Raw genomic sequence first — 52,145 nt, 5'->3', positions numbered from 1 at the left:
CTGGATTCGAACCAACGACCTTCGGGTTATGAGCCCGACGAGCTACCAGACTGCTCCATCCCGCGACAAAACTGTTCAGCTGATTCTTTTTTCTGAAAAGAGAACATCAACTGCTTTTAAAAATGGTTGCGGGAGCCGGATTCGAACCAACGACCTTCGGGTTATGAGCCCGACGAGCTACCAGACTGCTCCATCCCGCGACAAAACTGCTCAGCTGTTTCTTTTTCTGGAAAAGAAGGTATCAACTGCTTTAAATATGGTTGCGGGAGCTGGATTCGAACCAACGACCTTCGGGTTATGAGCCCGACGAGCTACCAGACTGCTCCATCCCGCGACAAAAACTCTACAGTTGATCTTCTGGAAAGTACATCAACTTATTTTCTATTGGTTGCGGGAGCTGGATTCGAACCAACGACCTTCGGGTTATGAGCCCGACGAGCTACCAGACTGCTCCATCCCGCGCCAAAAGAGAGGCGAATTATAGGGACGCTGGTCGCATTGTCAAGGGAAAGCTTTGTGAGGGAAGGTAAGGAGGTGGTTGTACGGTACCAACAAGAGATTCGAGCCTTGGTGATACCGTACGACGATCATCTTATAGTTAACTGGCAACCGCTTTGTTAGCGATTAACTGGTTTACGACTTCAGGGTCGGCAAGGGTCGATGTATCCCCAAGGTTCTCAAACTCGTCAGCGGCAATCTTACGGAGAATTCTTCGCATGATTTTACCGGACCGGGTTTTTGGTAAGCCTGGCGCCCACTGGATAACATCCGGTGTGGCAATCGGCCCGATCTCTTTTCTGACCCAGGCTTTGAGATTCTTTTTCAGATCATCACTGGTTTCTGTGCCAATGTTCAAAGTGACATAGACATAAATGCCCTGTCCCTTAATGTCGTGTGGGAACCCAACCACTGCGGCTTCCGCAACCTGCGCATGGGCAACCATGGCTGATTCGATTTCTGCTGTTCCCATTCGGTGACCGGAGACGTTTATCACATCGTCCACTCGTCCGGTGATCCAGTAATAGCCATCACTGTCTCTTCTGGCTCCATCACCGGTGGTATACATGCCTTTAAACGTTGAGAAGTAGGTTTGCACAAAACGATCATGGTCGCCGAATACGGTGCGTGCTTGTCCGGGCCAGCTGTCAAGAATGACCAGATTACCTTCTCCTTCCCCTTCAATCAGACGACCCATGTTGTCCACTAATGCAGGCTGTATTCCGAAGAAAGGTCGAGTGGCGGAACCTGGTTTCAAATCGGTTGCGCCAGGTAGCGGTGTCAACATGGCGGCGCCGGTTTCTGTCTGCCACCAGGTGTCAACGATGGGGCAGCGTTCTTCACCAACGGTTTTGTAATACCAGTTCCAGGCTTCCGGGTTGATGGGTTCACCCACGGTTCCCAGTAGTCGTAATGAACTTCGGTGGGTGCCCGCCACCGCTGCGTCACCTTCTGCCATCAGGGCACGAATTGCTGTTGGAGCAATATAAAGAATATTAACGTTATGTTTGTCGACAATTTTGCTGGCCCGGTTGGTGTGAGGGTAGTTGGGCAGGCCCTCATGCATAACAATGGTGGCGCCGTTTAATAGTGGGCCGTAGGTGACGTAGGAGTGACCGGTAATCCAGCCAACATCCGCATTGCACCAGAACACTTCGCCGGGTTTGTAGTCAAATACATACTCATGCGTCATTGAGGCGTAGACCAGATAACCGCCTGTGGTGTGCAAAACACCTTTAGGGGTGCCGGTGGAGCCGGAGGTGTAAAGGATGAACAGTGGATCTTCTGCGTCCATTTCCCGTGGTTCACAGTGGGGAGAGGCCAGAGATGTTAAATCCTGCCACCAGACATCCCGATGGCGATGCCATGCAACATTGGCACCGGTATGTTTGAAAACAATCACTTTCTCAATGGAGCGTGTATCCGGGTTGGTCAGGGCTTCATCGACATTATCTTTGAGAGGCACTTTTCGTCCGCCACGTACGCCTTCGTCAGCGGTCACCACAATCTTGGCATTGGAGTCGATAATTCGACCGGCCAACGCTTCTGGTGAAAAACCTCCGAAAACCACCGAGTGGATGGCGCCAATACGACTGCAGGCCAGCATGGCGACCGTGGCTTCAACGACCATGGGCATGTAAATAGCCACCACATCGCCTTTTCTGACGCCTTGGCTTTTCAAAGCATTGGCAAAACGGCAAACCAATTCATGCAATTCCTGATAAGTGACAATCCTTGCATCACCTTCTTCATCCGGCTCCCAGATAATTGCGGGTTGATCGCCACGTGCTTCCAAGTGGCGATCGAGACAGTTATAGGAGGCGTTGGTGGTGCCGTCATAAAACCAGTTAATACTGACGAAGTGATCATCGAACGAGACTTTACGTACTTTCGAAAACGGCTTGAACCATTCGATGCGTTGGCCGTGATCCCGCCAGAACCCCTCTGGGTTGATGACGGATTGTTGGTACATTTCAAGATACTGCTCATTGGTGACCAGCGTATTTTCCAAGGCAGAATCTTTGATTGGGTAGGTGGTGATGTCAGACATAACGCATCCTTTTTTTGTTGTTATTGTTATTTAGTTCAATACAGGTAAAAGGTTTGCTTTTATTTTTATCAGTGCAATATAGGATAAGACGACTTGTGACGCATGATCAATAGTGTCGACAGTTTAGAGAATGTGGCAGAATCTGGTATTAGACCTTAGTACGATATAATACCAATGGCGCTTTTTAATTTTGGAGCGAGCAAGTTATTTTGGTCGACTGGGCAATACCCAAAGGGCATAAAGGCGAAGTGACGAGTCATAGCTGTAGCTATGGCGAGGAACTTCAACGCTGATCCAGCCGAATAAAATGACTGCACAGCCCATAATTTAAAAGCAGAATTGGTATAAGAACCAATAAAAATTAAGTCGCTATGTCTGGATGGATTCTTGCATTAATTGCAACGGCCTATGTGGCCATTCTCTTTGTCGCCGCCTGGTTCGGTGATTACCGGGGAGCAGCTTTTAGAAAGCGCTGGCAGCCCTATATCTACAGTTTGTCACTGGCTGTGTACTGCACTTCCTGGACCTTCTTTGGTGCCGTGGGGCAGGCAAGTGAAGAGCTGTGGTCGTTTATTCCTATTTATCTTGGCCCCATTCTTGTTTTTGTTCTGTTCTGGAAGTTACTGGTTAAGCTGATTACGGTTAGCAAACAGGAAAACATAACATCGATCGCCGACTTTATTGCCTCCCGCCATGGGCGTTCTCATTATATGGCTATTTTGGTAACGATCGTTCTTGTAGTGGGCATTCTTCCTTATATTGCCCTGCAGCTGAAAGCGATGGTGATGGGTTTTGGTCAATTAACCAATGACAGTTGGGCTGGTAGTGAGTGGAGCAGAGATGATCTGGGATTGGTGATTACCCTGACCATGGCCATCTTTGTGATTATGTTCGGCACCCGCAAGCTGGATGCAACCGAACACCAAAATGGCATTATGACGGCGATTGCACTGGAATCATTGATCAAGTTGTCTGTTTTTCTGTTAGTGGGTGGTTGGGTCACCTGGAAGGCCGTCAACCAAATGGACTTTTCCGTGACGTTGTCGCCCCAAGGTTCAAGTGCCTCCAGTAATATATTTGATACGATGCTCATGCCGACCATTATGGCCATGGCCGCGATCCTGTGTTTACCCAGACAGTTTCATGTCACCGTCGTTGAAAACAGTCGCGTCGAAGATTTTTATAAAGCCCGATGGTTATTCCCGGCTTATCTATTGTTACTGACCCTGTTGGTGGTGCCACTGGCGCAGGTAGGTAATCAAATATTAGGCGACACCGTCCCCGGCGATGCCTATGTTATCGAATTGCCAAAGGCGATGGGAAACATGCCAATGGCCGTTTTGGCTTTTCTTGGTGGTGTCTCTGCGGCGATCAGTATGGTGATTGTCGCTACATTGGCGCTTACCACCATGGTGTCGAATGAAATTCTGATGCCTTTGCTGTTGTGGCGCAACAAACAGAAATTTTTGCGAAGTCCTGAAGATTTTTATCGCTTCAGTGGCCTGTTGTTAACCGTCAGACGAACAACCATTGTCTGTTTATTGATGATGTCATGGGTGGTCTATCGTTTACTGGCGGACTCCGGGTCACTGGCTTCCATTGGTCAAATGTCGTTTTCTGCGGTTACCCAGCTGGCACCTGTACTTATTGGTAGTCTTTACCTTAGAGATAGCAATGCCAAAGCAGCCACCGGAGGGATTATTGCTGGTATTTCTATCTGGTTTTTCTGCCTTGTTGTCCCGGTTCTGGTGGATTTTGGTTGGCTGAATCATCACCTCGTTACTCATGGTCTGTTTGGGCAATTCTGGCTAAAGCCGTCAAACCTTTTCGGTTTTGAACTGACGGAAACCGTGTCTGGTACAACCCTGCTTGCATTGACGCTTAATTGCCTGATTTATCTTCTTGGCTGTCTCTATCTTAGGCCTGGCCTTGAAGAGAAAAAACAGAGCAGAAAATTTGTCGATGCCGTTCTGGCGGAAGATGGTGTGTTCCTGGATGTTGTTGTAACGGTGGGAGAACTTGAGCAATTAGCCAGCCGCTTCGTTAGTAAAAATCGCGTGTTGGGTGTTATTCAAAGTTATGAGCCCACAGGCGGTGGGTTATTTAAAAATTTTGATGATAAAAATAAGCAGGCTGAACCACAGCTGATCGCGGCAATTGAACGACTTCTGGCGGGTACACTTGGCGCTTCGTCCGCTCGAATTGTTATGAAGTCCTTGGTTCAGGGCAATGTCGGGCTGGAAGAAGTTCAGGCCATGGTTGAAGAAGCCTCAGAGGTGTTCCAATTTAACCGTGAATTGCTTCAGGGTGCGATTGAACATATTAGTACGGGGGTCAGTGTCGTTGACCGTGATCTGAGGTTAGTGGCCTGGAATCATCAGTATCTGGAGTTATTTAACTATCCTCCGGATTTGATCACGGTAGGGCGGCCTATTGCGGAAGTCATTCAACACAATGCTCGCAATGGCCTTTGTGGCGCTGGGAGTATCGAGAGCCACGTAGAGAAACGATTATCTTTTATGCGGCAGGGGACTGCCCATCGTTCTGAGCGTTTAAGGCCTGATGGTCGTGTGATTCAGATTCAGGGAAACCCGATGCCCGGTGGTGGTTTTGTTATGACGTTCACGGATATCAGTGAATTTCGTCAGGTTGAAGAAGAGTTGAAAAACGTCAATGAACGTCTGGAGCAGAGAGTGCGGGAGCGCACCAAAGCGCTTTCTTTGTTAAACGTACAGCTCTTAGGCGCAAAATCTCAGGCTGAAAAAGCGAATAATCAGCGCTCCCGTTTTTTTGCAGCCATCAGTCACGACTTGATGCAGCCGATGAATGCGGCCAGATTGTTTACGTCTTCCATGGAAATAGAGGCAAAAGGCACTTCATTGGAGACGCTGGCAAATAACATTAACAATTCACTGCAGTCAGCAGAACACTTGCTAACGGATTTGCTGGATATGTCGCGTATAGAAGCGGGCAAGATGACCGTAAGTCGTCGTGAGCTACCCGTATCGGAGGTGCTGGATACCCTCAGGGCAGAATTCGAATGGTTGGCAAAAGACAGTGGGATTGTTTTTCGGGTTCACAATTCTCAGTCATGGATTTGTACCGATCCTGTGCTGCTGCGCAGAGTGTTGCAGAATTTTCTGACCAATGCGTTTCGCTATGCAGGTCATTATGAGGCGGTCGGTAAGATTGTGATTGGTTGTCGCCACCTTAATGATGGTCGTCTTGCCATTGAAGTCAGGGATAATGGACCTGGGGTGCCCGCAAATAAACAAAAGATTATCTTTTCGGACTTTCAGCGAGCCTCTTCGACTGGGAACGGACTTGGCCTTGGGCTTTCCATTGCCCGGGGAATCTCAAGAATCCTTGAGTCGTCTATTTCTCTGAAGTCTGAGCCGGGTAAAGGCGCAATCTTTTCCATCGCGGTCGCAAAGGCGCAAAGAACAACAGTGGCAAAACTGCCTCCCAGTCCAACAGAGCTTGCCAGACACTTAGCTCTTAACGTGCTTTGTATTGATGATGAACCGGAGATTGCGGCGGGGATGAGTAGCTTACTCAGCCGTTGGGGTTGTGATGTGTCGATTGCCCATAATGACGAACAGGCGAGGCAGGTTTTGCAAGAAGGTCATATTGATTTGCTTATGGTGGATTACCATTTGGGACTGGAAATCAACGGGGTTGAGCTAATAGAGGCGCTTCGCCATGAGAGTGAGTACGAGATGGCGGCTGTGCTGGTTACAGCCAATCAACAGGATGGTATTCGGCAACGTTGTAGAACACTGGGTATTGCTTATCTGGCAAAGCCAGTAAAACCAGCGGCGATGAGAGCTCTGTTAAACAGTATTAACAGTACGGTGCACTAAATTTGATTTTTCTTGATTGGGGGTGGATCTATTTCCAGCTCTTTAATGGCGATTACGGCTTGGGTTCGGCTACGCACACCCAGTTTTTTGAAGATAGCGGTAACGTGAGCTTTGACGGTGGCTTCAGACACGCTGAGATCATAAGCAATTTGTTTGTTTAACAACCCTTCACTGATCATTCCAAGCACACGAAACTGCTGTGGCGTTAAAGAAGCAAGCTTCGTTTCAATATCACTTTTACCTTGGGCTTCTGAAGGTTGAATGTTCTCCGGCCACCAGTTTCCACCCTGAAGAATGTTAATTACTGCATCTTTTAGATCGTGTAATGGGGTCGATTTAGGAATGAAACCATTTGCACCGTGATTCATTACCTTATGAACCACCTGCGAATCTTCGGAGGCTGACACCACGGCAACAGGAACGCTGGGGTACTGCCCCCGTAAAAAAATCAGTCCGGAAAGGCCGTGAGCACCAGGCATGTTGAGATCCAGAAGTATAAGGTCTGGTGATAAGGCGCTTTCAAGCAGTGTTTGTAGACCGGCTATGCTGCCTGTCTCGTGAATTTCCGGTTCATCCAGTGCTTGCAAAACCGAGGACTTCAGTGCAGTTCTGAATAAAGGGTGATCATCCGCAATAATTATTGTGTAGTCCATGAGGTCAGCTTGCCATTATTTAGTGAGTGGTTCAATCCTGTATAACTGTACTTTCGTGCGCCATTAATTGTGTTTATTCATAACGCGCGCATTTTCATAGCTTGGAACTATCTACTGTTAGTTCGGTCATATTAGGAAACAGTTTAATGTTCAGGTATCCAAATGCTCTCTTTACAAGCTCCAAGTTCGCCTAATACTGTTCCCGCTATACCACCAAATAAGAATGATTCTCCGTATCCCTATCAACAAGTATTTGATGTAGGGCAGAAAAAAATAAGTGAAGAGCTTAAAGGATTGCGCGGCTACAGAGAAGCACACCCTGCCTGGAGTGCTATGAAGTCTTCCTTCTGGTTTACGGGTGCTTTACTCAACCAGGGAGTGCAACTGGTTGGCTCATTTGTGGGGCATTTGGTGACTGCTGTGGTGGTTATTCCTTTGGCGTCGGTACCGGGCGTTGTTTATGCCACGGGTATGAAAGCGTATGACTGTATTGCTGGCAATAAGGATGGCAAGTCGTTTTTTGATTATACCCTGAGTGTAGTGCAGGTGAGCTGTAAAGTGGCCTATAACCGTGCGACGGATTGGATGTGCAGGTACTTACTTGGGCCCGCATTGACGTTCTCTATGGTCGAGCCTCTGGTTTGTCTTGTTGCTGCCGGCGTAGGGAGTCTGGTTGCCTGCCCATTTATTTATCGGGACTTAAAGCATAATCAGGGGGAAAATGTTGAGTATCTTGAGAGGGTAATGATGACCCCGATTTCGGATGTCAGTAATTTCTATCTTTGGGACACCTTTCTCAACCTGAATGGGAAAAAAATATGCGCTGCTGTTAACAGCCTGATAAAAGGCAAGCAGGAAGGTAAAACAACAGGGTTAAAACCGTCAGGTGCAACACCACCACCAGCAAAGCAAAATTGTCGATTAAGTAATCTGACAGCGGGACAGCCAAAACTGGATCTAAGTAAACTTCCTTCCGCTAACACTCCTGAAAATACTGATGCTAAGAAATGTATTCCATGTCACAAAAGGAATAACGCAGGTTCACCATCCTAAACACACTCATTGAGAGCCGGTAGACGAAAGACGGATTGCAAGCCGTGTTTTGTAGTGGTGATTATGGTGAGACAGGGCTGAAGCATTCGGGGTATTTGCCATGAACATTGGCGTAGAATGCCTGTATTTCGGAAAGGTCTTTTTCCATATCGTCACTAGGATCGATAATTGGCCCAAACCCGCCGGTTTTTCCTTTGAAATCCAGAAACGCCAGCACGATAGGTACGCCTGAATTTTTCGCCATATGGTAAAAACCGGTTCGCCAGCGTTCCCCTCGGGCACGAGTTCCTTCAGGGCAGATCACCAAACCCAGTTTACGGTGTTGTTTGAATGTGCAGACTGTTTGCTCTACCAGGCTGCCTCGACTGCAGCGGCCGTTGCGATCTAACGGTATGCCGCCCATCCAACGGGTAATCCAGTTAAAGGGTCCCCAGAACAACGTGTGCTTTCCTACCCAATAACATTGAACGCCAGTGGCCAGACCAATGGCCATTCCATAGATAAAATCCCAGTTGCTGGTATGAGGTGCGCCCACCAGAACATAGCGAGCCAGTCGTGGGGCTTTGCCCTCGATTGTCCATCCCATCAATTTCAGAAACAGTTTTGCGGCTGCGGATAATACAAAGCTGATAACCGGCGTGTTAAAAATGGTAACTTGCATTGTGAAGAATATGCCTTGCTTTCCTGAACTTCCGGAAGCGGTGTTGAAAACAGTCGTGTAAGGACGGCTTTGAGCACAGCTTCGTAAAAGGTTAAGAGTATTCGCTACTGGGAAAATGTGAAGACTTGGAAAACTATTGCCAAATCAGTTCTGTATGTATATACAGTATTTATCCCTGAGCTGATTGAAACATGATGGACAGTAATGCCAACCTTGAACAAAAGGTAATTCAACGAAAAATCATTCACGTCGATTTTGACGCTTTCTATGCCAGTATTGAAATACGTGATAATCCGAAGTTGTCAGGACGACCCGTTGCTGTCGGGGGGGCTTCCGACAGAAGGGGTGTGATTGCCACTTGTAATTACGAAGCTCGACGTTTTGGCGTTCATTCCGCCATGGCATCTGCTCAGGCATTGCGTCTTTGTCCGGACTTAAAAATCATTCCGCCACGTTTCTCTGTATATAAAGAGGCGTCGGCTGTCGCTCATGAGGTTTTTCGTCAGTACACTGATTTTATTGAACCTTTGTCCCTAGATGAGGCCTATCTGGACGTCACTGGGTCGTCTCATTGTCGGGGTAGTGCAACGTTAATTGCAGAAGAAATTCGGGGCAAAATTTTTCAGAAACTGGGGGTCACCGTCTCTGCAGGTGTGGCACCCAATAAATTTCTGTCCAAAATTGCAAGTGATTGGAAAAAGCCAAATGGTCTTTTTGTGATCACGCCAGATCAAGTGAATGACTTTATTTTTGACCTGCCCGTGAAAAAAATTCATGGGGTAGGGAAGGTGACGGCAGAAAAACTGAACAAAAGAGGCATCAAAACCTGTGGTCAGCTTCGACAATACTCCATTCTTGAATTGAGCCGTTGGTTTGGCAGTTTTGGTGAGCATCTGTGGAATTTGAGTAGAGGGCAGGATGATCGAGAAGTTCAGACCAGTCGCAAAAGAAAATCCCTGTCTGTTGAGCATACCTACGACCATGATCTGGCCTCATTGGAGGAAATTTCGGCCCAGGTAACGCCATTGCTTGAGGAGCTTCAGGCACGATTTAAGACTATTGAAAAAGAGTATGAAGTCTACAAGCATGTGGTCAAAGTGAAGTTTGCCGATTTTACTCAGACGACCTTAGAAGAAGGCTTGCCTGTTAATGGTGACAGTGTGTTTGACCATTTCTCGACGTTATTGATCCGGGCCTGGGAGCGCGGCAAACGCCCAGTGAGACTGTTAGGCCTGGGCGTTCGTCTGCAGACGATCAATGATGAAAAACTGATGGAGCAGCTGGAGCTCTTTGAAAAGAAATTTATTGGATTGCGGTAAATGTCTTATTCAGTTGCCGGTGCTAAATGCTCAACCATCAGTTGCAGGTTCTGTTGGCCACGGAACTCATTAATATCCAGTTTATACACCATTTTTATTTTTTGAATATTGGGGTTTGGCCATTGGCGATTATCAATATTAAAAGCAATGGCATCCAGCCAGGTTTCGCTACCAGGCAGCCTCAGCACCATTTTTAAATGCTTTTCACCAACCAGTTTTTGCTGAATGATCTGGAAATCACCATTAAAACTAGGCTCTGGAAAACTTTGCCCCCAGGGGCCGCCCTCCCGGAGAGTGAATGCAGTGTCCATTGTCATCTGATTCGGTTGCAGCTCGCCATCCGTATGAATTTCTGCTTGCAGGTCAGCTGTCGTCAGTTGTTGCCGAACTTCCCGGTCAAAGGCCTGTTTGAAGGTATCGAAATCCGACTTACAAATGGTTAAACCGGCGGCCATGGCGTGGCCACCAAATTTGATAATCAAGTCAGGGTGTTCTCTGGAAACGCAGTCCAACGCATCCCGCATATGAAGGCCGGGTATAGAGCGGGCAGAACCTTTAATTTCAGGTTCACCTTCCGGGTTATCTGCCTCAGCAAACGCAATCACTGGCCGGTTCAGTTTCTCTTTGACTCGGGAAGCGAGAATGCCCACTACACCCTGATGCCAGCCTTCCTGAAATAAGCTAACGCCCCAAGGCAGGTCTGACTGTTGACCAAGCTGCAGTTTTTCCAACTCTGCCATGGCTTGCGTTTGCATATTGCCTTCTATGGATTTTCTGTCGCGGTTAAGACCGTCAAGTTCAGAAGCCAATTCCCGAGCCCTTTCAATATCATCACAAAGCAGCAGCTCAATACCTATGGACATATCATCCAGCCGGCCAGCAGCATTAAGGCGAGGGCCAAGGGCAAAGCCCAGATCGGAAGCCGCGAGTGTGTTTGGATTTCTTCCGGATACTTCAATCAAGGCGGTAATACCGGGACGACAGCGACCGGATCGAATCCGGGCTAGCCCTTGAAACACAAGTATACGGTTGTTGCCGTCCAGTTTAACAACGTCCGCTACGGTACCTAAGGCAACAAGGTCAAGCAATTCCGCCAGATTCGGCTGAGGATGTTCTTCAAAGTAACCTTTATTGCGAAGGTGTGTCCTGACCGCACACATAACATAAAAGATAACCCCGACGCCTGCGGTGTTTTTAGAGGGGAAGGTGCAGTCCTGTTGATTAGGGTTGACAATGGCATCAGCATTCGGGATTTCTCTGCCTGCCAGGTGGTGGTCTGTAACCACCACTTGCATGCCTTTGTCTTTTGCCGCTTGAACTCCGGTAATGCTGGAAATACCGTTGTCGACTGTGACCAAAACATCTGGCTTAAACACGGTGGCTGCTTCGACAATTTCAGGCGTCAGTCCATAACCAAATTCAAATCGATTGGGAACCAAAAAGTCAGCAATGCCTCCCAGGCTGCGGATGGCCAAAACACCAAGAGCGCTACTGGTGGCACCGTCACAGTCAAAATCACCAACAATCAAAATTCGCTTCTTTTCGATAATGGCGTTAGCAAGAATCTCTGCAGCCGGCTCAATGTCTTTTAATTGTCGGTAGTCGTGTAATTGCTGCAGTTGTTTTGGCAGCTCATTGTCAGATCTGATGCCCCTTGCGCTGTAAATTCGTGCCAGTAGTGGATTGATAGCATGGCTGAATTCACAAGAAGACAAGTCATAAGGACGTTGGATGATATTGACAGGCATACAATAGTAAGGGCTTGTAGAGTGTGTGATGAGAATAACACAGTAAAAACATCTGTCGAAAATGACAGTTGAAAATAAGAGTTCAAGTCATCCAGTATACTGGACGACTTGCGACATCTAATTACGTATTTTGAATATAATCTTTCAAAATATTGAGATCGTTTTCGAGAATGTCGTAACGTTCTTCACGATCATGGAGATCTGCCATGTGGTGTGGTAAGGAGGGGGCGTTCAATCCTGCTTTTACAATAGCTTCCGGGAACTTCACAGGATGCGCTGTTGCCAGAGTCACTACCGGTGTTTCTCGAGCTAAATCGAGTTCCTGAACCGCACGAATACCTGTCGCCGTGTGGGGGTCTGCCAGATAGGCCGTGTTGGCGTTAAGCTCTGTAATGGTCTCGCATACTTGCTGATCATCCGAACGACAGCTGTCAAACAGGCTTTTAATGTCTTGCCACGCTGTGTCACTCACCTGAATGGTGCCGGTTTTCTGGAATTTATCCATGAGTTCATGCATGGAAGCACCATCCCGCTTATGCATATCAAACAACAGTCGTTCAAAGTTGCTGGACACCATGATGTCCATACTGGGCGACAGGGTTTGATGCAGTGATTCTTTGCGGTAATCATTGTTCTGGAAGAAGCGATGCAGAATATCGTTGTTATTAGTGGCAACGATGAGTTTATCGACAGGAAGCCCCATTCCCCTAGCAATATAACCGGCAAAGATATCGCCAAAATTACCCGTAGGTACGGAGAAGCTCACCGCCTGTTCTGGCGTGCCAAGGTTCAAACCCGCATAGAAGTAGTAAACAATCTGAGCCATGATACGGGCCCAGTTAATAGAGTTAACTGCAACAAGACGGGTATTTTCTGGCAGGAAGGATTGGTCTGCGAAACATTGCTTCACCATGTCCTGACAATCATCAAAATTGCCTTTGATGGCAATGTTATGAACGTTCTTATCCAGAATAGTGGTCATTTGACGACGCTGGACTTCTGATACCCGCTGATAAGGATGAAGAATAAAAATCTCAAGGTGTTCGCTGTGACGACAACCTTCAATAGCCGCAGAACCTGTATCGCCAGAAGTGGCTCCGAGCACGACGGCTTTTTCATTTCGCTCGGTGAGCACGTGATCAAGCAGTCGCCCCAGCAGTTGCAGGGCAAAATCTTTAAAAGCAAGGGTAGGTCCGTGAAACAGCTCCATGACCCACTGGTTTGCATCCAGCTGTTGCAAGGGCGCTACTGCTTTATGACTGAAAGACCCGTAGCTGTCATTGATCATCTGTTGCAGTTTGTCATCGGCTATGGTGCCGCCCACAAAGGGTTTAATGATTTCAAAAGCCAATTCGTTATAGGGAAGCCCCTTCAGGGAGCTAATTTTATCGGCACTGAACTGGGGGAGTGACTCTGGCACATAAAGGCCACCGTCTTCGGCTAAACCAGCCAGCAAAACCCCTTGAAAATCTTTGGGTTCTCCCTGGCCTCGAGTACTGATGTATTTCACTGTGAATTCCGTATGTTTGTTTCTGATGCGACTGCTGCCGTTTACCGGCGGCAATCGCTAATTATTAAAGGGTTTCTACGCGAATGCGGGTAATGGGCGACTTGATCTCTTTCAACGCTTCCAGCTCGGCTATGGCATTATTCATGGTGCCTTCCCGAGTTTTATGGGTCAGGATCACGATATCGGCACAGCCATCATCCTCGCGGGTCACCTTTTGAGTGATCGCATCAATGTTTATGCCCTGTTTGCTGAGTACCTGAGTGACGGCATTCATAACACCGGGGTGGTCATCGGCGTGGATGCGTAGATAAGCACTGCATTCAATATCGGTGACAGGCAGTACGGGCAGGGAATTACTTAGGCTTTCTTGAGAGAAACCAAGGGCATTGACCGCAGCGTCTGGAGATTCCATGGTTCTGGCAATGTCGATGATGTCCGCGATAACGGAAGAAGCAGTGGGTTCTGCGCCGGCACCCGGGCCGCTGATCATGGTCTGGCCAACGGCATCTCCCTGAACGACGACAGCATTCATTACACCATTTATATTGGCCAATGGACGACTTGATGGAATCAGTGTTGGATGAACTCTCAGCTCAACACCTTCACTGGTTTGACGGGCAACACCAAGGTGCTTGATGCGAAAACCCAGGGAGGCCGCGTATTGAATATCACTTGGCGTAATGCGACTGATGCCTTCGGTGTAAGCTCTATTGAATTGTAAGGGAATGCCAAAGGCGATGGATGCCATGATCGTTAGTTTGTGGCAGGCATCAATGCCTTCCACGTCAAAGGTTGGATCCGCTTCTGCATAACCCAGAGCCTGGGCTTCTTTCAGAACATCGGGGAATGGACGATTATGATCCCCCATTTCTGTGAGGATATAGTTGCCGGTGCCGTTGATAATACCGGCAAGCCATTCCACTTTGTTGGCAGACAGGCCTTCCCGCAGGCATTTGATCATGGGAATCCCGCCAGCAACTGCCGCTTCATAGGCGACGATGACATTGTTATCTCGGGCCGCCTGAAAAATCTCGTTGCCGTGTTCAGCAATCAGCGCTTTATTGGCCGTTACCACATGCTTGCCATTTTCAATGGCGGTCAGGATCAACTCTTTTGCAACGTCGTAGCCGCCAATGGTTTCCACGACAATATCAATATCGGGGTTACGGGCGACGTCAAAAATATCATGGGTGATGGGTGTATCACCGGTATCGCAGGCAGGGTTCTCCCGTCTGGCACCAACTTGGCCAATAATCACAGGGCATCCAGCGCGGGCACTGATAATACTGGCATTGCGTTGAAGAACATTGAACGTACCGCCACCGACAGTACCGAGTCCACATATACCTACTTTGACCGGTTTCAAACTGTTACCCCGCATTCATTGTTATGTTCATACCCGGTATAACCGACGGGGGAATTATAGCCTTAAATATTCGGGGGATGCGACGCCTTAAAGGTGAGTAAATAGTGAACCTGTTGTTTTTTACACTGTCAAATTGTGGAAATCAGTTAACTTGTGAAGATTCTAAGGCGTTCTATGGATATTTCATTTCCGGGGTCGGCGATGGTCGCAGGCTCACCACCGAGTAACGAAAATCAGGTGGACGAGGAGTATAAATCGATTACAAGTAGACATAGTGAAGAGCAAGCTGGAGCGCGAGAGAATAAGGCAATCCTACAATATGATATTCATAAAGTAGATGTTTTAAGTTTGGCTGGCAGCAGTGAGAATACAGCTGTGCGATTGAAATACTCCAGGGAAGAGATTGATACAGCAATTCTGAACTCTGACTGTAAAATGATCAAAACCTGCTTAGAACAAGGAGTCAATGTACAGGAACTGTGGGATGAGCATCAGTCTGTTTTAATAAAAGTGATTAGAGGCCAGAATAGGTTTGATCTATTAATGGTTTTACTTGAGGCGGGGTTGAATCCGGATGCTGAACTTCAGTTTCAAACAGGTTCGGGAGTGGCTTGGCTTAAACCATTATTTACTGTTGCTTTGGCGGTAGAGCGATTTGATGTGGGTGATTTGCTAATAGCTAAAGGCTTTGATTTGGAGAGTGCCAACGTTGATGTGGTGGCACAGAGTTGTGCCATTTATAACGAGTGTAAATTACTGAAGTATTTACTTCAGAAGGGCCTTGATCCTGATCGGAAATGTAATGAACAGCCTCTGATCTTCTGGGCTCTCAGGCATAGGCGCAGTGAGGCCGCTATGCTGCTATTGCATTATGGAGCTAATCCTAATGTGGCTGATTATACAGGGTTGCGTCCTGCCATCAGTGATTTTATGCGGCCGGAATGTTCCGAGCTATTCCGGAGTATGTTGTTGCATGGGGCAGAAACTGAATACCAGTTTAATGGTGAAAAAAGAAGTGTTGTGAAAAATTTGCTCCCTGGTCGGCTCAATGATGAGCTGTACTCATCACACCGGGCATTTCTGCAGGCTCTGCTTCCGCCGGATCAAAGGGCATTATATGATGAAGTGAAGGATGGCAATACACTTTGTCGGGCTTTGGAGTCCGTGATTAAAAGAATCAAAGAGAGAAAAATCGTCAGTTTATTTAAATGTTCCTTAAACAAAATTGCCCTATCGATTTTGAAATCACCGCTGATAAAAAATAAACCGGATTACCACCGTGCAGTCAATCAGCTGTCCATACCGATACCTTTAAAAAAGCCGCTACTTAATCATCAGTTTTATCAAGCCTATAGTCGAAGTGCTGCGTTTAGCGGATAAGATGACTGGTTCATGCAAGTAAAGCCCTGCAATGTTAAACATTATCAGGGCAACTTGCGTGTAAATTCAAATAGAAACTTCACCCGCCAGACTGATACTCAGCATACCTTTTACTTCTTCTGTGCTCATACCCAGGGAGTAAAGATGGTGGAGTTTACAGAACATGGCTTCAGTCGTCGTGTCCAGCCCACCCACAATGCCAGCTCTGGCAAGTGCAGAACCTGCCGCATAGCTGCCTTGATGTACTGTACCGCGGTGGCATTGCGTAAGGTTAACAATCAGTTTGCCGTTGGCGGTGGCTTTGGCAAAGGTGTCCAGTAGAGCTTGATCACCATCGGGGCCGTTTCCGGTTCCGTAGGTTCTCAGGATGAAGGCATCCATTGGCTGGTTGAGGGCAGACTCCATCCATTGAGCAGTAATGCCAGGGAACAGTTGTAGAATACCGACGTGGGTATCGGAGCTGCAGGCCAGCTGGAAGTTTTCTCTGGCTGTGGGTTTCCAAAGCAGTGCTTCATTTAATTCAACGTGAATATCCGCACGACCGAGCCAGTGATAATTCGGGCTGTCAAAGGCGTCGAATAGATAAGCATTCAGTTTGCGGGATCGGTTTCCGCGGAGCAGGCGTCCGTTAAAATAAAGGCACACTTCTTTGATGCGATCATCAGCAGCCATAGTCAGAGCGCCAACGAAGTTTTCAAGGCCATCGGTGCGAGCTTCGCACAGTGGGATCTGGGAGCCAGAGAAAATCACAGGCTTTTGCAGATTCTGAAGCATGAAAGACGTCATGCTGCAGGAGTAAGCCATGGTGTCGGTGCCATGGAGCACCACAAAACCATCGTAATCGTCGTAACGGCTGGCAATATCTGATGAGATTTGTTTCCAGTTATCCGGGCGGATATTGCTGGAATCAATCAGTTGCGGGTACTCATAAAGATCAAATTCCGGCAGGCTGGCCATGACATCTGCTGGCAGCTTTTCTTCCAGCAGGCCCATCAGATTATCACCGGGCGCATAGCCGGCGTCAGAAGGGCGCATGCCAATGGTTCCACCGGTGTAGGCAACGTAGATTTTCTTGCTCATGAATAACCTGTTGTTTCTTTAAACGGCGATGTTCATAAATAATAAGTATACAAGTTTATCACTTGAAACCATCGCCCTGGTTGATCTGAGGAAAAAAAAGGCCGCCTTCAGAAGTCTTCAGGCGGCCGTTAATCATCAATCCAATTAAGCGTTAAGCAGTTGCTGGCTCACCCTGGAAAGTATCAGCTTGCTCTGCAGGCTGTTTCACATACTTGCCATCGGCAGGGCGGAATTTACCCATGTAAGCGAATGCGATCACAAGAGCAATACTGATAAAGCTCATCCACATGTAAGGCACGTAAGCAAAGGTAGACACACCCAGCAGACCCGCCATGAAGATACCGTTATCAGACCATGGCACCATACCGGAAGTCAGGGTGCCACCGAACTCGGCGCTACGGGAAAGCATACGACGGTCAACGCCCATACGATCGTAGTTACCGGACATGATCTTTGGTGTCAGGATCAGAGAAACGTACATGGCGGAGCCGAACACGTTGGCCAGGAAAGCAGTCACTACGGTGTAGGCAGTCAGGTTACCTTCGTTAGTGATGCGGTTTTCGAACGAGCTGGCAACGGTTTCCAGAATGCCCACTTTATCCAACAGACCACCAAAACCCAGACCGAAGATGATAACAGCAACAGAACCCAGCATGTTGTTCATACCACCACGGTTGAGTATGTTATCCAGGAATGCGTTGCCAGAATCCACAGTCAGTGGAGACCACAGTGCGCTCATGGCTTCGACTGGCGTACGATCCTGAAACAGAACCGCCCACACCATACCCAGCGCTGCACCCAGCATGATAACTGGATAAGATGGGAATTTCTTGGCCAGCAGCACCAGAACAATCGCTACAGGTACAAAGGACATAAGAGAAATACTGAAGTTCTCATCCATCAGTATCATCACTTCCTGAACCTGCGCCATGTCGGCGTTTCCACCAAACTGCAGACCGTACAGGGTAAAGGCCAAAGCCGTCAGCGCATAAGCGCTCAAGCTGATGGGCAGCATGCCTTTGATATGATCAACGATTTCCACTTCAGACATGGAAGAGGCCAGAATGACACTGTCAGACAAAGGCGACAGTTTGTCACCAAAGTAAACACCGGAAAGAATCGCACCGGCAGTTACTGGTGCAGGCACACCCAAGCCCTGGCCGATACCCATCATCGCAATACCGGCAGTACCCGCAGCACCCCAGGAGGTACCTGTGGCCAGAGCAGTCATGGAACAAATCACCATGGTAGCCAGCAGGAAAATGGATGGGTGAATGGTCATCAGACCGTAATAAATGATGGAAGGTACAATACCGCCAGCAATCCAGGTGCCAACCAGCGCACCTACGGCGATCAGAATCAGGATGGCACCCATGCCTTTGAAGATACCTTCAGCAGCAGCGCCTTCGAGATCCTTGTACTTATGACCAAGCTTAACGCCCAGACCCATGGCAAGGAACCAGCCGATACACAATGCCAGCTGAATAGGCAGGTTCAGTTTGGCGGTGAATGCAAAAGCCATGACCAGGAAGGTGCCCAATACTAGGGATACTTGTCCCATAGACGGCAGTTGGACTTTCTTCTCCATGAACTCACTCCGAGGGTTTATATGAATTGGTTATATCTTTTGCGGAGTATCCTAACGATCTTGGGAGTTTACATTTTGATCTATGTCATTTTTTTCTCCGAATTCCTGACATGATCTATAGAAACGGAACAAAAAATGTCTTGAGGCAATAGTTTGGATTTTTCGACGTGTTCACGGGGGAAACGTTCCTATTTTTTGACGCAGTTAAAATTATGGCTATGTTTAGTCATTGATACCCTTCGGTAATAACAGGAATGATGAAAGTCTTAGACTCTCTGACTAAAACAGTTTGCTTGTTTTCTCCGTATTATTTTATGTCCCGATTTATAAGGGTTCTCCGCTGCGTGAGCATCGGTGATGTGAGTTGCATATCTCACATGCAATCATCAGACTCTGGTCAGAGGGAGTGAAATGAACGTCATTGGCTATATAAATAGGGTAAAACTTCCTCTTAGTCTGATCGTCGCACGGCTGATTCCTGTCTTGACAGATTCTTTAGTTAGTTATGATGTCGCGGCATTCTTTTATTCTGTGAGCCTGACCATTAAATCCGTGTTGGTTTTTATCCTACCCTTCATCGTATTCAGTTTTATGGTTAGTTGTTTTTGTCGGCTTGGGCGAAATGCATTTTTTTTCTGTGTACTGTTGGTGTTAGGGGTTTTTACCTCCAATATTTTGGCCATTTTTACCGGCTATCTGGTCGGGATTTTCACGGTACCTATGCTGACAATACAGGCCTCCTCTGAGGCGTATCTGGCCGCAGGTCTTGGTACGTTGTGGACATTTCAGCTGGTGCCACTTTTCTCGAGTATGAATGCTTTGGTCGCTGGCTTTCTTGTTGGCTGCTTGATTAATCTGTTAAAGCTGGACTTACTTAAGCCTTGGGCCTACAACGCCAGCGATGGATGCGGTTGGTTTCTGAGTAAAATTTTTATTCCTATTTTGCCCTTATTTATTTTGGGATTTTCTTTCAAGTTGCATGCGGATGGTATGCTGACCCAGGCAGTTGTTTCCTATGGTCCAATCCTTCTTCTGGTGGTAATGACTCAAGTTTGCTATCTCACCTGTTACTATTTTATCGCAGCGAATTTCTCTATCAGAAAATGTTTTTCCGATATAGCAAAAGTATTTCCGGCTTTCCTGACAGGGCTAAGTACAGTTTCCAGTGCAGCTTGCTTGCCAGTACTGATTAATAGTACAGAGAAAATCACCGGCAGTTCGTTAATGGCGCGTACGATAGTTCCTGCAACAGTCAATATTCACACGATTGGCAGTGCTATCGGTTTGACTATGCTGTCATTGGTGACACTGAGAACCTTTAGTTTGCCGTTGCCTGATATATATGGTTTTACTTTGTTTGCTTTTTTTTATGCCATTGCCAAATTTTCTGTGGTAGCGGTACCCGGTGGGGTCATCCTCGTTGTGGGACCCATTTTACAAAGTCTACTGGGGTTTACGGATGAAATGCTGGGATTGATGACCGCGGTGTATATGATTTTTGATCCTTTCGGCACAGCCATGAATATCGGTGGCAATGGTGCCTTTGCCATGATTTTTGCCAAGATGTCGCGCTTTATGGGCTTAATTGAAGAGGCAGAAGTGCCGGAAACGACAGAAGAGTGCGGTTGTAATAATGAGTTGGCCCGAACGAATTAACGTTCGGGTGTTAGTAGTCTTTTGTGTAAACCCGAATGTCTCAGTGTTGGTGTCAGTGCGGCTTTATGTAGCAGCTTAATATCGGCGTAAACAGAGAGGTTGGATTTGGCTCGGGTAATACCTGTGTACACCAGTTCTCTGGTAATAACTGGATTGTCTTTATCCGGTAGCGCCAATACCACGTTAGCAAATTCAGAGCCCTGACTTTTATGGATGGTCATGGCAAAGACAGTCTCATGTTCAGGCAGTCGGCTGGGTAATACCTCTCGAATTTGTTTATCTGGCAGCTCAAAGGCAACACGTAATTTTTCATCAGCACCTCTGACGGTAATGCCAATATCTCCGTTGTACAGCCCGAGGCCATGATCATTTCGAGTGATCAGCACCGGGCGTCCTTCATACCATTGACCAGTGACGTTTAATAACTTCTTATCCTGAAGCGCTGTTTGTATTTCATCATTCAGGCCTTTAACACCAAAACGACCTTCTCTGAGCGCACACAGAAGTTGAAAATGATTAAATGCATCAAGAATTTGTTTTGGATTTGCGCGATGTTGAACCAGGGTGAGATAGTCTCGATAACCTTCTATGCATTGTGAAATTAACTGCTGATAACTGCCCTCCGTGGAAAGTGGGTGATAGGCAATGTCGCTAAAGCCTGAGTTCAGCACGCCCTCTAATTGATCGGTTTGACCAAGGTTCATCGCTTTGGCCAGAGAGCCAATGCCGGATTTTGCGTCAAACCGATAACTTTTTCTCAGCAGGCAAAAACTGTCAGTAACAGCAGAAACGAAGGGCGAGCGATCAAATACCGTCTGCAGACAGTGTCCGGTCAGATTTTCCAAAAGCAGCGTCTGTTCTTGAGAGTAACCGCTGCCTGCTGCACCGCAGATATCACCCAGAACGCTACCGGCTTCTACAGACGACAGTTGATCACGATCTCCTAACAGAATCAGACGCGCATGGTCTGGTAGTGCTGCCAGTAAATGACTCATCATCGGCAGATCAATCATGGAGGCCTCATCCACGACCAGAATATCCAGATGCAAACGATTGTGATGGTTATGAGTGAAGCCTGCTTTGCCGGGCACTACGCCGAGAAGGCGGTGAAGTGTGCCAGCCAAGGTCGGAATTTTATTTTTCACCTCGTCGCTGCAATTTAAATGAGCCAGTGCACCACCAATGGATTCCGTGAGTCGTGCGGCTGCCTTACCAGTGGGTGCGACGAGTTTGATATTGGGTGGAGCGCCATGATTCAGTCCCAGCTCCATTAACAATGCCAGTAGACGGGTCACGGTGGTGGTTTTGCCAGTGCCTGGGCCACCACTGATAACGGAAAATGAGCGGGTTGCAGCTAGTGCAACAGCGATTTTTTGCCAGTTCAGACAGGTGGATTCAGGGATCAGCTGATCCAGCTTCGACAATGATTCCGGATTATTGAATGCCTGGATTATATCGGACCAGTTTAATTGCTCACTGTCTTCTATATCCAGCCACTTGATTATTTCTGCTCTCTGCTCAGTCTCGCTTTTATTGACACAGTGCTGATGAATAACATCATAGTTTCGACGAAATAGCCTCTGCAAAATCGATTGTGTCGCTTGCTGATCTAACGACGTTCTGTGTTGCTGGGTTAAAAACCCGGCAACATGTTGTTCGTATTGCCAGTATCGATAGAGATATAGGCGACCATTATCCAGCACTAGTGGTCTGGGTTCTGCGCCATCGCCAATAATGTAGCTGTTAGACAATGACTCAAGCCATGAAGAGGAGGGAACACCAGCAAGGTGAATCAGTTGCTCGCCTTCATCAGCGGAAAGCGCAAACAGTTTTGGCGATGAGGTATCAATCGGCATGCAGACATTACCAAGACCCAACTCAAAACTGACATTGGCCGCCAGAAGGGTGATCAGCGGATTTGGCTCCATGCTGTAAATTAATCTGGCGAACTGATAATCCAGTGGGCGAATCGTTCCCTGTTGTTCCAGTAATTGCAGATGGTTCAACATGAGAACAACTCCTCGGGGCCAGTATTATTCAGCTCACCTTTAAACTCTCCTTTGAAATTTCCTTTAAATAGAGCGTCTAAACTGTCCACCAGCTCAAATGTTGGCTTATGGCTGAAGATGCCATAGCGATGATTGTCGTTTACCTGAACGCCTCGAAGGAAAAGATAAATCACACCCCCGAAATGCTGTTCATATTGATAATCATGCACCCGCTGTTGCAGCAGACGATGCAGCGCCAGAGAGTAAAGCTGGTACTGCAGATCGTAACGATGATCCACCATAACCGTTTCCATCGCTTCTTGAGAGTAGGCGTCTACGGTACTGCCGAGAAAGTTGGACTTGTAATCCAGAACATACCATCGACCCTGATATTCAAAGGTCAGGTCAATAAAACCTTTTAACATACCTTTCATAGTATGGAATTCCAGATTGCCCGCTTTGGCACTTAAAGGGTCATGGTGTTTGATTAATTGGTTTAACTGATTCGGATCAAGATGCTCAATAGGCAGGAAAAATTCCATCTCTACCCGGCGCGAAGTGTCAGATAGTTCTTTGAGCTTCATACTGTCGCCGTCCAGAGCCGCATTAAGACAGTTCTGCAACATGCCACGGATGGCAGGCAGCCACACTTCTTCGTAGCCATCACGAATTAAGGCTTCCAGTACAAACTGATCAAGATAAGCGTCACCTTCCGCAGAACGAAGCCTTTGCATATCAAGGTCTTCAAACAGACTGTGCATAAAAGTGCCTGGTTGAGCACCTTTTGGAAAGCAGAACAAGCTTAATGGGTCTGGTGTTACTTCGACTTCAGTTTCCGCTAGATTATGTTGCTCGCCACGGGTTTCTGAATCAAAGCCTGCGACTTCATTAGCGGCATCCACTGAAGTTGGTAAGTTGTTTTGTGAAACGCTTTCTTTTGATGAGCTGTGACGAGAAAGAGCAGAATAGCTGGTGGTCCACCAGTTACGCTGAATGTTACCTTTGAACTCTCTGGCGCTAAGTGTTAAGTCTTGAGAAACCACCGGCGTGTATATTGGCAACTCTGCTGATAACGGCTCCGCGACAACAATCTGTTGGTTCTCACATTGGTTTGACAGGTTCGACAGCAGCTGCGGAAGTTCCGGTGCAAAAATATCATCACCGCCGTTGAGAAGGTAACCGACAGCCGTCTGATGTAGGTCTGTTTTGCCGTCTTTGCTGGCACGTCCGGATTTATAAGCCGCCATTCCCAGATAACAGCAATACACAGATCGAGTCAGCGCCACATAGAGCAGGCGAAGATCCTCTGCTAGTCGCTCTTTTTCTGCCAGTTGGCTGGCATCGTCGTTTGGTGTCAGGGATAAAATCGTTTCATTCGTCTTCTCATCATGGAACAGCGGTGAATCTCCTTTACGCAAATGACAAGGGAAAGGAATAAATACAACGTTGTATTCCAGCCCCTTGGATTTGTGAATGGTGATGATTTTTACCAGATTGCGTTCACTTTCCAGATGGAGTTGTTGATTGTCTGCGTTTTGATTAGGGCGAGTGACCTGTTCAGAAAACCAGCGAATGAGCGCCGATGCACCTTGTTGCTCCAGGCTGGCAGCAGCCAGCAACTCTCCAAGGTGCAATAAATCAGTAAGACGTCGTTCACCATTGGTAAAGGTCAACAGTCGCTCAGCGATCTTTCGTTTGAAAATCATCTGTCGAATCATGGGCAGTACGCCACGTTGTAACCAAAGCTCGCCGTAGCGGGTGAATTCGTCCACGGCACTTTCCCAGCTTTGTTCATCCACGTTCAGAGCATTAAGGGTTTCAGCGTTCAGATGAAATAAGCGGGTTGCCAGAGCGGCCTTGAGCATTCGTTCACTGGTGGGATGCAGGCAGGCCTGAAGAATCTTTTCGAGGTCGGTGGCGACCTCACTATTGAACACAGAATCCTGATTGCTGAGATAAATGCTGGGAATATTCTGGGCAGCCAGGGCATCTTTGATTTTCTGTCCATGGTTGCGGCTGCGCACCAGAACGGCGATATCGCCAGGCTGAAGTGGTGCCTGTTTATCGCCATTACTCACCAGACACTGGTCTTGATCGGCGGCTGTCAGTAGACGATTGATTTCTGTTGCTGTACTGGCAGCCATGGTGTCCAGATAGGACTCGGAATTCACCGTAGAGCCATCAAAGGATTTTTGCAGCCAAAGCGTCATGGCCGGCAATGGCTGACCATTAAACAAAAGTCGTTTATTAGAGGCGCCCGGAGATGGGTGTACCGGATCAAAGGGAATGCTGTCGTTATAAATAAACGGCGAATCCGCCTGCTGAAAGACGGCATTGGCCGCAGATACCATGGTATCGCTGGAACGCCAGTTGGTATCCAGCGTGTAATGCTGATGAACCTGCTTCCGAGCTTGCATATAAGTGAAAATATCGGCACCACGGAAGGCGTAGATGGCCTGTTTCGGGTCGCCAATCATGAACAGGCCTACATCCGGATCACCGGCATCCCGATAGATTTTGTTGAAGATGCGGTATTGCAGTGGATCGGTATCCTGAAACTCATCGATCATGGCAATGCGGTACTGGCTTCGAATGGCCTGAGCTAACAGTTCACCACCATCTGCGGTATCTTCAGAAAATAACGCACCGGCCAGATTGGTCAAAAGATCATCAAAAGAGAGCTGGTGCCGGCTGGCTTTCAACTGGGAGAACTGGGCTTTTATCTGAGTAAGCGCTTCACGAGTGATAAATGCTTTCAGCGCTTCTTTAATCGATAACGGTTGCGCCACAAAGGCATCGATTTTTTCAAATACCGGGTGAACGGGCATTGTGCCGCTTTTGGTCAGGCCTTTTTCTAGAATCTCGGTGCTGTAGATTTCCCAACCGTCGTTGGAGCTGCCTAGTTTGGGTAGAAGTTCCCCGGAATTCACAAATTCGGTCACGTCATCAATTCGAGTCAGTGGTTTCGCTCTTTTACCCATGCCACATGACTGAATCATATCTGCCAGTTTGCCCTGATCATCCTGCCACAGTTGTTTAATTTCCAGGGCGGGAGCCAGAAAGTTTTGGTGCAGGTCGGCGAGGGTTTCAGGAACGCCGTTGCCCATCAACATGAGTTCTGAGCGGCCAATCCAACCTCGCAGATGGTTAAGCAAATCCTCAGGGGTTTTCCAAATTGAGCGGATCAGAGTGACCAGTGGTTTTTCCAGCGGGTAAAACGAACGACGCCAGAAGTCTGCAGCACAGAGTTGCAGCATGGATTCAGTATCTGTGATCAGCTCGCTGGTAAACAATGTGCCACTTTCAAAAGCGTGTTGTTTCAGCATTCGCTGACAGAAACCGTGGATGGTGAAAATAGCCGCTTCATCCATTTGCTGCTCAGCCGCCAGCAATAATGCCTGACAATGTTCCAGTGAGTGTTCTCCTGAACCCATGTCGTCAATAAGCTGCTGAATAAACCCATCACTGGAACGGCCAGCAATAAAATCTTCCCGGGTTTTATGGATTCGAGCACGGACACGGTCACGGAGTTCACCGGTGGCGGCTTCGGTGAAGGTGACTACCAGAATCTGGTCCACATTCAGCGGGGTAGTGTGCTTACTGTGCTCTGAACCGTGGCCAAGAAGAATTCGCAGATAGAGATTAGCAATGGTATAGGTCTTACCGGTCCCTGCACTGGCTTCTATAAGACGACTGCCGTGCAAAGGCAATGCCAGCGGATTCAGAGCTTCCGGAGATTGATCGTGGGTTGTGATGTTGGTATCGCTCACGATTTTACCTCCTGAAGAGCACTCAATGCTGGCGCCATCAGCAATTCAGTTAAAGAGCAAAACTCTGCCATAACGGGTTCAAGTTCAGGGTAAACCCGACCAATGTATTCGTCGTTACTTTCACCCGCCACTATAAAACCATCACCGGCAAAGGTTTTTAATGCCAGTTTTTCCGCTTTATCAGGATTGTCGTCCGGGTCTGCCGCAAGCCAGCTCATGGCGGTTTGAGGGAACCAGGGTAATGCCAGATTATGCCCCTGATGGAAGTAATAAATGATTGCCACCAGATGTTTCTCTGCTTGCTCTCTTGCAATCACCGGAAGCATACGACACTTCTCAGGATCAAATATAACCGTGGCAACCGGATTGTCTGTCATACATAGGCAGAGATGTTCAATCCAGTGTCTTATCAGGTCTTTGCCTTTGAAGCTGGATGGACGGTAACGAACCAGAGCGCTCTCTGAAGAGCCTTTTAGCCAGCCGGAAATATGAATGGGTTGATCCGAAAGATCGGGATGAGATATCTGCAGGTTGATTTCCCGGTCTTCGCCCGGATTGTCCCGGAAGGTTTGTATTTGCTCCGCCATTTTACTGATGACGTTAATCTGCTCTTCCAGAAGTAATTGGCCGAAAGCAGAATGGGGCAATTCACCTGTGGACTGAAGTCGTTTAATTAACAACTCCATGGGTTCGCGGACGATCATACTTTCCAGTAGTACACTTTTGAGCTGGTAATTCTCCAGTGCGTCCATGGCAAAGGTTTCTGTTTCTTCCAGTGTTAAGTCCTGCTGGCTGAAATAGACCTTCAAACGTCGATTGAAAAAGTAACGACAGGGGTTGGTGTAGAATCTCAAAAGTTCAGTCAGTTCAATTTCATTGAGGTTCAGATCAGTCTGTGCGGGCAGTGGCTCGGTTATAAAAGCGCCGGGTTGCCGTTCGTTGCGGTGAGCAGCCGGCAGCCATTGTGCTGTGTAGCTGAATAAGGGATTGCTCTTTCCGGCTTCTGGCAAAAAGTTGGTTGGGCTGAAGGATTGCAGGGGATGCTCGGTGATCAGTTTTTCCGATGATAAGCCAAAGCCTTGTTCGCAGTAATTCAACAGTTCTGTCACCAGTACTGAAGGGATTCTTTCGGCATTATCCTGAATGCGTCGTCCAATAAAGCTGATGTACAACGTTTCCTGAGCGGACAGCATGGCTTCCAGGAACAGGTAGCGGTCATCCACTCGGCGGGAACGGTCTCCCCGCCGTCCGTGGCGAGCGATTAAGTCAAAACCAGCCGGTGCAATACTCCGTGGATAGGCGCCATCGTTCATGCCAAGCAAGCAGACCACTTTAAACGGAATGGAGCGCATAGGCATCAATGTACAGAAGTTAAGCTGCCCGGCCAGAAAACGTTGACTGCTTCGCTCCATGGAAAGGCGCTCAGAGAGATAACTAATGAATACTGTTCTGGACAGAGGCTGATCATACCCTGCGTCAAACAGTTGATCCCGTAGGTGAATAAGGGAATCCCGAACCAGTTTTAGAGCGGCTTCGTCTTCTTCAGATTCAGTCAGGAAAAAACGTTCAAGTTGTTGATGAGTGAAATGGATCCACTCATCAATGGAACGGATTTGTTCCAGTTCGGTAATCAGTGCTTCTGCAGCATCAATAAAGCTGGCAAGGTGACCTGCCAGAACAGCGTTCATTCCCTGAACAGAGTCCAGAGGCAGAATGTCGTCATAGACGCCGGCGCTTTCAGGCATGGCATAACCCAGCAACATGCGACGGATGCCAAAGCTCCAGGAGTTGGTTTTGAGCTCTGGCAGGTCGAAATGCGTTTGATGTTCCGGAGTCAAGCCCCAGCGGATGCCTGATTCCTGAGTCCACTGTCGTAAGGTGTCCAAACCGCCGGGGGTTAGCTGGAAACGTTGTTGAATGGCAGGGACTTCAAGCATCTCCATCATTTCCGGAGCCGAACAGCGGCTTTTGTCCAATTCCAGTAGTTTCATTAACGCCGACAAAACCGGATGTTCACTTTTCGCACTGATATCGGAAATGGCCCAGGGTATTCGACGGTGGTCGTCAATACTGCCAAAGACCGCCTGAATCCAGGGTGCGTAACTGTCGATATCCGGAAGCATGATCACCACATCTTTTGGCGTCAGTTCCGGGTTTTGTTCAAACATATCCAGCAGGCGATCATGGAGCACTTCCACTTCTCGCAAAGGACTGTGACAGCTGTGGAATTGCAGGGAACGATCAGCATCCAAAGGCGTTTGCTGATCTGGGGCGCTGCGATCATGGAGGTCAAAAATATCTTTCTGCAACTGGCCAAGTATTTGTCGTTTATGGTCAGGAACAAATACATCAACATCAAAGGCATCGAGACTGTGCAGCTGGTGAAAATAATCTCTGCCGAGCTTGCCCATGGAACCCAGTAATGGGTTGCCGATAGTGTCCAGGTTATCAAGAGTGAGACCGGCTTTATCAAACCAGCTTTTTTGTGAACTCTGTTCGTTGTGCTTTATCAATTGGCGAGCAGCCAGTTTGCGAAGGTATTTGGGGTCTCGCTCATCGCCCCAGTAATGTTGGCAGGGGTTGGATACCATCAAGTGCACCTCGCAACGGCTGGCGAGGGCTTCCAGGGATTCTACAAAGTGTGGGGGCAGGGCGGAGATGCCAAAAACAAACAGTCGTTTTGGCAGTTCGAAGTCTGCCTGATCGTTAGCCAGTGCCGTTAAAAAACGGTGATGCATATTGGCTCGATGCCACGGGGATTGCCCCAGTTGCGCCGTTTTAGCCACCAGCGCTCGCCACAGTTTTGGCTGCCACGGTTGCTCTGCGGTGATGTCCGGCGTTTCTGTTCCCGCTTCCCAGTTGAGAATCCAGTCAGGGCGATAGACCAGATACTGGTCAAAAATATCCGCGACTTTTCCGGAGAGCTGGAATTTTCGGATATCGTCGGTGTCCGCTGCCAGATATTGTGTCAGGGCATAAAAGTCAGGATCACTTTTGGTGTCTTCCAGCAGGTCCATTAACTTCCACGTCATGGACTCTTTATTAAAAGCCGAGCGCAGTGGTACATCGGGCAGGACTTTTGTGTACATCTGCCAGAGAAAACTGGCAGGCAGCGGGAAGTTGATACCGGCTGCAATCCCGAGACCTTTGGCTAGCTCAATTCTGAGCCACTGAGCCATACCGGGACTTTGAACAAGAATCTGTTCATCTTCCAGTGGATTGGCAGGCGGGTCTCTTTGCAGGAGTTCGACCAAAAGGTCTTTCAGGACATCCAGATGATTGGAGTGGTAAATGGTCAGCACAGGGAAACATCGACATTAATCAGGACATACCAGTACTGTCATTGGTAACGGCGATGCTGTCAACTGAGAATTAATTTAAGTGCACAACCATTTATGCTTTATTCTGGCGAGCAATATTGTTTAGCAGTTTGGATTTGTTTTTGCCTTTGGCTTTTGCATTTTCACTGGCTTCACTGGAACCGCTGAACTCGGTATTGATGAGCTGTTCTGCTTCTTTAAGTAACGCCATGCTGGGTTTAGCCCGTTGAAGAAAACGCTGGCCACTGCCGTGACTGATATGGAGCTTTTTCTTCAGGGTATCCATGGATTGAATCAGGTGCTGCGCTTCTTCGATGGCTCTTTTGCCCGCTTCGATCTGCTCTTCGAGGTTTTTTTCAACGTCCTGTTCATTGTCCATGAGGTGTCCCGGATCAAGGTTCTTTTGAATATTTTAGCAAACCTCGAGTAAACCAATGTTGAGCGGTAGGTGATTGTCGTATTTCAGGGTAAGATAGCGCCGCCTTGAAACCCCAAGAGTTGTTTTTTAGTCTCTATGCTCCTTTTTTCTCCCCGTTTTTTTCAGTTTACCCGATGGTTGACACTTTCACTGCTGGGCCTGGTTATTCTATTTGGCGCAATCAGCCATGAGGCAAGGGCGGAACCGTCATTAGCAGCACCGATAAAGGTTGCGTTTTATTCTGACCAGGCACCATGGATGTTTGTCAATGGTCAGGGGGAGCCTGCCGGCGCGGGAATTGCACTGTGGCAAAAGTGGTCTCAAGTCACCGGGAAACCCGTGATTTTTATTGAATCGCAGCCCGCAAACATTCAACAGCAATTTACCTCCGGTGCCGTGGATGCCCTTGCCTATCTTCCAGCCAGTCAGGAATTTGCACTAACAGGTACGGAGGCGGTCGGTATTTATCCCTATGCTCCGGCGCTTTTTATTCTGAAAGAAACCCATGTTGATGGCTTTGAGCAAGCCATCGATACATTGTCACTGGGGTATTTGAGAGGGTACGGCTTTTTCGAGGCGCTGAAAGCAGAAAATCCTAATGCGGTCTTGTACCCGTTTTCTTCTTACCACGCCATGATGGAGGCTGCGGTCAGTGGCGGAATTTCAGGGTTACTGGGTGGCTATTCTTCCCTGAATTTTTACCTGAAGAACCTTGGGGTGAATGATGATTATCGAGTGATTTGGCCACCCCTGGATGAGGTTAGTATTCGATCCGTAGTGAGCACTGGAAAGGATGGACTACTGAATGAAATTGAACAGGGTATGGCAAAAATCAGCAGTCAGGATAAAACCGATATTATCCAGAAATGGCTGGAAATAAAGGCCAATGATACTGAAACATTGACCGTTGCGCTTGATCCGGGTCTGGCACCGCTTTCTTTTGTCAATGCGCTGGGCAAGCCGGCAGGTTTATTTGTGGATGTGTGGAAACTCTGGTCTGAAAAGACACAAACCCCCGTTAGCTTCAGAGTAAGCCCTGTTGGTCACAGTTTATCGTTGTTACAGGCGGGGAAAATAGACGTGATTGCGGCTATATCGCCGACCTCAGAACGCAGTCAATGGATGAGCGTTTCCCATCCGTATTATGGATTAAATACCCGCCTGTACTACCGAAAAGGCAGTGACCTAGATGTTCGAAAACTAAACCTTGATGGTAAAAAAATCGGTGTTATTCGTAACTCCAGTCAGGAGGAGTTTGTTCGTCGCTGGATACCCAATGCCATCTTGGTGGAATGCAGCAGTGTGAGTGAGCTGATCAGTACTCTGTTTTCGGGCAATGTCGATGTCTTTCTTGGTGAGCCAGTGGTGGTTCAGTCGGCATTGAACCGTCAGGGTCTTGTTGGGGAAGTGGTCGCCAGTGAGCATTTTAATCTTAATGAAGCAATCGGGGCAGGGGTGCTGAACAGCAGTGCAGACCAGATGCTTCCTCTGATAAACAAGGGAATGAATGCGATCAGTGGCGATGAGTATCTTCAGCTGGAGAGAAACTGGATCGTCGGTAACAAGGATCGGTTTTTTCAACCACGAGGAGATGCTATTGATCTGAGTGATGCGGAGCGACTATGGCTCGCGAAGCATCCGGTAATTCGAGTGTTATTAGATCGCAATAAGGCGCCTTTTTCGTTCCTCGACGATGAGGGTGAGTGGCGAGGTATTACGATTGATTACCTCAGGTTGCTGGAAAATCGACTGGGCGTCACATTTCAGTTGAACAGCCGATCATCCTGGACTGATGCTTTGAACACGGCCTATCGTCATGAGGTGGATGTGGTTGCTTTGATGCAGGAAACCGATGAGCGCAGCAAATATCTGAATTTCACCAAACCATTGGTTTCGGCGCCCGGCGTTATCCTGGCGCGAAGTTCGGAGAATGGCATCCGAAACCCGGTGCACCTTATGGGTAAAAAAGTTGGTTTTGCCCCGGGTTATGTGACTTATGATTATTTCAATAAAAAATATCCGGGCATGCAGTTTATTGCTATTACGGATATTGCCACCGGCATACGACAGGTGGCCAGTGGTGAGTTGGATGCGATGATTGTGAATCTGGCGTCTGCCAGCTACGAGATTGAGCGGATGAAAATCACCAATCTCAAGGTTGTTGCCGAAGCCGGTTTTGATTATGACTTCGGTCTTGCGTCGAGAAATAACGAACCAGAGCTTGCCTCTATATTCAACAAAGCCGTTGCTACCATCACACCCGAAGACCGCGAAAAACTGGAAAGCAACTGGCTGGCGATTCACAATCGATTATGGCGCCCTAACAAAGAGCTGTTTATTGGTTTTGTGCTCATTGTTGTGACGTTGATTCTGATTATTTACTGGAATCGTCGTTTGAGCCGGGAAATTGCAGAACGGGAAAAAGCCGAAGAAGGACTGAAAATCCGTGCTGAGCTGGACCGTTTACTCAGTGATATTTCCCGCAATTTTATGGATCAATCGGTGCAGGAGGCCAGTGATTACTTTCTCAGGCAGTTAGGTCATTATCTGGATGCCGAGGCGGCAGCTATTTTCTCCTGGGAGCCGGTTGCCAGAATCGAACATTACTGGTCGCGGAGAAGCCACCCGGTACCCGATAATTTTACGACGTTGTTCAAATACAATTTCTCTGGTGTTTATGGCCCACTGGAGCGGGACAAAATCAACATCCTGTTCAGGGATGAAGTCAGTGCGGCGGGAGATGTAACAGGGACAGAGATACTTGACGACCTTGGCGTCACTACCGCTGTGTATGCGCCAATGATGTTGTTTGGCCAGGTCGTCGGTGGTATTGCTCTGATCAATATTCCGGAAAAATATCAATTGTATGTGCAAGACATGGATCTCCTGCATCGGATGGGTGAGCTGGTGGCGGTTGCCATGGAGCGCCAGAATGCTGAACAGGCACTTCGGCTTAGTGAAGAGCGCTATCAACTGGCCATGGATGCAGCGTCGGATGGGCTGTGGGATTGGGATGTATCCAATGATAATGTTTATTTCAGCCCACGCTATCAGAGTATTCTGGGTTATCAGCCGGGAGAAATTCTGCAGAATATCCGATCCTGGAAACGGTTGGTGCATCCCGATGACAAAGAAGCTGTTTTCAGCTTTCTGAAAGAGCAAATGGAGCACTCCCTGCAACCTTATCAATTTGTTTTCCGTATGCGCAAAAAGGATGGCAGTTATGCCACCGTTCGCAGTAAAGGCAAGGTGGTATTTCGGGATGAGCAGGGCAGGCCGCTTCGGGCGGTTGGCACAACGGTGGATATTACCCATCAGGTGGAGCGTGAGCGGGATTTTTCCATGGCCCGTTTTTCTTTGGACAGTGCCGGTGACCACATTCATTGGTTCCGGATTGATGGTCATCATAAATACGTGAATGAGTCCGCCTGCAAAGCGTTGGGGTATTCCCAGGAAGAGTTATTGGGTATGACCATCATGGACATCAACCCGGCGGTGACTCGCAGTTCCTGGAAGAAACTCTGGGAACAATTAGTGCTTCGCCAGGGAATGACCTACGAAACCTTAAGAAAAGCCTCCGACGGTTCCATCTTCCCTGTTGAAGTCACGGCCAACTATATGGAGTACGAAGGCGAAGGCTACTTGTTTGCCTCCAGTCGGGACATTACTGATCGCAAACAGGCAGAAGAAGCGCTGCATCGGGCAAAAGAAGTGGCGGATCAGGCGAACCAGGCAAAAAGTAATTTCCTGGCCAATATGAGCCACGAGATTCGGACACCGATGAACGCCATTATTGGCTTGAGTCATCTAGTGCAAGAAACCCAGCTGTCGGTGCAGCAGAAAGATTATGTCAGCAAAATTCAAACATCGGCCCATGATCTTCTGGGCATTATTAATGATATTTTAGATTTCTCACGGATTGAGGCGGGCAAGCTCAGTATGGAAAATATTGAGTTTGATGTGAAAGCGGTCTTTGAAAATGTCTACAACCTCAGCTCGATTAAAGCCAAAGAGAAAGACTTATCGCTGACGTATCACATTGACCCTGATGTTCCCCGTCAACTGAAAGGGGACCCTCTCAGGCTTGGACAAATTTTAATTAACCTCACCCACAATGCCTTGAAATTTACCAGTGAAGGAGAGGTGGCGCTGAATGTCACGTTACTGTCTCGCCGTCAGGATGTGGCCAGAATTGAGGTGCAGGTTAAAGACTCCGGGATTGGCATCAATCCTGAGCAGCAGAAAAAACTGTTTCAGTCATTCTCTCAGGTGGATGGTTCTACTACCCGTAAATTTGGTGGCACAGGGCTTGGTCTGGCAATCTGTAAAAACCTGGTGCATATGATGAACGGTACGATTTCTGTGCAGTCAGAGCCTGGTCAGGGCAGTACATTCCGTTTTGTGGTGGAGCTTGGTATTGCTGAAGAAGTACTGGCGCCGCAGTTATCACTGGAAGGCTTGAAGGTGCTGGTGGTGGATGACAGTACCGAAGCCCGTGCGCTATTAGTGAGCTATCTGAACATGTCCGGTTGTGAAACCATCCAGAGAAGCCATGCCAGTGATGCGCTGTCGTTGTTGAAGAAAACCAATTCAGGGGAGTCAGCGGAAGAGAGCGCGATTCAGCTGGTTATTCTGGATTGGCGTATGCCCAATATTGACGGGATTAAACTGTCGGAAGAAATTAGAAAACTGCCGCTTATGGTGCAACCCAAATTAATAATGGTTTCCGCATATGGCCGTGAAGAGCTGATGAACAAAGCATCCGGTAAGGTTGATGCGTTCCTGATAAAGCCTGTGAATCATTCTGTATTATTCGAGACTATTTCCAGAGTTCAGGGCTATCAATCGGTGACTTCTGTGTCGCCCATTGAGCAGGGGCGATACTGTGAGGTTATGCCAAAGGGCAGAGTGTTACTCGCGGAAGACAATGAAATCAACCGTCAGGTGGCCAGAGAGTTACTTCAAGGCATTGGGTTAGATGTCGTGATGGCGACCAACGGTGCAGAAGCCGTTGAGAAAGTGCGCGATGAGTCCTTTGATCTGGTGTTTATGGATATTCAAATGCCGGAAATGGATGGCTATCAAGCCACTCGAAGAATACGACGGAAATTGGGTAATCACCAGTTAATCATCATTGCCATGACCGCCCACGCCATGACCGGTGATCGGGAGCGTTGCCTGCAAGCGGGTATGAATGATCATATCTCCAAACCTCTGGACCCTGCAGCGCTGAAACAAATGGTACGACACTGGTTACAGGTTGGAGAAAGCGATGCCCGTATTTCTGCAGAGATAGAACCGGAGATTGATCATAACCAAACCCTGGAATTACCGGGTATTGATCAGGAGGATGGGTTAAGCCGGCTGCAAGGTAATCACTCGTTGTACTATCAGTTGCTGGGCAATTTCTATAAAGAGCAGCAAGGCGCTCTAATGCAGCTTGAGGGGTTCCTTGACGCCAATCAGTGGCAGGAAGCCTGTCAGTTAATTCATAACCTGAAAGGTATTGCCGGTAACCTCGGTGCCAAGGCACTTTTCCAGCAAGCCGGTCAGTTGGAGCGAAGCTTGAGGGGCTACTCGGAAAGTGCGGATGATTTGAACATGACTGCATTTACTGAAGCTTTTGAATTGGTGATGTCGGGTCTGGCTGATTTGGCTGCTGATCATGATGAACTTGAACCCGCTGGTGAAGGCACCATTGAAGTGGGTGTGTTAAACGATATCTTGTTGAATGTTGAAGCCAAACTGGAACAGGGAGATCCCGATGTGATTGGCCTGCTTCCGATGCTGACTCGGGGGTTAAAAGACCAAATTGAACAACAAAGGCTGAAGGCGTTTCAGGATGCGGTGGTCAATTATGATTTTGATGAAGCGTTAGGGGTACTGAAAAGCATCAAAACGACAGTGGTTTAGGAACCGTCCCGAAATAAGGTCTAGATTTACTGAGGCCTTTAAGTATCGTTGGGACCGTTGCCGGCTATTCGTTATCCGTTGCCCGCAAAAGCGCGAGTGGCTCAAGCTTTTTCGGAATACGGAATACGGAATACGGAATACGGACAACGTTAATTGAAAGCTGCGACGCCCGGTGTGCCGGGCGACTGTATGGTTTATTGTTGCAGCTCTTTTTTGGGGTCAATGGGGTATGGAATCTCATGAACCTGCAACGGCTTTGCTTGATCCGCGGTCATAAATATCTGATTGGCTTCGGCGGCTTCAATGCGAACGACGGCAAGCATTTCGATCGTCTCAGCAAATGGATTGGTGACTGCCTGAATAATTTCCCCAGCGGGCTTGCCGTTACCATCAAACAGTTTGGTATTGACCGTTGGTTGTTCACTTCCAGGCAGTGTAAGTCGGTAACACCGGCTCTTCTGCTGACCCAGATTTTGCATTCTGGTGACGATTTCCTGACCGGTAAAACACCCTTTTTTGAAGCTGACGCTGCCCAGGGAAGGCAGGTTCAGATGTTGTGGAATGTACTCTTCAATTATGTGGCTGCTGACTTCCGGCATGACAGATTGAATATTCAGCAGGCTCCAGAAATCTTCACTGGCAGGTGTGAGTTTTTTGATCAGGCTTGACCAAACCTTTTCCAGGGCTTCAGATTTCAGCCATAGTCCGTAGCGTTGGTTGATACCAGCAATAGCGTGGAGATAACCGTCGCCATTGATAGCAATAACATCATTTTTCCGGGGTAAAGTCATGCCGGCAAAAATCTCTGGAAGTATTGACTGAATACTTTCACCCGAGAACCCAAGGCTAATGAATTCAGGGGTATTCGTCAGTTCCACTTTAAAAAAGACGGCGTATTTTTTCAGGGTTTCGACCGACGATTCAGCAATATCGGACTTCAGCATCAGCAGATAGCTGTCACCATCATCAATAATATGAAAACTGCTGTACATCCGGCCTTTTGGTGTACAGGCAACTCCCGTGCTGTATTGCATTGGCTGTAATTGGAGCATGTGAGTGGAAATCTGCCCTTGAAGAAATTTCTGGCGATCCGGTCCTGAGATTCGGATCAGACGGTGTCCACTGAGTATCGAGACCGCATTGCTGCTCAGGGAAGCTGGCTGGGTAGAAAAGCCGGTCAGTGCATCGCCATCAAAGTGTGCACCTTGTTTTGTTAAGAAAGCCTTCCAGTCGAAACTCATCGGATTACTCTGCTATCGGATTTGTGGCAATAATAGAGGATTATTTTCCGTAACAATAGGTATAATCGTCCGCAGAATTATTCTGTGGAGTGATGGTCTAATGCTGGATCAAGATCAACTGAAGTGCCTGCAGTGGCGCAGTCGTCGTGGCATGCTGGAACTGGATGTTTTGTTAGAACCCTTCACCAGAGACGCATTGCCGGAAATGAATGAAGCTGACCAGCTCGCCTATGTGCGTTTACTGGAATGCGAAGATCCTGATCTGTTCAGTTGGTTTATGAGTGGCGATCGCCCTGCAGACCCTGAATTGAGCAGGATGGTAGACCGGGTGCTTGATCGTGGACGATACCAGGGCGAGGCTATGTAAGCAGCCATATAAAAAGACAATCAAATTGTGTGAAGTCCATCTGAAGCCTTCACGTTACCGTTTGCTTATCAGTCTTTTCAGCCATATCGCAGCAATGATTGCCCTATGGCTGTCTTCCCTCTCTTTTTTGACTGCCTTTCTGCTAACCCTTCTTATTATGGTTCTGATGGTCTGGGGTTACCGTCGATACCTCTGTTTAAATCAGGCTCACAGTTTGTCGGCCATCAGGTTGTTTGATAATCAATGGCGTGTACGCATTGGGGGGCAATGGCTGAGGGCCTGGCCGAAAGGTGATGCGGTCGTCACGTCTTTTCTCATTTGTTTCAGGTTGCAGCCGGAAGGTAACAGGCGTTCCTGTTACCTCGTATTGTTCCCGGACAGCGCTGATCCAATAGAATTGCATGCATTTCGACTCAGGCTGTTACTGGATGGGCCTGTTTTGTTTTCTGGGAAGCATGAAAATTCTCCGGAACCAACACGGTATCCCTGATTGTTTCCGACAGTTCCGGATAGTCCAGTGTGTAATGCAGGCCTCGGGATTCCTTGCGTTCTATGGCGCAACGGATGATCAGTTCGGATACCAGGGCGAGATTACGCAGTTCAATGAGATCGTTGCTGACTTTAAAGTTGCTATAGAATTCATGGATCTCAAACTGCAGCAGTCGTACCCGATGCATGGCCCGTTGTAGACGTTTGTCGGTTCTGACAATGCCGACGTAATCCCACATAAAGCGACGGAGTTCATCCCAATTGTGGGCGATAACGACATTCTCATCGGAATCGATAACCTGGCTTTCATCCCAGTCGGGCAGAGTGGGTGGTTGCGGATAGTGCTGGAAGTGATCACTGATGTTTTGGGCGCAACTGCTGGCTGAGACAAAACATTCCAGTAATGAATTGCTGGCAAGACGATTTGCTCCATGTAATCCGGTGAAGCTGCACTCGCCAATGGCGAACAACCCTTCGGTATCGGTCTGACCGTGTTCGTCAACGACGATGCCCCCACAGGTGTAATGGGCAGCGGGGACAATAGGAATAGGGTCTTTGGTGATATCGATATCAAAGCCCAGGCAGCGTTCATAAATTGTTGGAAAATGAGAGCGAATAAATTCGGCAGGCTTATGGCTGATGTCCAGATATAGACAGTCAGCACCCAGACGCTTCATTTCATGGTCAATGGCCCGGGCTACAATATCTCTTGGCGCCAGTTCGGCCCGAGGATCATAGTTTTTCATAAACAATGAGCCATCGGGGCGCTTTAATAGTCCACCTTCACCACGAACTGCTTCGGAGATCAGAAATGATTTGGCATTAGGGTGGTAAAGACAGGTCGGGTGAAATTGGTTGAACTCCATATTTGCGACACGGCAGCCCGCTCGCCAGGCCATGGCAATACCATCACCGGAAGCACCATCGGTATTACTGGTATAAAGGTACGCTTTGCTGGCTCCACCAGAGGCAATCACCGTACAACGACTTCTGAATACTTTTATCGCTTCGTTTTTCAAGTCCAGCATGTACGCGCCAACACAACGGTGGTCATCTATGCCCAGTTTGCTGGTGGTGATCAAATCAATAGCGAGGTGATAGGGGTAGAGATCGATGTTGAGTTTATTTTGTACTTGCTGGATCAGCGTTTCTGAGATGGCTTTGCCGGTGGCATCGTCAGCATGAATAATACGGCGGGAGCTATGGCCGCCTTCTCTGGTCAAGTGGTAATCATAAGGGCGGTTCTGATCTTGATCCGGAGTGAAGGGCACGCCCTGATTAATTAACCATTCAATAGAAGACTGACCGTGTTCGACGATGTGTCGGACAGACGCTTCTTTGCAGAGTCCGGCACCAGCAATTAAGGTGTCTTTTATATGTTGTTCAACGTTGTCACCCACTTGATCCAGTACCGCAGCAACGCCGCCCTGGGCCCAATAAGTGGAGCCGGCACTTAAAGAGTCTTTACTGAACAGCGCGATGCGAAAATGATCGGGCAGTTGCAGGGCGGTGGTCAGGCCTGCAGCGCCTGAGCCAATGATGATTACGTCGTAATCAAAAGGCTTCATAAAATCTCACTTGTCTTGTCTACGATCAGGGATCAGGCACCTTGCGGAGTGTCTGGTGGTCGACTCGCCTTAAAGGTTCGGTTCCTTGATTCGTCATATTATTTGTAAGAAAAAAATTGTAATCTGTATTACTGTGCTAGCCTGTGTTGCTAAGACTTCAGGCATATGGGAACAGCTCGAAAACCATGGTCGGGCATCCTGAACGCAAACAAGCCAAGATGCAAGGTAGCGTTGTTGATGTTAAAGCGTTTTTTTATCGAGTCGATGATGGTAACTGAGCTTCAGTTTCATCACGCCATCGTTCAGATCATTAATTTTCTACAACGGCAGTTCGCACTATTGGGATGCATATCATGCAAATCTATCTGGGTAATCGTATCGTGTGCAAAAGTGCTAATTGTCTGTAAAGGTTAAAGGACTGCATAGGCAAATGACTTATAAAGTAAAAAATTGAAAATGTCAGGAACTTTTCATCGTTTTGATTGTCTCAATATCTATAGCTGAGTTTATTTCATGTACGGGTGTACCATTTTTGGCTTGCCTGCCATGTTTTGGTGGAGAAGTCTGAATGGGTAATAGTCAGGACTCAGATCAGCAGCTGGTCGATCGTGTCAAGCAGGGTGACAAACGTGCTTATGACATGCTTGTGATCAAATACCAGCAAAGGATTCTTGGTCTTGTGGGCGGTTATGTGAATGATTTTCAGGAAGTACAGGACGTCGCTCAGGAAGCATTTATTAAAGCCTACCGGGCATTGGATAAGTTTCGTGGTGACAGCTCTTTTTACACCTGGTTGTATCGAATTGCAGTGAACACTGCCAAGAATCATCTGGTGTCTAAAGGTCGTCGCTTGCCTGAGTCGGATGTCGACGTCCATGATGCGGACTTTCTGGAAACCGCAACCAGCCTGCGCATAGTTGATACGCCAGAGCGCAATCTATATTGTGATGAGATTGAGCAGGTGATTCATTCAGTTATACGGCGGTTGCCGGATGAGCTTCGAACCGCTGTGATGCTCAGGGAGTTTGACGGACTCAGCTATGAAGAAATTGCTGATGTTATGGATTGCCCGGTTGGTACCGTAAGGTCACGAATTTTCAGAGCCCGGGAAGCCATTGACCGGGAGATCCGCCCTTTACTGGGGCAGGGTGGTTGAATGAATCTAATTTTTCTGCAGCCTGAAAGGGCGATTGGATCGGAGATTAGTCAGTGAGTGAGAAGAACTCTCAAAACCGTTCCAGAGAACGGTTGAAAGAATCATTGTCTGCAACTCTTGATGGACAGGCAAACGACCTTGAATTGCACCGGGTGCTCGGTGATTTTCAGAATGATGATGAATTGCGACGTCTTGCCGGGCGGTATCAGCAGATCAGTGATGGCATCAGGGATGAGACAAATCGTTTTGCGAAGGTGGATATCTCGGGTGCGGTTATGTCAGCACTTGAAAATGAATCTGGTATTTCCTCTTCTATTGATAAGCCCCCTAAGTATGTAACTGATTCTGTATCTGGTGCTACAGCTGTCGTGTCGTTGAAAAATGGATGGGAATATCTGGGTAAGGTGGCTATGGCTGCATCCGTCGCTGCAGCACTGGTGATCAGTGTACGGATGATGAATCCTGAGCCAGCATCACAACCTCTTGCGTTGTCAGGGGAGCAGGCAGTACTCAGTCAACCATTACAACTCGCTCAGGCTGGTGGTAATACAGGTTACGGCGCAACAGGAATTCGTGCAGGGTATAACTCCCGGCAGCATGCAACGGTCACTCCAGAGCAATTGGCCTATGCCCAAAGTATTGCCGACCGGGCAACGCGGGAGCGCTTTCATGCCTATGCACTTCAGCATGCGGAATACTCAGCCGTAGGACTTGGACAAAGCCTCTTACCCTTTGCTAGATTGACCAGTTTCGATACCCAATAAACTATGAGATACAAACAATGGATTTCCCGAGCCCTGTTGTTATCAGGGCTTATTGGTTGTCAGTCTGTTTATGCTGACGCTACCTCCGAAGGGGTAGATCTTCTCGCCAGCATGGTTAAATCTTCTCGGGAACTCAGTTTTCAGGGAGAGCTGGTATACCAGCAGGGAAGTCATCTTGAGGGGATCAGTATTATTCATCGTGCCGAAGGCGGTGGGCTACCAGAAGGTGAACGCATCCTGTATTTGGATGGGTTGCCCAGGGAAGCGCTTCGAAGGGGTGAAGAGTTTTATTTTTCCAGTCGTCGTGAGGGAGTGACCAAGTTTCAACGGGGCTCCCTGATTCCCATGGTGAGTAAATTTCAAGGTAATATTGGCAATGAGCTTTATGAGGCCAAAATTGCAGGAGTTGACCGGGTTGCCGGCAGAGAAGCTTATGTTCTGTTGTTACTGCCCAAAGATCGTTTTCGATATGGTTATCAGTTATGGATAGATAGAGCTTCTGCATTACTTTTAAAGTCGCTGTTGGTTGATGAGCAGGGCGTTATCATTGAGCGTCTGCAATTTACCGATTTAAATGTAGGGCCACTCTCAGAAAGGCAAAATAACTTATTGTCGAGAGAGCTTCCTGAAACTGCAAAGACGATAGACCTCCAGTCGGGTTCAGATAAAACCGTTGCTCAATTTAGCTGGGAGTCAGGTTGGCTGCCAGATGGTTTTGTCCTTGATAACGAGGCGGTCAGGGCTTCTCCAGTCAGTGATCATGAAGTGACTAGCCGAGTGTACTCTGATGGAATCGCCAGCTTTTCGGTGTTTGTGGAGGAAGATGACTCCAGGGTTCTGAGTCAGGCCTCTGAAAAGATAGGTGCAATGGCGGCGGTATCAAAAGTCTATCGAGATAATAATCAGTACTATCATGTTACCGTTGTGGGTGACATTCCTCTCGGAACCGCTGAGCGAGTGGCGGTTTCTGTTCGTCCAGTCACTGATCAACCCTGATGTAATGATCCGGTAAGAGTACTGGACGAAGGGTACCTGTTTTTTTTTATTATAAATTAACCTGGCAGAGAGAGATGGTGTTCATCACTCTCGAAGGGTGCTTTATCCCATTGATATCAGGCTTATGGAAAATGGTAGAAGAGCAGGGTCGAATAGTTGCACTTGAAGATGGTTATGTCTGGGTGGAAACGCAAAGGCAATCCAGTTGTTCAAGTTGTGGTGTTCGAGAAGGTTGCGGTCAGCACCTTTCAGAAAAGTACAGTAATAAATCAGCACTTTCCTATATCAAAGCAACGGTCTCATCTGATGTGGATGAGAGTTTATTAAAAGCCGGTGCTTCCATTATGGTCGGTGTTCCTGAAAGTGCTTTACTGAAAGCATCTTTCCTTATGTATCTGGTTCCGTTGTTATTGATGCTGTTTGTCTGTTGGTTTGGGTCGTTAATTGGGATGAGCGAGGCACAATTATCACTGTCTGCCATTGTTAGCCTCATGGTGGGCTTTGTCTGGGTGAAAGCCAGATCTGGTGGATCAGACAAATTGTGTCGTGTAGTGGTAACCCGGGTTTTGTCTCAGTCTGAGAAGCAGTCTGCGTAATATATTGGCGGACTGTCGGGTAATAATAAGTCCATCCGAAAGGGTAGATTGATCACGGTCAATGACGTTAAAACAGTTCCGGAGACATCCTATCTTATGAGTCGAACGACAACACTTTTCAGACGATTTTTTCTCAGTATTGTCGCCTCAATGCTGATATTACAAACGACAATGGTTCAAGCATCGTCCGATGCGGATGGTTTGCCCGGGTTTGCCAGCTTGTTCGAGCAAGCTTCTCCTGCTGTGGTAAATATCAGTACATTGTCCAAGCCGAAAGCAAGACAGCAGGTCTATGGTCCAGGTGGCGAAGAACTTCCAGAAATTTTCCGCCGCTATTTTGGTATACCATTACCCGATGAAGGCATGTCGGGTCGAAATCAACCGATGTCTCTGGGTTCTGGGTTTATTATTTCGCCAGATGGTTACATCCTTACCAATAATCACGTGGTGGATGGTGCGGATCAAATTATTGTTCGGTTAAGTGATCGTAGTGAGCGCGCTGCCGAATTGATTGGTTCTGATAAGCGCTCCGATCTTGCACTGCTTAAAATTAATAGCGATCGCAGCTTACCGGTGGTCAAAATCGGTAACTCTGATCGTGTTAAGCCGGGTCAATGGGTGGCTGCGATTGGTTCCCCGTTCAATTTTGAATACTCCATCACTAAAGGTATTGTCAGTGCGTTAAATAGAAGCCTGCCAAGTGACTCTTATGTGCCTTTTATTCAGACAGATGTGCCTATCAATCCGGGTAATTCCGGTGGGCCGCTCTTCAATATGCAAGGTGAAGTGATTGGCATTAATTCCCAGATTTTCACCCGCTCCGGCGGATTTATGGGTTTGTCCTTTGCTATCCCTGTGGATCATGTCATGTGGGCGGTGGAGCAGCTGAAAGAAAAAGGTTATGTGACCCGGGGCTGGTTGGGTGTTGCTATTCAGGATGTTGATCGTGATCTGGCTGAATCATTTGGCCTTGAAAAGCCCAAAGGTGCGCTGGTCAGTCAGGTGGTGCCCGGTGGTCCTGCCGATAAGGCAAAGCTTCATCCAGGGGATATTATTATTGCATTCAATGGTCGTACGATTACCAATTCCGGTATTCTACCCATGTCTGTTGGTGTTGTTCGCCCTAATCAGAAAGTTGAGCTGGAATTCGTGCGTAATGGCAAGCGCAAAACGGTTGATGTGGAAGTAGGCCAGCTGCCTGATGCAAATGCGGGCGCTGAGAAGACAAGTGGCAAACAAAATAGCGATAAAAATCCACTCGGTGTGCAGGTTGCGGAGTTGGATGATGATTATCGAACCAAACTCCGTTTAGAAAAAGATGTGCAGGGTCTGGTTGTCGTTGGTGTCAGCCGTGGGGCTGTCCGTTCCATAGGTTTACGTCAGGGGGATATTATTACCGACCTGAATAATACCAGCGTGTCCACGGTTAAGCAGTTCGATAGAGTGGTTGCAGGGTTGCCGAGAAATCGATCCATTTCAATGCGGGTGATTCGTGGTGGGAACCCCGGCTATCTGACCTTTCGCCTACCGGAATAGCCAGCCTGTTTGTGGTCCCTTTGAAGTAATGAAGGGACGCAAACAGCGTCATTGTGTGATTAGAGTGTGATCAGAGCATGGAGTAATGCCATGAGCTGTTATAGAATATTGGGGATTTAGTGCATGCTGCCGCATACAATTGCTCATTGATGAACAATGACAAGTGTTTCCAGCTACTAAGTAGCAACAGTCAGACGCGCAGCGCAAACAGCGTAACCAGATTAACAAAGTCCCCGCATCGGCGGGGACAACTTTTTGTAGTGATACTATCGTGAGCGATCTTAGCTTAATCCGTAACTTCTCAATCATTGCCCATATCGACCATGGTAAGTCCACCATGGCTGACCGTTTTATCCAGACCTGTGGTGGTCTCAGTGATCGGGAAATGCAGGCTCAGGTCCTGGACTCCATGGATCTGGAGCGAGAACGTGGGATCACCATTAAAGCCCAGAGTGTTACGCTGGATTACCATTCAAAAGATGGCAACACGTATCAGCTGAACTTTATCGACACACCAGGGCACGTAGACTTCTCCTATGAAGTTTCCCGGTCACTCTCTGCCTGTGAAGGCGCATTGCTGGTGGTGGATGCCGGTCAGGGTGTAGAGGCGCAATCGGTGGCGAACTGTTACACCGCCATTGAGCAGGGCCTCGAAGTAATGCCCGTTCTTAACAAAATGGACCTTCCTCAAGCGGAACCAGAACGCGTCTCCCAGGAAATTGAGGAAATTATTGGCATTGATGCGACAGATGCCGTGCGCTGTTCTGCCAAAAGCGGACTGGGTATTGAGGAAGTGCTTGAACGTCTGGTGTCTACCATTCCAGCACCGGAAGGTGATGTAAATGCACCCCTGCAAGCGCTGATCATCGATTCGTGGTTTGATAATTACCTGGGCGTTGTGTCGTTGGTTCGGGTGAAGAACGGCACTTTGAAAAAAGGCGAAAAGATTGTTGTTAAATCCACAGGGCAATCTCATGTGGTGGACAACATCGGTATCTTTACGCCTAAGCGCACCCCAACCGGTATTCTGAAAGCCGGTGAAGTAGGTTACGTGGTGGCGGGTATTAAAGACATCCACGGCGCGCCAGTAGGCGATACCCTGACGCATATTAAGACTCAGGGTGTGGATGCACTGCCAGGATTTAAGCGCGTTAAGCCTCAAGTTTATGCCGGTCTGTTCCCGGTTAGCTCTGATGATTTTGAAGATTTTCGTGATGCGCTGGAAAAACTGAGCCTGAACGACGCCTCTCTTTTTTATGAACCAGAGAGCAGTGATGCACTAGGGTTTGGTTTCCGTTGTGGCTTCTTGGGTATGCTGCACATGGAAATCATTCAAGAACGCCTTGAGCGCGAATACGATCTGGATTTGATCACCACAGCGCCCACCGTTATTTACCAGTGTGAGATGAAAAACGGTGATGTGATTGAAGTGGATAACCCATCCAAGCTGCCTGATCCCGCCGGAATTCTGGAAATTCGCGAACCCATTTCCAGAGCGAATATTCTGGTGCCCCAGGAATATCTTGGCAATGTCATTTCTCTCTGCGTTGAGAAACGTGGTATACAGAAAGATATGCAGTTTACCGGAAGTCAGGTTTCCCTGACCTACGATATTCCCATGAGCGAAGTGGTTTTGGATTTCTTTGATCGCCTGAAATCCGTGAGTCGTGGCTTCGCTTCTCTGGATTATTCGTTCGATCGCTTCGAAGCGTCTAGAATGGTGCGTGTTGATATCTTGATCAATGGTGAGAAAGTGGATGCGCTGGCGTTGATTGTTCACAAAGATCATTCCGTTTCCCGTGGCCGGGTTCTGACCGAAAAAATGAAAGAGATCATTCATCGTCAGATGTTTGATGTAGCCATACAGGCAGCGATTGGTGGTCAGGTTATCGCCCGTACCACCGTTAAAGCACTGCGCAAAAACGTAACGGCCAAGTGCTATGGTGGTGACGTGAGTCGTAAGCGTAAGCTGCTGGAAAAACAGAAGGCGGGTAAAAAACGCATGAAGCAGGTTGGCCGCGTTGAAATTCCGCAGGAAGCGTTCCTTGCCGTATTGAAGGTCGACAAGTAATAATACCAATTCTGTTTTTAAATTATGGGCTGCGCAGCTATTTTGGCCGACTGGGTCTGCGTTGAAGTTCCTCGCCATAGCTATGGCTATGCTTCGTCTCTTCGCCTTGCCCAGTCGGCCAAAATAACTTGCTCGTTCCAAAATTTAAAAACGCCATTGGTATAATTTCATAAAACAGTTCGAGCACATTTATAGAGAAGAAATGCATGGATTTTAATTTCCCACTGCTGTTGGTACTGGCGGTGTTTATCACGGGTATCATTGCGCTGATTGACCGACTATTCCTGTTGCCAAGGCGGCGGGCGGCTGTTACCCGTTTGAAAGAGCAGGGTGGAGGCAGTGATGCAGTCGACTCAGCGATCAGTGAAGTGTCGAAAGAGCCTGCGGTGGTGGAAACGGCTAAATCCATTTTCCCGGTACTGCTGTTTGTACTGGTGGTTCGTTCTTTTTTGTTTGAACCCTTTCAAATTCCGTCAGGTTCTATGATCCCAACCCTTGAGGTAGGGGATTTTATTCTCGTAAATAAGTACGACTATGGGCTTCGTTTACCTGTGATAGGAACTAAAGTGCTGTCGGTGGATGACCCAGAACGTGGTGATGTCATGGTGTTCAAGCAGCCGGGGCAAGAGCACATCAATTTTATCAAGCGGGTGATTGGCTTGCCTGGTGATGTGATTCGCTATCAGGGTAAGCGGGTTTCAGTGAATGATGAGCTGTTACCCGAAGAATTCGTAGCGCAGCTGAGTGATCAACGCTCTATATATCGCCTCTACACAGAAGGTAAGCCCGGTGAGGAATACGAAATTCGTAAGGAACTCACAAGTAACGACTATCGTGCCGAAGGCGAGTGGGTTGTGCCCGAAGGTATGTATTTTGTTATGGGGGATAACCGGGATCGCAGTAATGACAGTCGTTACTGGGGGTTCGTGCCGGAAGCCAATATTGTGGGTAAGGCAGTTTACATCTGGATGCATTGGCCCAGCTGGACTCAACTGCCTAATTTTAAAAACAATGGATCGATTAACTGATAAATATTGTTTCAATATGGAGTGCGTAAAATGTATGGAATGAAGAACCGGCAACGGGGGAACAGCGCTTTAAGCTGGTTGGTTTTTCTATTGATTGGTGGTGTTGTTCTGTCTCTGGGGCTGAAGTTGATGCCTCTGTATATGGATGACCATGCAGTTAAGAATGTGACGGAATCTCTGACCAATCGTCCGGGTTCTTCAACGGCATCAGTGAATCAAGTCAGAACCTGGATTCAGAAAGGCTTGCAACTGAATGCTGTTAAGCTTGAGAAAAATGAGATTATTGTGGCTCGTGAAAATGGCGTCGTAACGGTTGATATCGATTATGAACGTCGTGTTCATGTGTTCCATAATGTCGATATGATTTTATCGTTCAAACATGACTGGAAAGCTGGTAATTAGTGAAAATTGATAAACTGCCCCGCCTGCAGAAAAAGCTTGGGCATGAGTTTTCGGATATTGGGCTAGTGGAGCTGGCGTTAACTCATCGAAGCTACGGTAGTCGAAATAATGAGCGTTTGGAGTTTCTGGGCGACTCCATTGTGAATTTTGTCATTGCAGAAGCGCTCTATGAGCGCTTTCCTGAAGCCCGTGAAGGTCAGTTGAGTCGCCTGCGTGCCAGAATGGTACGCGGTGTAACACTGGCCGAGCTGGGTAAAGAGTTTGGTCTTGGTGACTTTCTGAAGCTGGGTTCCGGTGAACTGAAAAGCGGTGGCTTTCGTCGTGAATCCATTCTTGCAGATGCGGTGGAAGCGATCATTGGTGCGATCTATCTGGATGCTGGTATGGCGGTTTGCCATGAGCGTATCCGTGACTGGTTTGCCAGTCGTCTCGATCAACTGACCACCACCGATGAACAGAACAAAGACCCGAAAACCCGTTTGCAGGAATACCTGCAGGCAAGACAACAGTCGTTGCCTAAATATCAGGTTACTGATATTCAAGGTGAAGCCCATGATCAGCATTTTTCTGTGCTGTGTACCCTTGAGTCTCTGAGTGAGCCATCCATGGGTGAGGGCTCCAGTCGCCGTGGTGCTGAACAGCAAGCGGCACGAAACGCCTTAAAATTATTAGGCGTTGAATAAGTTGAATAAGTTGAATAAAGAGTTGAAGTATTGATGATCTCTGATGAAAACTCTGCGGACTCCCCTGTAAGCCGTTGTGGTTATGTGGCGATTGTTGGCAGACCCAATGTGGGTAAGTCGACTCTGCTGAATCACTTGTTGGGGCAGAAGCTGTCGATTACGTCTCGACGTCCGCAGACAACGCGCCATCAGGTGCTGGGTATTCAAACAGAAAACGGTGTGCAAACTGTTTTTGTGGATACACCAGGCATGCATAAGGTGCAGAAAAAAGCCATTAACCGCTACATGAATAAAGCGGCCAGTAGTGCTCTGGCCGGTATTGATGCAGTGGTGTTTGTGGTGGATCGCCTGACCTGGAATGAAGAAGACCAGATGGTGCTTGAGAAAGTTCAAGGCGCCCGTTGTCCGGTCATTCTGGCCGTGAACAAGGTGGACAAAATCGCGGACAAAGCGAAGCTGATGCCGCACCTTGAAATGCTTTCCAGTAAAATGGATTTCCATGGGGTTGTGCCCATTTCTGCTCAAAATGGCCATAACCTGAAAGAGTTGGGTGAGCTGATCACAGGTTTGATTCCTGAAGGTGTTCATCACTTTCCGGAAGACCAGTTAACTGATCGAAGCTCGCGCTTTTTGGCCGCGGAACTGGTGCGTGAAAAAGTCATGCGTCAGCTGGGTGATGAACTGCCTTATGAGATCACCGTTGAGATTGAAGAATTTCAACAGGAAATGAGACCAAAAGGTCCGTTGACCACCATCAGTGCACTGATTCTGGTTGAGCGTGATGGACAAAAAGCCATTGTGATCGGTGATCGTGGTTCGCGGCTGAAGCTCATCGGTCAGGAAGCCCGGAAGGATATGGAATTGCTGTTTGACACCAAAATCATGTTGAATATCTGGGTAAAAGTGAAAGCCGGCTGGTCCGATGACGAGCGAGCTTTGAAAAGCTTGGGTTATGACCATAACCAGTAATACGTTCTCCGGTAAACACAGCGGTGATTTTCATCGTGCTTGGTTATTACACCGGCGTTCTTACAAAGAACGCTCGGTGATTGCAGAATTTCTGGTAGAAAACCATGGTCGTGTGGCCATGGTCGTCCGTGGTGTTCGACAGTCCCGTTCCTCCCTTGGCTCCCTGCTACAACCTTTTCACCAGCTGATGGTGCGATGGAAAGGTCGTACTGATTTGAAAACTCTGGTGGATCTCGAACCGGCCCAGATGAGCTTTTTGGCCGGGCAACGGCTTTACTGCGGATTTTATATCAATGAGCTCTTAATGAGAGCTTTAATACCAGGTCAGTTAGTTGATGGTGTTGTTGAGCTCTATCAAGCAGCGTTGTCCGATTTGAAATCTGACCAACCCATTGAGCCACTCCTTCGCTCTTTCGAGCTGGATTTGCTGGAGCTTTGTGGCTATGCACCACCGCTGGACTGGGATTCCCAGAACAATGAACCTTTAAAAGTTAATACAGTTTACCGTTTTGACCCAGAACATGGGTTGATGCCGGTTCCAGCTACAGTACCTCACTATCTACAAGCGTATTGCTTCTCTTCCAACAGCCTGAAGGCGCTTTCAGAAAGAGATTTCAGTGCGCCGGACCAATATGCCGATTTCAAGCGTTTTAATCGTCAGGCCATGAAATTGTTGATAGGTGATCGCCCGTTACAAAGCCGCATGCTGTTTGCCCGAAGATCTTCGGCGCCAACGATTCCAAAGAGAATCATTGAAATTGATGCGGCCAATCACTAGTATTTCGCCATTCTCACCGATTTCAGCTGGAAATATAGCCATGATTCCTCATCAGCGCATTTTGTTAGGCGTGAATATTGATCATATTGCCACCGTTCGGCAGGCTCGTGGCATTCGCTACCCGGACCCGGTTCAGGCAGCTATAGAGGCGGAGGAGGCCGGAGCCGATGGCATTACGCTCCACTTGCGTGAAGATCGTCGCCATATACAGGATCACGATGTTTACCGTATCCGGGATGTTTTACAGACTCGAATGAATCTTGAAATGGCGGTAACTGAAGAGATGATCGCCATTGCAGAAAAAGTTATGCCTGAACATGTGTGCCTGGTGCCTGAAAAACGTGAGGAGGTCACGACCGAGGGTGGCCTGGACGTTAAAGGGCTGTTTAATGGTGTTGCCGATGCCTGCAAAAGGTTGGGTGATAAGGGGATCGAGGTTTCTTTGTTTATTGATCCAGACATCGAACAGGTTGAAGCGGCGGTAAAAGCGGGCGCCCCTGCTATCGAGTTGCATACCGGTGCCTATGCGGAGGCCAGCACAGCAAAAGCGATGGAAGAAGAGCTTGATCGTATCAGGCGCGCTGTGATGTGTGGTTTGGAACATGGCTTGGTGGTGAATGCGGGGCATGGGTTGAATTACCAGAACGTTGAGCCGGTGGCTATGATTGCAGGTATTAACGAGTTGAATATTGGTCATGCCATTATTGCCCGTGCTCTTTTTACAGGGCTTAAGCCGGCAGTTCAGGAAATGAAAGCATTGATGCTGCAGGCATCTGTCAGGGCGATTTAAATGATTGTCGGGATCGGTACTGATATCGTTCGGATTGATCGAATTGCCCGGTCAATCGAACGACTGGGTGATGCGTTTGCTCGGCGGATTTTGACGGACAATGAATTTCAAGCGTGGTGTGACCGATCCCGATCTCCTGCTTGGCTGGCAAAACGATTTGCTGCAAAAGAAGCCGTATCCAAGGCGTTTGGTACCGGTATTGGTAAACTCTCATTTCAGCATATTGAGGTGAGGAATGATCTCAATGGGGCACCGGTTTTGAGATTATATGATTATGGTCTGAAGCTGAAGAAGAAACGGGGCGTTACCCGATTACATATAAGCCTCTCCGATGAAAAAGAAAATGCTATTGCTTTTGTGACTCTTGAGCATTAAGGGATGATCAATAGCTGGCTCAACCGCGTACTGAGCTCCCGACTTCACGGAGATAACATCCGTAGAACTGTATGGGTATTAAAGCTTTTTAACACTAGTGATTAATTTCATTGGCTTTGAGGGTTCTGTTTATCCTAAACAAAGTTGAAAGCTGATATCACTGCATTTTTATGGGCTTAGTACGAACAGGGCTGGTAAATATCAATTTTATTGAAATTATATACCTTGAATTCAAGTAATAAATACATAACCCATAACTTTTCTTACATCAATCCCAGTTAACTCTTTGAAAGCCTCATAAGGTGTTTTGTAGTCAAGGCATTTTCTAGGTCTATTATTCAGCTTATCAACCGCTATGATGACTTCTTTTTCTGTAACGTTATTAAGCTCCATCGACTTGGGGAAATACTGCCTGAGTAGCCCATTAGCATTCTCATTCTGACCTCTTTCCCAAGAGTGATACGGAGCAGCAAAGTAACTGTCACACTTCAACGCTTTGGCA

Annotated in this window: 36 protein-coding genes and 3 tRNA genes; 21 read left to right on the top strand and 18 right to left on the bottom strand. The window is 47.8% G+C overall.

All coding sequences use genetic code 11. From position 1 onward, the window contains the following. Positions 1-123: 123 nt before the first annotated feature. The 4 genes from AKL11_RS13700 to acs form a co-directional block, all read right to left on the bottom strand. Positions 124-200 (bottom strand) — tRNA-Met (locus AKL11_RS13700). Positions 201-257: 57 nt separating this feature from the next. Beyond that, a tRNA-Met gene (locus tag AKL11_RS13695) sits at positions 258-334 on the bottom strand. Positions 335-385: 51 nt separating this feature from the next. Then, a tRNA-Met gene (locus AKL11_RS13690) sits at positions 386-462 on the bottom strand. A gap of 136 nt (positions 463-598) precedes the next feature. After that, positions 599-2,548, bottom strand: a complete 1,950-nt coding sequence (acs, locus tag AKL11_RS13685) for an acetate--CoA ligase (RefSeq protein WP_067518330.1) — start codon at positions 2,546-2,548, stop codon at positions 599-601. Between the two features lie 371 nt (positions 2,549-2,919). On the opposite strand from acs, the gene AKL11_RS13680 reads away from it, so the two are divergent. Then, the gene (locus tag AKL11_RS13680) at positions 2,920-6,411 is read left to right on the top strand and encodes a hybrid sensor histidine kinase/response regulator (protein WP_067518328.1); all 3,492 of its coding nucleotides are present in this window, start codon (positions 2,920-2,922) and stop codon (positions 6,409-6,411) included. On the opposite strand, the gene AKL11_RS13675 is transcribed toward AKL11_RS13680, so the two are convergent. Then, positions 6,408-7,064 (bottom strand): response regulator, encoded by a 657-nt coding sequence (locus AKL11_RS13675; RefSeq protein ID WP_067518325.1) that lies wholly within the window; start codon positions 7,062-7,064, stop codon positions 6,408-6,410. The two genes, AKL11_RS13680 and AKL11_RS13675, sit on opposite strands and share 4 nt — an antisense overlap. Before the next feature lie 162 nt (positions 7,065-7,226). Here AKL11_RS13675 and AKL11_RS13670 point away from each other — a divergent pair, with 162 nt between their 5' ends. After that, on the top strand, positions 7,227-8,117 hold the full coding sequence (locus tag AKL11_RS13670; protein WP_067518323.1) for a hypothetical protein: 891 nt from the start codon (positions 7,227-7,229) through the stop codon (positions 8,115-8,117). Between the two features lie 61 nt (positions 8,118-8,178). Here AKL11_RS13670 and AKL11_RS13665 read toward each other — a convergent pair whose 3' ends face one another. After that, positions 8,179-8,778, bottom strand: coding sequence for a lysophospholipid acyltransferase family protein (locus tag AKL11_RS13665; RefSeq protein ID WP_067518321.1), 600 nt, complete (start codon positions 8,776-8,778; stop codon positions 8,179-8,181). Between the two features lie 191 nt (positions 8,779-8,969). On the opposite strand from AKL11_RS13665, the gene dinB reads away from it, so the two are divergent. After that, the gene (gene dinB, locus AKL11_RS13660) at positions 8,970-10,097 is read left to right on the top strand and encodes a DNA polymerase IV (RefSeq protein ID WP_067518319.1); all 1,128 of its coding nucleotides are present in this window, start codon (positions 8,970-8,972) and stop codon (positions 10,095-10,097) included. A gap of 5 nt (positions 10,098-10,102) precedes the next feature. Here the strand turns inward: dinB and recJ are convergent, their stop codons facing one another. The 3 genes from recJ to AKL11_RS13645 all read right to left on the bottom strand — a co-directional run bounded on the left by recJ (position 10,103) and on the right by AKL11_RS13645 (position 14,721). Continuing rightward, positions 10,103-11,845, bottom strand: a complete 1,743-nt coding sequence (gene recJ / locus AKL11_RS13655) for a single-stranded-DNA-specific exonuclease RecJ (RefSeq protein WP_067518316.1) — start codon at positions 11,843-11,845, stop codon at positions 10,103-10,105. Between the two features lie 121 nt (positions 11,846-11,966). Then, complete coding sequence (gene thrC / locus AKL11_RS13650) at positions 11,967-13,355, bottom strand: threonine synthase (RefSeq protein WP_067518313.1); 1,389 nt, start codon at positions 13,353-13,355, stop codon at positions 11,967-11,969. 64 nt (positions 13,356-13,419) lie between these two features. Beyond that, positions 13,420-14,721, bottom strand: coding sequence for a homoserine dehydrogenase (locus AKL11_RS13645; protein ID WP_067518496.1), 1,302 nt, complete (start codon positions 14,719-14,721; stop codon positions 13,420-13,422). A 174-nt stretch (positions 14,722-14,895) separates the two neighbouring features. Between AKL11_RS13645 and AKL11_RS13640 the strand changes: the two genes are divergently transcribed. Beyond that, on the top strand, positions 14,896-16,101 hold the full coding sequence (locus AKL11_RS13640; RefSeq protein ID WP_067518310.1) for an ankyrin repeat domain-containing protein: 1,206 nt from the start codon (positions 14,896-14,898) through the stop codon (positions 16,099-16,101). Positions 16,102-16,167: 66 nt separating this feature from the next. On the opposite strand, the gene ansA is transcribed toward AKL11_RS13640, so the two are convergent. Together ansA and nhaC are read right to left on the bottom strand one after the other, a co-directional pair. Next, the gene (ansA, locus tag AKL11_RS13635) at positions 16,168-17,181 is read right to left on the bottom strand and encodes an asparaginase (RefSeq protein WP_067518307.1); all 1,014 of its coding nucleotides are present in this window, start codon (positions 17,179-17,181) and stop codon (positions 16,168-16,170) included. Positions 17,182-17,332: 151 nt separating this feature from the next. After that, positions 17,333-18,769: a Na+/H+ antiporter NhaC gene (nhaC, locus tag AKL11_RS13630; RefSeq protein WP_245673632.1), complete on the bottom strand. Its 1,437-nt coding sequence runs from the start codon at positions 18,767-18,769 to the stop codon at positions 17,333-17,335. A 411-nt stretch (positions 18,770-19,180) separates the two neighbouring features. On the opposite strand from nhaC, the gene AKL11_RS13625 reads away from it, so the two are divergent. Then, complete coding sequence (locus AKL11_RS13625; RefSeq protein ID WP_067518303.1) at positions 19,181-20,425, top strand: cation:dicarboxylate symporter family transporter; 1,245 nt, start codon at positions 19,181-19,183, stop codon at positions 20,423-20,425. Here the strand turns inward: AKL11_RS13625 and recD are convergent. The 4 genes from recD to AKL11_RS13605 form a co-directional block, all read right to left on the bottom strand. Continuing rightward, a complete protein-coding gene (gene recD, locus AKL11_RS13620) occupies positions 20,422-22,434 on the bottom strand; it encodes an exodeoxyribonuclease V subunit alpha (RefSeq protein ID WP_067518301.1) in 2,013 nt (670 codons plus the stop codon). The two genes, AKL11_RS13625 and recD, sit on opposite strands and share 4 nt — an antisense overlap. Beyond that, positions 22,428-26,183, bottom strand: coding sequence for an exodeoxyribonuclease V subunit beta (gene recB / locus AKL11_RS13615; protein WP_216636805.1), 3,756 nt, complete (start codon positions 26,181-26,183; stop codon positions 22,428-22,430). Before recB ends, recD begins: the two co-directional genes overlap by 7 nt. Beyond that, positions 26,180-29,485, bottom strand: a complete 3,306-nt coding sequence (gene recC / locus AKL11_RS13610; protein WP_067518298.1) for an exodeoxyribonuclease V subunit gamma — start codon at positions 29,483-29,485, stop codon at positions 26,180-26,182. Before recC ends, recB begins: the two co-directional genes overlap by 4 nt. 91 nt (positions 29,486-29,576) lie before the next feature. After that, positions 29,577-29,882 carry a hypothetical protein gene (locus AKL11_RS13605; protein WP_067518296.1) on the bottom strand — a complete coding sequence of 102 codons (306 nt, stop codon included), beginning with the start codon at positions 29,880-29,882 and terminating at the stop codon, positions 29,577-29,579. A gap of 177 nt (positions 29,883-30,059) precedes the next feature. On the opposite strand from AKL11_RS13605, the gene AKL11_RS13600 reads away from it, so the two are divergent. Continuing rightward, complete coding sequence (locus AKL11_RS13600; protein ID WP_172807288.1) at positions 30,060-35,834, top strand: transporter substrate-binding domain-containing protein; 5,775 nt, start codon at positions 30,060-30,062, stop codon at positions 35,832-35,834. A gap of 194 nt (positions 35,835-36,028) precedes the next feature. Here the strand turns inward: AKL11_RS13600 and ygfZ are convergent, their stop codons facing one another. Further along, positions 36,029-37,075, bottom strand: a complete 1,047-nt coding sequence (gene ygfZ / locus AKL11_RS13595; RefSeq protein WP_067518292.1) for a CAF17-like 4Fe-4S cluster assembly/insertion protein YgfZ — start codon at positions 37,073-37,075, stop codon at positions 36,029-36,031. 100 nt (positions 37,076-37,175) lie between these two features. Here ygfZ and AKL11_RS13590 point away from each other — a divergent pair, with 100 nt between their 5' ends. Both AKL11_RS13590 and AKL11_RS26650 read left to right on the top strand, forming a co-directional pair. Beyond that, entirely contained in the window at positions 37,176-37,442 is a 267-nt protein-coding gene (locus tag AKL11_RS13590; RefSeq protein ID WP_067518290.1) for an FAD assembly factor SdhE, read from the top strand. Continuing rightward, positions 37,414-37,932 carry a protein YgfX gene (locus tag AKL11_RS26650; RefSeq protein WP_366556857.1) on the top strand — a complete coding sequence of 173 codons (519 nt, stop codon included), beginning with the start codon at positions 37,414-37,416 and terminating at the stop codon, positions 37,930-37,932. Before AKL11_RS13590 ends, AKL11_RS26650 begins: the two co-directional genes overlap by 29 nt. Here AKL11_RS26650 and nadB read toward each other — a convergent pair. Next, positions 37,856-39,499: an L-aspartate oxidase gene (gene nadB, locus AKL11_RS13580; protein WP_067518285.1), complete on the bottom strand. Its 1,644-nt coding sequence runs from the start codon at positions 39,497-39,499 to the stop codon at positions 37,856-37,858. The genes AKL11_RS26650 and nadB overlap by 77 nt on opposite strands. Before the next feature lie 568 nt (positions 39,500-40,067). Here nadB and rpoE point away from each other — a divergent pair. The 13 genes from rpoE (at position 40,068) to acpS (ending at position 51,643) form a co-directional block, all read left to right on the top strand. After that, complete coding sequence (gene rpoE / locus AKL11_RS13575; protein ID WP_067518283.1) at positions 40,068-40,655, top strand: RNA polymerase sigma factor RpoE; 588 nt, start codon at positions 40,068-40,070, stop codon at positions 40,653-40,655. Positions 40,656-40,708: 53 nt separating this feature from the next. Further along, the gene (locus AKL11_RS13570; RefSeq protein WP_067518281.1) at positions 40,709-41,419 is read left to right on the top strand and encodes a sigma-E factor negative regulatory protein; all 711 of its coding nucleotides are present in this window, start codon (positions 40,709-40,711) and stop codon (positions 41,417-41,419) included. Positions 41,420-41,422: 3 nt separating this feature from the next. Beyond that, positions 41,423-42,415 carry a MucB/RseB C-terminal domain-containing protein gene (locus tag AKL11_RS13565; RefSeq protein WP_067518279.1) on the top strand — a complete coding sequence of 331 codons (993 nt, stop codon included), beginning with the start codon at positions 41,423-41,425 and terminating at the stop codon, positions 42,413-42,415. 74 nt (positions 42,416-42,489) lie between these two features. After that, on the top strand, positions 42,490-43,011 hold the full coding sequence (locus tag AKL11_RS13560; RefSeq protein WP_095210374.1) for a SoxR reducing system RseC family protein: 522 nt from the start codon (positions 42,490-42,492) through the stop codon (positions 43,009-43,011). Positions 43,012-43,107: 96 nt separating this feature from the next. Further along, a complete protein-coding gene (locus AKL11_RS13555) occupies positions 43,108-44,547 on the top strand; it encodes a DegQ family serine endoprotease (protein WP_067518274.1) in 1,440 nt (479 codons plus the stop codon). 271 nt (positions 44,548-44,818) lie between these two features. After that, complete coding sequence (gene lepA, locus AKL11_RS13550; RefSeq protein ID WP_067518272.1) at positions 44,819-46,618, top strand: translation elongation factor 4; 1,800 nt, start codon at positions 44,819-44,821, stop codon at positions 46,616-46,618. A 206-nt stretch (positions 46,619-46,824) separates the two neighbouring features. Beyond that, positions 46,825-47,646 (top strand): signal peptidase I, encoded by an 822-nt coding sequence (gene lepB, locus AKL11_RS13545; RefSeq protein WP_067518270.1) that lies wholly within the window; start codon positions 46,825-46,827, stop codon positions 47,644-47,646. A 30-nt stretch (positions 47,647-47,676) separates the two neighbouring features. Continuing rightward, complete coding sequence (locus AKL11_RS13540) at positions 47,677-48,048, top strand: DUF4845 domain-containing protein (protein ID WP_067518268.1); 372 nt, start codon at positions 47,677-47,679, stop codon at positions 48,046-48,048. A gap of 5 nt (positions 48,049-48,053) precedes the next feature. Then, complete coding sequence (rnc, locus tag AKL11_RS13535) at positions 48,054-48,731, top strand: ribonuclease III (RefSeq protein ID WP_095210387.1); 678 nt, start codon at positions 48,054-48,056, stop codon at positions 48,729-48,731. 33 nt (positions 48,732-48,764) lie between these two features. Then, positions 48,765-49,700: a GTPase Era gene (gene era, locus AKL11_RS13530; protein WP_067518264.1), complete on the top strand. Its 936-nt coding sequence runs from the start codon at positions 48,765-48,767 to the stop codon at positions 49,698-49,700. Next, positions 49,684-50,478 (top strand): DNA repair protein RecO, encoded by a 795-nt coding sequence (gene recO / locus AKL11_RS13525; RefSeq protein WP_067518261.1) that lies wholly within the window; start codon positions 49,684-49,686, stop codon positions 50,476-50,478. Before era ends, recO begins: the two co-directional genes overlap by 17 nt. Before the next feature lie 40 nt (positions 50,479-50,518). Then, complete coding sequence (pdxJ, locus tag AKL11_RS13520; protein WP_067518258.1) at positions 50,519-51,268, top strand: pyridoxine 5'-phosphate synthase; 750 nt, start codon at positions 50,519-50,521, stop codon at positions 51,266-51,268. Further along, a complete protein-coding gene (gene acpS, locus AKL11_RS13515) occupies positions 51,269-51,643 on the top strand; it encodes a holo-ACP synthase (RefSeq protein WP_067518256.1) in 375 nt (124 codons plus the stop codon). It abuts the gene before it with no gap. 231 nt (positions 51,644-51,874) lie between these two features. On the opposite strand, the gene AKL11_RS13510 is transcribed toward acpS, so the two are convergent. Continuing rightward, positions 51,875-52,145: IS30 family transposase (locus AKL11_RS13510; RefSeq protein ID WP_157673576.1), on the bottom strand; the 271-nt coding region annotated here is incomplete at its 5' end.

It is taken from the genome of Endozoicomonas ascidiicola (genome assembly GCF_001646945.1).
Lineage (GTDB): Bacteria > Pseudomonadota > Gammaproteobacteria > Pseudomonadales > Endozoicomonadaceae > Endozoicomonas > Endozoicomonas ascidiicola.
This window is presented reverse-complemented; position numbering and strand designations above follow the sequence as displayed.

Excerpts from the sequence above, each read along its gene's own strand:
- acs (WP_067518330.1), bottom strand. The coding sequence starts at position 2,548 with ATGTCTGACATCACCACCTACCCAATCAAAGATTCTGCCTTGGAAAAT.
- AKL11_RS13680 (WP_067518328.1), top strand. The coding sequence starts at position 2,920 with ATGTCTGGATGGATTCTTGCATTAATTGCAACGGCCTATGTGGCCATT.
- AKL11_RS13675 (WP_067518325.1), bottom strand. The coding sequence starts at position 7,064 with ATGGACTACACAATAATTATTGCGGATGATCACCCTTTATTCAGAACT.
- AKL11_RS13670 (WP_067518323.1), top strand. The coding sequence starts at position 7,227 with ATGCTCTCTTTACAAGCTCCAAGTTCGCCTAATACTGTTCCCGCTATA.
- AKL11_RS13665 (WP_067518321.1), bottom strand. The coding sequence starts at position 8,778 with ATGCAAGTTACCATTTTTAACACGCCGGTTATCAGCTTTGTATTATCC.
- dinB (WP_067518319.1), top strand. The coding sequence starts at position 8,970 with ATGATGGACAGTAATGCCAACCTTGAACAAAAGGTAATTCAACGAAAA.
- recJ (WP_067518316.1), bottom strand. The coding sequence starts at position 11,845 with ATGCCTGTCAATATCATCCAACGTCCTTATGACTTGTCTTCTTGTGAA.
- AKL11_RS13640 (WP_067518310.1), top strand. The coding sequence starts at position 14,896 with ATGGATATTTCATTTCCGGGGTCGGCGATGGTCGCAGGCTCACCACCG.
- ansA (WP_067518307.1), bottom strand. The coding sequence starts at position 17,181 with ATGAGCAAGAAAATCTACGTTGCCTACACCGGTGGAACCATTGGCATG.
- nhaC (WP_245673632.1), bottom strand. The coding sequence starts at position 18,769 with ATGGAGAAGAAAGTCCAACTGCCGTCTATGGGACAAGTATCCCTAGTA.
- AKL11_RS13625 (WP_067518303.1), top strand. The coding sequence starts at position 19,181 with ATGAACGTCATTGGCTATATAAATAGGGTAAAACTTCCTCTTAGTCTG.
- recD (WP_067518301.1), bottom strand. The coding sequence starts at position 22,434 with ATGTTGAACCATCTGCAATTACTGGAACAACAGGGAACGATTCGCCCA.
- AKL11_RS13605 (WP_067518296.1), bottom strand. The coding sequence starts at position 29,882 with ATGGACAATGAACAGGACGTTGAAAAAAACCTCGAAGAGCAGATCGAA.
- ygfZ (WP_067518292.1), bottom strand. The coding sequence starts at position 37,075 with ATGAGTTTCGACTGGAAGGCTTTCTTAACAAAACAAGGTGCACACTTT.
- AKL11_RS13590 (WP_067518290.1), top strand. The coding sequence starts at position 37,176 with ATGCTGGATCAAGATCAACTGAAGTGCCTGCAGTGGCGCAGTCGTCGT.
- nadB (WP_067518285.1), bottom strand. The coding sequence starts at position 39,499 with ATGAAGCCTTTTGATTACGACGTAATCATCATTGGCTCAGGCGCTGCA.
- rpoE (WP_067518283.1), top strand. The coding sequence starts at position 40,068 with ATGGGTAATAGTCAGGACTCAGATCAGCAGCTGGTCGATCGTGTCAAG.
- AKL11_RS13565 (WP_067518279.1), top strand. The coding sequence starts at position 41,423 with ATGAGATACAAACAATGGATTTCCCGAGCCCTGTTGTTATCAGGGCTT.
- AKL11_RS13560 (WP_095210374.1), top strand. The coding sequence starts at position 42,490 with ATGGTGTTCATCACTCTCGAAGGGTGCTTTATCCCATTGATATCAGGC.
- AKL11_RS13555 (WP_067518274.1), top strand. The coding sequence starts at position 43,108 with ATGAGTCGAACGACAACACTTTTCAGACGATTTTTTCTCAGTATTGTC.
- lepB (WP_067518270.1), top strand. The coding sequence starts at position 46,825 with ATGGATTTTAATTTCCCACTGCTGTTGGTACTGGCGGTGTTTATCACG.
- AKL11_RS13540 (WP_067518268.1), top strand. The coding sequence starts at position 47,677 with ATGTATGGAATGAAGAACCGGCAACGGGGGAACAGCGCTTTAAGCTGG.
- era (WP_067518264.1), top strand. The coding sequence starts at position 48,765 with ATGATCTCTGATGAAAACTCTGCGGACTCCCCTGTAAGCCGTTGTGGT.
- recO (WP_067518261.1), top strand. The coding sequence starts at position 49,684 with ATGACCATAACCAGTAATACGTTCTCCGGTAAACACAGCGGTGATTTT.
- pdxJ (WP_067518258.1), top strand. The coding sequence starts at position 50,519 with ATGATTCCTCATCAGCGCATTTTGTTAGGCGTGAATATTGATCATATT.
- acpS (WP_067518256.1), top strand. The coding sequence starts at position 51,269 with ATGATTGTCGGGATCGGTACTGATATCGTTCGGATTGATCGAATTGCC.